The organism is Sharpea porci, assembly GCF_009695655.1.
GTDB classification, from domain to species: Bacteria; Bacillota_I; Bacilli_A; order Erysipelotrichales; family Coprobacillaceae; genus Sharpea; species Sharpea porci.
In genome coordinates, this window is sequence record NZ_VUNM01000002.1 from 57,672 (window position 1) to 115,342 (window position 57,671).

Annotated in this window: 54 protein-coding genes, 21 tRNA genes and 1 other annotated feature (2 of these 76 cut by a window edge); of the genes, 59 read left to right on the forward strand and 16 right to left on the reverse strand. The window is 37.6% G+C overall.

Features of this window, described 5'->3' with window-relative positions; all coding sequences use genetic code 11:
• The 9 genes from xerA to FYJ79_RS01520 all read left to right on the forward strand — a co-directional run.
• On the forward strand, nt 1-759 hold the 3' portion of the coding sequence (xerA, locus tag FYJ79_RS01480; RefSeq protein WP_154514219.1) for a site-specific tyrosine recombinase/integron integrase. The gene continues 174 nt to the left of window position 1, outside the view; only the last 759 of its 933 coding nucleotides appear in the window; its start codon lies beyond the left edge, outside the window; its stop codon occupies nt 757-759.
• A gap of 37 nt (nt 760-796) precedes the next feature.
• Nucleotides 797-871, forward strand: a sequence feature (ribosomal protein L21 leader region).
• A 15-nt stretch (nt 872-886) separates the two neighbouring features.
• Nucleotides 887-1,195 (forward strand): 50S ribosomal protein L21, encoded by a 309-nt coding sequence (gene rplU, locus FYJ79_RS01485; RefSeq protein ID WP_033163825.1) that lies wholly within the window; start codon nt 887-889, stop codon nt 1,193-1,195.
• 2 nt (nt 1,196-1,197) lie between these two features.
• Entirely contained in the window at nt 1,198-1,515 is a 318-nt protein-coding gene (locus tag FYJ79_RS01490) for a ribosomal-processing cysteine protease Prp (RefSeq protein WP_154514220.1), read from the forward strand.
• Between the two features lie 5 nt (nt 1,516-1,520).
• Complete coding sequence (rpmA, locus tag FYJ79_RS01495; protein ID WP_033163823.1) at nt 1,521-1,802, forward strand: 50S ribosomal protein L27; 282 nt, start codon at nt 1,521-1,523, stop codon at nt 1,800-1,802.
• A gap of 56 nt (nt 1,803-1,858) precedes the next feature.
• Nucleotides 1,859-3,148, forward strand: coding sequence for a GTPase ObgE (gene obgE / locus FYJ79_RS01500; protein ID WP_154514221.1), 1,290 nt, complete (start codon nt 1,859-1,861; stop codon nt 3,146-3,148).
• Nucleotides 3,149-3,221: 73 nt separating this feature from the next.
• Nucleotides 3,222-3,797 (forward strand): Holliday junction branch migration protein RuvA, encoded by a 576-nt coding sequence (gene ruvA / locus FYJ79_RS01505; protein WP_154514222.1) that lies wholly within the window; start codon nt 3,222-3,224, stop codon nt 3,795-3,797.
• Between the two features lie 12 nt (nt 3,798-3,809).
• Nucleotides 3,810-4,802: a Holliday junction branch migration DNA helicase RuvB gene (ruvB, locus tag FYJ79_RS01510; protein ID WP_154514223.1), complete on the forward strand. Its 993-nt coding sequence runs from the start codon at nt 3,810-3,812 to the stop codon at nt 4,800-4,802.
• 12 nt (nt 4,803-4,814) lie between these two features.
• Entirely contained in the window at nt 4,815-5,285 is a 471-nt protein-coding gene (locus FYJ79_RS01515) for a ComEA family DNA-binding protein (RefSeq protein WP_154514224.1), read from the forward strand.
• Nucleotides 5,276-7,267 carry a DNA internalization-related competence protein ComEC/Rec2 gene (locus FYJ79_RS01520; RefSeq protein WP_154514225.1) on the forward strand — a complete coding sequence of 664 codons (1,992 nt, stop codon included), beginning with the start codon at nt 5,276-5,278 and terminating at the stop codon, nt 7,265-7,267. Before FYJ79_RS01515 ends, FYJ79_RS01520 begins: the two co-directional genes overlap by 10 nt.
• A 7-nt stretch (nt 7,268-7,274) precedes the next feature.
• Here the strand turns inward: FYJ79_RS01520 and FYJ79_RS01525 are convergent, their stop codons facing one another.
• A complete protein-coding gene (locus tag FYJ79_RS01525) occupies nt 7,275-7,772 on the reverse strand; it encodes a YgjV family protein (protein ID WP_154514226.1) in 498 nt (165 codons plus the stop codon).
• Between the two features lie 72 nt (nt 7,773-7,844).
• Nucleotides 7,845-8,363 (reverse strand): YgjV family protein, encoded by a 519-nt coding sequence (locus FYJ79_RS01530; protein ID WP_154514227.1) that lies wholly within the window; start codon nt 8,361-8,363, stop codon nt 7,845-7,847.
• Nucleotides 8,364-8,663: 300 nt separating this feature from the next.
• Here FYJ79_RS01530 and FYJ79_RS01535 point away from each other — a divergent pair, with 300 nt between their 5' ends.
• The 10 genes from FYJ79_RS01535 (at nt 8,664) to FYJ79_RS01580 (ending at nt 19,966) form a co-directional block, all read left to right on the forward strand.
• Nucleotides 8,664-10,115, forward strand: a complete 1,452-nt coding sequence (locus FYJ79_RS01535; RefSeq protein WP_154514228.1) for a 6-phospho-beta-glucosidase — start codon at nt 8,664-8,666, stop codon at nt 10,113-10,115.
• A gap of 444 nt (nt 10,116-10,559) precedes the next feature.
• The gene (locus tag FYJ79_RS01540) at nt 10,560-11,147 is read left to right on the forward strand and encodes a histidine phosphatase family protein (RefSeq protein ID WP_154514229.1); all 588 of its coding nucleotides are present in this window, start codon (nt 10,560-10,562) and stop codon (nt 11,145-11,147) included.
• A 30-nt stretch (nt 11,148-11,177) separates the two neighbouring features.
• Nucleotides 11,178-12,131: a DNA polymerase III subunit delta gene (holA, locus tag FYJ79_RS01545; protein ID WP_154514230.1), complete on the forward strand. Its 954-nt coding sequence runs from the start codon at nt 11,178-11,180 to the stop codon at nt 12,129-12,131.
• 9 nt (nt 12,132-12,140) lie between these two features.
• Nucleotides 12,141-13,349, forward strand: a complete 1,209-nt coding sequence (locus FYJ79_RS01550) for an L-serine ammonia-lyase, iron-sulfur-dependent, subunit alpha (RefSeq protein WP_154514231.1) — start codon at nt 12,141-12,143, stop codon at nt 13,347-13,349.
• Entirely contained in the window at nt 13,339-14,436 is a 1,098-nt protein-coding gene (gene hemW, locus FYJ79_RS01555; protein ID WP_154514232.1) for a radical SAM family heme chaperone HemW, read from the forward strand. The genes FYJ79_RS01550 and hemW overlap by 11 nt, the downstream gene beginning before the upstream one ends.
• A 136-nt stretch (nt 14,437-14,572) precedes the next feature.
• Nucleotides 14,573-15,613, forward strand: a complete 1,041-nt coding sequence (gene hrcA, locus FYJ79_RS01560; protein WP_154514233.1) for a heat-inducible transcriptional repressor HrcA — start codon at nt 14,573-14,575, stop codon at nt 15,611-15,613.
• A gap of 11 nt (nt 15,614-15,624) precedes the next feature.
• Entirely contained in the window at nt 15,625-16,197 is a 573-nt protein-coding gene (gene grpE / locus FYJ79_RS01565) for a nucleotide exchange factor GrpE (RefSeq protein ID WP_154514234.1), read from the forward strand.
• 12 nt (nt 16,198-16,209) lie between these two features.
• Nucleotides 16,210-18,033: a molecular chaperone DnaK gene (gene dnaK / locus FYJ79_RS01570; protein WP_154514235.1), complete on the forward strand. Its 1,824-nt coding sequence runs from the start codon at nt 16,210-16,212 to the stop codon at nt 18,031-18,033.
• A 47-nt stretch (nt 18,034-18,080) separates the two neighbouring features.
• The gene (gene dnaJ / locus FYJ79_RS01575; protein WP_154514236.1) at nt 18,081-19,211 is read left to right on the forward strand and encodes a molecular chaperone DnaJ; all 1,131 of its coding nucleotides are present in this window, start codon (nt 18,081-18,083) and stop codon (nt 19,209-19,211) included.
• Nucleotides 19,212-19,285: 74 nt separating this feature from the next.
• Complete coding sequence (locus FYJ79_RS01580; RefSeq protein ID WP_154514237.1) at nt 19,286-19,966, forward strand: YjjG family noncanonical pyrimidine nucleotidase; 681 nt, start codon at nt 19,286-19,288, stop codon at nt 19,964-19,966.
• Nucleotides 19,967-20,032: 66 nt separating this feature from the next.
• Here FYJ79_RS01580 and rpmB read toward each other — a convergent pair whose 3' ends face one another.
• Complete coding sequence (rpmB, locus tag FYJ79_RS01585) at nt 20,033-20,218, reverse strand: 50S ribosomal protein L28 (protein ID WP_033163805.1); 186 nt, start codon at nt 20,216-20,218, stop codon at nt 20,033-20,035.
• 245 nt (nt 20,219-20,463) lie between these two features.
• Here rpmB and FYJ79_RS01590 point away from each other — a divergent pair, with 245 nt between their 5' ends.
• Complete coding sequence (locus FYJ79_RS01590; protein WP_033163804.1) at nt 20,464-20,820, forward strand: Asp23/Gls24 family envelope stress response protein; 357 nt, start codon at nt 20,464-20,466, stop codon at nt 20,818-20,820.
• An 11-nt stretch (nt 20,821-20,831) separates the two neighbouring features.
• On the forward strand, nt 20,832-22,454 hold the full coding sequence (locus tag FYJ79_RS01595) for a DAK2 domain-containing protein (protein WP_154514238.1): 1,623 nt from the start codon (nt 20,832-20,834) through the stop codon (nt 22,452-22,454).
• Between the two features lie 75 nt (nt 22,455-22,529).
• On the opposite strand, the gene FYJ79_RS01600 is transcribed toward FYJ79_RS01595, so the two are convergent.
• Entirely contained in the window at nt 22,530-23,366 is an 837-nt protein-coding gene (locus tag FYJ79_RS01600; protein ID WP_154514239.1) for a PocR ligand-binding domain-containing protein, read from the reverse strand.
• 232 nt (nt 23,367-23,598) lie between these two features.
• Between FYJ79_RS01600 and FYJ79_RS01605 the strand changes: the two genes are divergently transcribed.
• From FYJ79_RS01605 to FYJ79_RS01620, 4 genes are read left to right on the forward strand one after another with little or no spacing between them, the layout of a single operon-like run.
• A complete protein-coding gene (locus FYJ79_RS01605) occupies nt 23,599-23,904 on the forward strand; it encodes a PTS lactose/cellobiose transporter subunit IIA (protein WP_154514240.1) in 306 nt (101 codons plus the stop codon).
• A gap of 9 nt (nt 23,905-23,913) precedes the next feature.
• Nucleotides 23,914-25,566, forward strand: a complete 1,653-nt coding sequence (locus FYJ79_RS01610; RefSeq protein WP_154514241.1) for a PTS lactose transporter subunit IIBC — start codon at nt 23,914-23,916, stop codon at nt 25,564-25,566.
• Nucleotides 25,566-26,966 carry a 6-phospho-beta-galactosidase gene (lacG, locus tag FYJ79_RS01615; protein ID WP_154514242.1) on the forward strand — a complete coding sequence of 467 codons (1,401 nt, stop codon included), beginning with the start codon at nt 25,566-25,568 and terminating at the stop codon, nt 26,964-26,966. Before FYJ79_RS01610 ends, lacG begins: the two co-directional genes overlap by 1 nt.
• A gap of 1 nt (nt 26,967) precedes the next feature.
• Nucleotides 26,968-27,630: an HAD family hydrolase gene (locus FYJ79_RS01620; RefSeq protein ID WP_154514243.1), complete on the forward strand. Its 663-nt coding sequence runs from the start codon at nt 26,968-26,970 to the stop codon at nt 27,628-27,630.
• Between the two features lie 101 nt (nt 27,631-27,731).
• Here the strand turns inward: FYJ79_RS01620 and FYJ79_RS01625 are convergent, their stop codons facing one another.
• From FYJ79_RS01625 to FYJ79_RS01635, 3 genes are all read right to left on the reverse strand, one after another.
• Nucleotides 27,732-28,202: a YbaK/EbsC family protein gene (locus FYJ79_RS01625; protein WP_154514244.1), complete on the reverse strand. Its 471-nt coding sequence runs from the start codon at nt 28,200-28,202 to the stop codon at nt 27,732-27,734.
• 95 nt (nt 28,203-28,297) lie between these two features.
• The gene (locus tag FYJ79_RS01630; RefSeq protein WP_154514245.1) at nt 28,298-29,125 is read right to left on the reverse strand and encodes a tRNA 2-thiocytidine biosynthesis TtcA family protein; all 828 of its coding nucleotides are present in this window, start codon (nt 29,123-29,125) and stop codon (nt 28,298-28,300) included.
• A complete protein-coding gene (locus FYJ79_RS01635; RefSeq protein WP_195836984.1) occupies nt 29,118-30,242 on the reverse strand; it encodes a cysteine desulfurase family protein in 1,125 nt (374 codons plus the stop codon). The genes FYJ79_RS01630 and FYJ79_RS01635 overlap by 8 nt, the downstream gene beginning before the upstream one ends.
• Nucleotides 30,243-30,337: 95 nt before the next feature.
• Here FYJ79_RS01635 and recG point away from each other — a divergent pair, with 95 nt between their 5' ends.
• From recG to rnc, 3 genes are read left to right on the forward strand one after another with little or no spacing between them, the layout of a single operon-like run.
• Nucleotides 30,338-32,344 (forward strand): ATP-dependent DNA helicase RecG, encoded by a 2,007-nt coding sequence (gene recG / locus FYJ79_RS01640; RefSeq protein WP_154514247.1) that lies wholly within the window; start codon nt 30,338-30,340, stop codon nt 32,342-32,344.
• A gap of 33 nt (nt 32,345-32,377) precedes the next feature.
• Nucleotides 32,378-33,364, forward strand: coding sequence for a phosphate acyltransferase PlsX (gene plsX, locus FYJ79_RS01645; RefSeq protein ID WP_154514248.1), 987 nt, complete (start codon nt 32,378-32,380; stop codon nt 33,362-33,364).
• Nucleotides 33,361-34,050: a ribonuclease III gene (gene rnc / locus FYJ79_RS01650; protein WP_154514249.1), complete on the forward strand. Its 690-nt coding sequence runs from the start codon at nt 33,361-33,363 to the stop codon at nt 34,048-34,050. The genes plsX and rnc overlap by 4 nt, the downstream gene beginning before the upstream one ends.
• Before the next feature lie 37 nt (nt 34,051-34,087).
• On the opposite strand, the gene murB is transcribed toward rnc, so the two are convergent.
• The gene (murB, locus tag FYJ79_RS01655; RefSeq protein ID WP_326803060.1) at nt 34,088-35,167 is read right to left on the reverse strand and encodes a UDP-N-acetylmuramate dehydrogenase; all 1,080 of its coding nucleotides are present in this window, start codon (nt 35,165-35,167) and stop codon (nt 34,088-34,090) included.
• A gap of 5 nt (nt 35,168-35,172) precedes the next feature.
• Nucleotides 35,173-35,883 carry a YoaK family protein gene (locus FYJ79_RS01660; RefSeq protein WP_154514251.1) on the reverse strand — a complete coding sequence of 237 codons (711 nt, stop codon included), beginning with the start codon at nt 35,881-35,883 and terminating at the stop codon, nt 35,173-35,175.
• A gap of 192 nt (nt 35,884-36,075) precedes the next feature.
• Here FYJ79_RS01660 and FYJ79_RS01665 point away from each other — a divergent pair, with 192 nt between their 5' ends.
• The 25 genes from FYJ79_RS01665 to FYJ79_RS01785 all read left to right on the forward strand — a co-directional run bounded on the left by FYJ79_RS01665 (nt 36,076) and on the right by FYJ79_RS01785 (nt 47,592).
• Entirely contained in the window at nt 36,076-37,536 is a 1,461-nt protein-coding gene (locus tag FYJ79_RS01665; protein ID WP_154514252.1) for a nicotinate phosphoribosyltransferase, read from the forward strand.
• A gap of 72 nt (nt 37,537-37,608) precedes the next feature.
• Nucleotides 37,609-38,433, forward strand: coding sequence for a prephenate dehydrogenase (locus FYJ79_RS01670; RefSeq protein ID WP_154514253.1), 825 nt, complete (start codon nt 37,609-37,611; stop codon nt 38,431-38,433).
• Between the two features lie 79 nt (nt 38,434-38,512).
• A tRNA-Cys gene (locus FYJ79_RS01675) sits at nt 38,513-38,587 on the forward strand.
• A gap of 2 nt (nt 38,588-38,589) precedes the next feature.
• A tRNA-Leu gene (locus tag FYJ79_RS01680) sits at nt 38,590-38,678 on the forward strand.
• A gap of 20 nt (nt 38,679-38,698) precedes the next feature.
• Nucleotides 38,699-38,775: transfer RNA gene (locus tag FYJ79_RS01685), tRNA-Pro, on the forward strand.
• 6 nt (nt 38,776-38,781) lie between these two features.
• Nucleotides 38,782-38,857 (forward strand) — tRNA-Ala (locus FYJ79_RS01690).
• 20 nt (nt 38,858-38,877) lie between these two features.
• Nucleotides 38,878-38,954 (forward strand) — tRNA-Met (locus FYJ79_RS01695).
• 12 nt (nt 38,955-38,966) lie between these two features.
• Nucleotides 38,967-39,043: transfer RNA gene (locus FYJ79_RS01700), tRNA-Ile, on the forward strand.
• A gap of 11 nt (nt 39,044-39,054) precedes the next feature.
• Nucleotides 39,055-39,131 (forward strand) — tRNA-Met (locus FYJ79_RS01705).
• Nucleotides 39,132-39,134: 3 nt separating this feature from the next.
• Nucleotides 39,135-39,212: transfer RNA gene (locus FYJ79_RS01710), tRNA-Asp, on the forward strand.
• 5 nt (nt 39,213-39,217) lie between these two features.
• Nucleotides 39,218-39,293 (forward strand) — tRNA-Phe (locus FYJ79_RS01715).
• 24 nt (nt 39,294-39,317) lie between these two features.
• Nucleotides 39,318-39,410, forward strand: a tRNA-Ser gene (locus tag FYJ79_RS01720).
• Nucleotides 39,411-39,525: 115 nt separating this feature from the next.
• Complete coding sequence (locus tag FYJ79_RS01725; RefSeq protein WP_229771286.1) at nt 39,526-41,151, forward strand: peptide ABC transporter substrate-binding protein; 1,626 nt, start codon at nt 39,526-39,528, stop codon at nt 41,149-41,151.
• A 118-nt stretch (nt 41,152-41,269) separates the two neighbouring features.
• Nucleotides 41,270-41,905, forward strand: a complete 636-nt coding sequence (locus tag FYJ79_RS01730; RefSeq protein ID WP_195836985.1) for a L,D-transpeptidase family protein — start codon at nt 41,270-41,272, stop codon at nt 41,903-41,905.
• Nucleotides 41,906-42,116: 211 nt separating this feature from the next.
• Nucleotides 42,117-42,193, forward strand: a tRNA-Arg gene (locus tag FYJ79_RS01735).
• 27 nt (nt 42,194-42,220) lie between these two features.
• Nucleotides 42,221-42,297: transfer RNA gene (locus tag FYJ79_RS01740), tRNA-Pro, on the forward strand.
• Between the two features lie 6 nt (nt 42,298-42,303).
• Nucleotides 42,304-42,379 (forward strand) — tRNA-Ala (locus tag FYJ79_RS01745).
• A 20-nt stretch (nt 42,380-42,399) separates the two neighbouring features.
• Nucleotides 42,400-42,476: transfer RNA gene (locus FYJ79_RS01750), tRNA-Met, on the forward strand.
• Between the two features lie 16 nt (nt 42,477-42,492).
• Nucleotides 42,493-42,569 (forward strand) — tRNA-Met (locus FYJ79_RS01755).
• A gap of 3 nt (nt 42,570-42,572) precedes the next feature.
• Nucleotides 42,573-42,650, forward strand: a tRNA-Asp gene (locus FYJ79_RS01760).
• 5 nt (nt 42,651-42,655) lie between these two features.
• A tRNA-Phe gene (locus FYJ79_RS01765) sits at nt 42,656-42,731 on the forward strand.
• Nucleotides 42,732-42,755: 24 nt separating this feature from the next.
• A tRNA-Ser gene (locus FYJ79_RS01770) sits at nt 42,756-42,848 on the forward strand.
• Between the two features lie 118 nt (nt 42,849-42,966).
• On the forward strand, nt 42,967-45,318 hold the full coding sequence (locus tag FYJ79_RS01775; protein WP_154514256.1) for an HAD-IC family P-type ATPase: 2,352 nt from the start codon (nt 42,967-42,969) through the stop codon (nt 45,316-45,318).
• Entirely contained in the window at nt 45,315-46,100 is a 786-nt protein-coding gene (locus FYJ79_RS01780; RefSeq protein WP_154514257.1) for an HAD-IIB family hydrolase, read from the forward strand. Before FYJ79_RS01775 ends, FYJ79_RS01780 begins: the two co-directional genes overlap by 4 nt.
• Nucleotides 46,101-46,254: 154 nt before the next feature.
• Complete coding sequence (locus FYJ79_RS01785; protein ID WP_154514258.1) at nt 46,255-47,592, forward strand: citrate synthase; 1,338 nt, start codon at nt 46,255-46,257, stop codon at nt 47,590-47,592.
• A gap of 59 nt (nt 47,593-47,651) precedes the next feature.
• On the opposite strand, the gene FYJ79_RS01790 is transcribed toward FYJ79_RS01785, so the two are convergent.
• Nucleotides 47,652-48,722, reverse strand: a complete 1,071-nt coding sequence (locus FYJ79_RS01790) for a branched-chain amino acid aminotransferase (protein WP_154514259.1) — start codon at nt 48,720-48,722, stop codon at nt 47,652-47,654.
• Nucleotides 48,723-48,833: 111 nt separating this feature from the next.
• Entirely contained in the window at nt 48,834-49,355 is a 522-nt protein-coding gene (locus FYJ79_RS01795; RefSeq protein WP_154514260.1) for a cysteine hydrolase family protein, read from the reverse strand.
• A gap of 127 nt (nt 49,356-49,482) precedes the next feature.
• Here FYJ79_RS01795 and FYJ79_RS01800 point away from each other — a divergent pair, with 127 nt between their 5' ends.
• The 4 genes from FYJ79_RS01800 (at nt 49,483) to FYJ79_RS01815 (ending at nt 51,175) form a co-directional block, all read left to right on the forward strand.
• The gene (locus tag FYJ79_RS01800; protein WP_154514261.1) at nt 49,483-50,760 is read left to right on the forward strand and encodes a patatin-like phospholipase family protein; all 1,278 of its coding nucleotides are present in this window, start codon (nt 49,483-49,485) and stop codon (nt 50,758-50,760) included.
• Nucleotides 50,761-50,880: 120 nt separating this feature from the next.
• Nucleotides 50,881-50,955 (forward strand) — tRNA-Gly (locus FYJ79_RS01805).
• A 27-nt stretch (nt 50,956-50,982) separates the two neighbouring features.
• A tRNA-Gly gene (locus FYJ79_RS01810) sits at nt 50,983-51,057 on the forward strand.
• Between the two features lie 43 nt (nt 51,058-51,100).
• Nucleotides 51,101-51,175, forward strand: a tRNA-Gly gene (locus tag FYJ79_RS01815).
• A gap of 51 nt (nt 51,176-51,226) precedes the next feature.
• Here the strand turns inward: FYJ79_RS01815 and FYJ79_RS01820 are convergent.
• Nucleotides 51,227-52,105: an AraC family transcriptional regulator gene (locus tag FYJ79_RS01820; RefSeq protein ID WP_154514262.1), complete on the reverse strand. Its 879-nt coding sequence runs from the start codon at nt 52,103-52,105 to the stop codon at nt 51,227-51,229.
• 238 nt (nt 52,106-52,343) lie between these two features.
• Between FYJ79_RS01820 and ahpC the strand changes: the two genes are divergently transcribed.
• Together ahpC and FYJ79_RS01830 are read left to right on the forward strand one after the other, a co-directional pair.
• A complete protein-coding gene (gene ahpC / locus FYJ79_RS01825) occupies nt 52,344-52,907 on the forward strand; it encodes an alkyl hydroperoxide reductase subunit C (protein ID WP_154514263.1) in 564 nt (187 codons plus the stop codon).
• 11 nt (nt 52,908-52,918) lie between these two features.
• Nucleotides 52,919-54,541, forward strand: coding sequence for an FAD-dependent oxidoreductase (locus tag FYJ79_RS01830; RefSeq protein ID WP_154514264.1), 1,623 nt, complete (start codon nt 52,919-52,921; stop codon nt 54,539-54,541).
• 79 nt (nt 54,542-54,620) lie between these two features.
• Here FYJ79_RS01830 and FYJ79_RS01835 read toward each other — a convergent pair whose 3' ends face one another.
• From FYJ79_RS01835 to FYJ79_RS01850, 4 genes are all read right to left on the reverse strand, one after another.
• A complete protein-coding gene (locus FYJ79_RS01835; RefSeq protein ID WP_195836986.1) occupies nt 54,621-55,502 on the reverse strand; it encodes a DUF1002 domain-containing protein in 882 nt (293 codons plus the stop codon).
• A gap of 126 nt (nt 55,503-55,628) precedes the next feature.
• Nucleotides 55,629-56,402 carry a type III pantothenate kinase gene (locus FYJ79_RS01840; protein ID WP_154514266.1) on the reverse strand — a complete coding sequence of 258 codons (774 nt, stop codon included), beginning with the start codon at nt 56,400-56,402 and terminating at the stop codon, nt 55,629-55,631.
• The gene (coaBC, locus tag FYJ79_RS01845) at nt 56,403-57,584 is read right to left on the reverse strand and encodes a bifunctional phosphopantothenoylcysteine decarboxylase/phosphopantothenate--cysteine ligase CoaBC (protein ID WP_154514267.1); all 1,182 of its coding nucleotides are present in this window, start codon (nt 57,582-57,584) and stop codon (nt 56,403-56,405) included.
• Nucleotides 57,577-57,671, reverse strand: the 3' end of a protein-coding gene (locus FYJ79_RS01850; protein ID WP_154514268.1) for an ECF transporter S component. The gene runs 517 nt beyond the window's last position; only the last 95 of its 612 coding nucleotides appear in the window; the start codon falls outside the window, past its right edge; its stop codon occupies nt 57,577-57,579. Before FYJ79_RS01850 ends, coaBC begins: the two co-directional genes overlap by 8 nt.

Here is a 57,671-nt window from a genome sequence, read left to right on the forward strand (position 1 = left end):
ACGTTAAATAAAAGGCATTTATCGCATAATTCTATTAATCATAAGCTTTCTAGCTTACGTTCATTTTATAAATTTCTTGTGCGACAGGGATATGTAGATGATAATCCGTTCCTACTCGTTAATGCTTTAAAGACAGGTTTGCGAAACCCTGATTTTCTCTTTATTGATGATATGTTAGGGTTGTTGGATTCTATTCATATAGATAGTGATTTGGGGATGCGCAATAAAGCTATGCTTGAATTGATGTATGCAAGCGGACTGCGTGTAAGTGAGGTAGTTCATCTCACTTTGGATCATATTGATTTTTCCCATCAAATGCTTTTTATTCATGGTAAAGGAAATAAAGATCGTTATGTGCCTTTTCATGATGAGGCTAAAAAATGGCTTGTAGAATATATTAATCATGCCCGTATTGAACTCATGAGTACGACGCATCAGGATCATGACTTTGTTTTTGTCAATAAGCGGGGAGGCCAGCTGACCAATCGAGGGGTAGAAGATATAGTGAATCGCTGTATGCGTGATTATGATCCAACACGTAAGATCCATCCCCATACAATTCGTCATTCTTTTGCGACACATCTTCTTGATGCAGGGATGGATATTCGCGTAGTGCAGGAGCTTTTAGGCCATGCATCATTATCAACAACGCAGATTTATACCCACGTTACCCAGGAGAAACTCATTGAAGTCTACAATAAATCCTGTCCTCGACAAGCGATGGAAAGACTTGAAGAAAAGAAAAAAAGTGTTGACTGAAACAAGGCAAAATGATATATTCAACAGTGTTGTAGACCTCTAGCTACAACCGCACATAAAAGGTATTAAATGTACGAATGTACTGCCTCGGTTGGCGAGTCTAAGAATACAAAAAGGAGGTACTTGAATGTACGCAGTTATTGAAACAGGTGGAAAACAGTTAAAAGTTGAAGCCGGTGACACTATTTTCGTTGAAAAGTTAGATGTTGAAGAAGGTACTGAATATACTTTCGATAAGGTTTTATTTGTAGGTGGCGAAAGCACTAAGATTGGTGCTCCTTATGTTGAAGGTGCTACAGTTACAGCTGATGTTGTAGCTCAGGGTAAGGAAAAGAAAGTTACTGTTTACAAGTATGAACCAAAGAAACATTATCACAAGAAACAGGGTCATAGACAGCCTTTCACAAAGTTAACAGTTAAAGCTATTAACGCTTAATTATGATTAAAGTAAAACTTGCTTATCACGATGGGGCACTGACTTATATAAAAGTGAGTGGTCATGCGAATAGTGATGAGTATGGAAAAGATCTTGTTTGCGCAGGTGTATCCACAATTATTGTGGGGGTTTATAATACGCTTGAGAAGCTTGGAATGTTGGAAATAGGCACATTCAAAGTTAAAGAAGGTCTTGCAGAGTTTACCATTCATAAGATTACAAGAGAGTCGCAATTGATACTAGAGACTTTAGTGACAACTCTTGAAACAATCGAAATGTCCTATGGAGATTTCATTCAAATTCAAAAGATGGAGGAATAATCATCATGTTAAAGTTAAATTTACAGTTATTCGCTTCTAAAAAAGGTGTAGGTTCTACAAAGAACGGTCGTGATTCTGAATCTAAACGTTTAGGAGCTAAATTATCTGACGGACAGACTTGTACTGCAGGTTCTATTATCTACAGACAGAGAGGTACTAAGATTTTACCTGGTAATAATGTAGGTAGAGGCGGAGATGACACATTATTCGCAAAGGTTGATGGTGTCGTTAAGTACGAAAGAGTCGGCAAGAAAAAGAAACAGGTTTCTGTTTATCCAGTAGCTTAAGACTTTAGGAAGGAATCCCAATGGGATTCCTTTTTTCGAGAAATAGAGGTGAAGATATGAATTTTATTGATAAAGCAGTCATAGATGTCACGTCTGGTAAGGGCGGTGACGGTGTTGTTGCTTTTAGACGAGAAGCGCATGTTCCAAAAGGTGGCCCTTCTGGGGGCGATGGTGGCCGTGGCGGCAGTATTGTCTTTGAAGCAACAAACAGTTTATCCACATTGCTGGACTTAAGATATAATAAACATTATGCAGCCAAAGCTGGACAAAATGGCATGGCGAAGAAAATGCATGGCGCTAATGCACAGGATCTTATTATCAAGGTTCCTGTTGGCACATGTATTTATAACAATGTCAATGGCAAGCTGATGGCCGATTTAACAGAAGATCATCAGCAGGTTGTGATTGCGAAAGGTGGACGTGGTGGACGTGGTAATACACGTTTTGCCTCAAGTAAAAACCCAGCCCCTACAATTTGTGAGAAGGGTGAACCGGGCTTATCCTATGAATTACGCGTGGAATTAAAGCTCTTAGCAGATGTTGGTCTTGTGGGATTCCCAAGTGTAGGTAAATCGACATTCTTATCGGTTGTCTCACGTGCACGTCCTGAAATAGCTGATTACCATTTCACAACTATCATTCCTAATTTAGGCGTTGTACAGGTTCCTGATGGACGTTCCTTTGTCATGGCGGATTTACCGGGCTTGATTGAAGGTGCATCACAAGGTAAGGGATTAGGTCATCAGTTCTTAAGACATATTGAAAGATGTCGTGTTATCGTTCATATCATCGATATGGCTGGTAGTGAAGGACGCGATCCTTATGAAGATTATTGTACAATTAACAAGGAACTATCTGAATATCAGTATCATCTTTTAGATCGTCCTCAGATTGTTGTTGCGAATAAGATGGATTTAGATGGTGCCGAGGAAAATCTAGAAGCATTTAAAGAGAAGGTTGGCGAGGATGTGAAAGTCTTCCCTATGATAGCTCCTATTCATGAAGGTATTGATCAGGCGCTCTATGCGATTGCAGATGCATTAGATAAAGCTCCAATTACATCACTTTACGATGAAGAAGGCGAAGAAGATAGCGTTCTTTATACATATGAACCTGGCGATGAGAATGCTTTCGAAATTGCCAATTTGGGGAATGGCGTATGGGAAGTGACTGGCGAACGTGTTGAAAGAGCAGTTCAGATGGCATCATTGAATACTGATGATGGCTTCAAGAACTTTGCGATTAAGATGCGTAATTATGGTGTCGATGAAGCATTAAGAGCTGCTGGATGCCAGGATGGCGATCTAGTACGTATTCTTGATTTTGAATTCCAGTTTATGAATTAAAAGTATGGCTAAATGTCATACTTTTTCTCTATTTTATGGTACAATACTTCTTGTTTGTTAGAGGAGTTCATATATGTATAGCTATATTAAAGGTATCATTGTTGAAATGCATACGGATCATATTATTATAGAAAATAATGGAATAGGTTATCTTGTTTACGTTCCTAATCCGTATACATTCAGCAAAGGTGAGAATACGACTGTCTATATTTATCAATCTATTAGTGAAAATGATGTGCGTCTTTATGGCTTTAAAGAAGCAAAACAAAAAGATTTATTCTTGATGCTTATTAAAGTCAAAGGTATTGGTCCTAAGAGTGCAACAGCTATTTTAGCGAGTGGTGATGTCAATGAGATTATTGATGCAATCGAAAATAATAATTTGAAATACTTAAAATCATTCCCTGGTATAGGACCTAAGGCAGCTAGTCAGATGGTTCTTGATCTTAAAGGGAAGTTTGATGGTGAGACACGCTTGGAAGCGATGCGTGAAGATGTTTCACAGGATTATGAAGATGCAATTGAAGTATTGATTGCGTTAGGCTATAAAGACAGTGATGTGAATAAGGCCATGAAGGCATTAGTCAAACAAAAGCTTGATACAAATGGATATGTCAAGGAAGCATTAAAAATATTGAGTTTTAAATAAAGGGGGAGTTACATGGATCGTGATATATTAGATGTTGAAGAACATGATGAAGATGAAGAAAGCCAGTTAAGACCACATTCCTTTGAACAGTATATTGGTCAGGAAGACTTGAAGAAGAATCTTAAAGTCTTTGTGACAGCGGCAAAAATGCGTGATGAGTCACTAGATCATGTCTTGCTTTATGGCCCACCTGGTTTAGGGAAAACGACAATGAGTATGATCATTGCGAATGAAATGGGCACCCATATCCGTGTCACTTCCGGCCCTTCAATTGATAAAACGGGGGATTTAGTAGCCATACTGACAGCTCTTGAACCTGGTGATGTCCTCTTCATCGATGAAATTCATCGTTTAAACAAGGTTGTTGAGGAAGTGCTTTATCCAGCAATGGAAGATTATTGTGTTGATGTCATTATTGGAAAAGATCAATCAGCTCGATCCATCCGTATAGATTTACCACCATTTACCTTGGTTGGTGCAACAACAAGAATGGGGGATATTTCTGCTCCCCTTAGAGATCGTTTTGGCATTATTGGCAAGCTTGATTATTATAAGGATGATGAGCTTCAAGAAATCATCAGTCGTACTTCGAAAGTCTATGGTATGGATATTGCTGATGATGCAAGAAGTGAACTTGCGAAAAGAAGTCGTGGGACACCGCGTATTGCCAATAGGCTTTTTAGACGTGTAAGAGATTTTTCTATGTTTTATGGGGAGAAAGTGATTTCCTTAGAACGTACGAAAGAAGCATTGGATAATTTGAAGGTTGATGATTTGGGTCTGGATCATGTTGACCATAAATACTTGCTTGGCATTATCGAACGCTATCGTGGGGGACCAGTTGGATTGAACGCTTTAGCAGCGAGTATTGGAGAGGAACCTAATACATTAGAAGATGTCTGTGAGCCTTATTTACTACAAAAAGGCTTAATCAGACGAACAGCGAAAGGACGTGTCGCAACAGATCTTGCTTATCGTCATTTCCATATTGAGAGGGAGTTTTAACTCTCTTTTTTTATGCGTAAATGGAAGATTTTAGGGTTCCTCCTCCTCGCCATCATGTCAGCTATTTATAGTTTTTCTCAGCCACAAGTCGTCAAACAAAAACAAGAAACAGCCCTCTATGTCACATTGGAAGGAGCATTTAAGAAGACTGGGGAAGTCAAGATAAAAGAAGGTATGCGGATGAAGGAGCTAGTTGACCAGGTAGGAGTTAAAGAAAATGCCTCGCTGGCAGCTCTTGATCTTGAAAGAGTGCTTAAGGCGGAATCACGTTACTATCTACCTGTTATAAGAAGTGATGCCATCAGTTTAAATAAAGGATCGATTGAAGATTTTATGAAATTAAAGGGTGTTGGCAGAAAAACAGCTGAAAAGATTGTGAATTATCGCAATACACATGTTTATACCTGTCTAGAAGATATTATGAATGTGGAAGGAATAGGCGAAAAGCGTTATCTTGCCTATCGGGATCAATTATGCCTTTAGCTTATCATTGCATTTATTATGCCATTCTTGCCCTCTTGGTTGTAGCAGTACGTCTTGTCCATGCTGTCTTTATTATTCCCCTTGTCCTTTACTGCTTCTTTCTCTTAAAAAGACAATGCATTCTGGTCATTATTGTGGTGTTGTCTCTTACCCCGCTATTGATTCGACCCTATAAAGCCTACCAGCCTTCCTCTATTATCCAGGGACGTGTTGTTGATAGGAATGACTCATCTCTTATTCTTAAGACGAAACAAGGAAAAATAAAGGTTCTGACGCAACAGAACTTTGATTATCAAGATCAGCTTGTTCTTAAAGTCTCGCCTTTAGAAATCAACAGGAAAAAAGATCCTGGAGATTTTGATGAATCTCTTTATTTAAAGTCACGTCATATTATCGCTAAGGTCAAATTGGTAAAGGTTATTGAATGCCATTCACATTTCTCTTTAACTCATCTTTTAGTTCAACGCTTTTCACAAAATCAACAGGTACGTTCTTATCAGAATATGTTTTTATTAGGAATGAAGGATGATGAAATAAAGAATGATTATAAGGTGATGACATCGCTTTCTATTGTCCATCTATTTGCCTTAAGTGGGATGCATATTACTATCTTGTATCAAATTCTCTTTAAGATATTTTCTCTTTTCCTAAAAAAACATCATGCTGATATCTTATCGAAAATAGTCATGGGTGTTTATGTTTTTTCCATTCCTTTCAATATCTCTTTACAGCGTGCTTATCTTATGCTTATAGGCAAGAGTCTCTTTCATAGGCAACTCAATGAATTAGATCTTCTTGCCTTGCTTGTTTGTGGGCATCTACTTTACAACCCTTATGTTATTTTTCATATGTCCTTTGTATTTTCCTATTTTATCTATTTCATGGTCATCCTGACCAAACGTCTTAAAGGACGCTCACTGCTTGTTTATTTGTCTTCAATGCCTCTTGTGTTAAGTATGAATGCTTCACTTAATCTTTTCTCTTTCTTCCTGGGTACAGTTCTTGAGCCATTTATTTCTTTTTTCTATACACTCTTTGTTCTGTCCCTCTTTTTGCCATTAGAATTGGTTTTGAATATATTCATCAAGTTATTTCAGTCCATTCTTGATTTTACCAACGCTTTATCTGCCTATTTTATTCTCTCGAAACCTTCATTACTTTTTATCGCTATATTCTACTACTGTATCTTTGCATGCATCATTCAACAAGAGCGACAACTATCGTTTAGAAAGCCGGTGTGCTTGTTGGTAGCACTGATGCTTTCTTTTAGTGTCTATTCGCGTTATAAGATTTATACAGATGTGACGATGATTGATGTTGGTCAGGGTGATTGTACATTGGTACGGTTGCCATTTGATCGTGGGAATTATCTTATTGATACGGGAGGTCAAATGAAATATGATTTAGCTACAAATAAAATTATTCCTTACTTGAAATCGATTGGAATAAGTAGAATTGATGCAGTATTTATATCGCATTATGATTATGATCATAGTGGTGCACTAGATTCACTGAAAAGCCATTTTGATGTCAGAAATGTCATTGATAAGCCATTTGATAAGATAAAAAAGGGCAATGTCACTCTTGAAAGTCTTACAACCGATCATGTTTTTCATGATATCAATGATAATTCCAATATTATTTATATGACAGTTGATCATATTAAATATCTTTTCACTGGTGATTTAGGTGTTGAAGGTGAAGAAGCGCTTATGAGAAAATATGGAAACCTGGATGTTGATATCTTAAAAGTTGGTCATCATGGCTCAAAGACATCTTCAAGCATCGCATTCATTACAATGCTTAAGCCTAAAGTGGCATTGATTGGTGTTGGTGAAAAGAATCGTTATGGCCATCCTAGCCCTGTTGTCATAAAGCGCCTGAATAATATGGGGTGCACAATCTTACGTACTGATCAGGATGGTTCTTTTACAATTCGCCATATGTTGAAGGAATATTATATTATAAATGAAAAAAGCTAGCAGATAGCTAGCTAAAGAAGCGCATTTTGAGCACTGTAAAGGTATTGGAAAGAATGGTCATGATATCAAAAGCTGAGGCAGTGTAATTATGGAAATGCAGATCATAGATAAACCATAGGGCAACCGTAAAGATAATCACACTCTTCATAACATAGGGATTCTTAGCATCGACAAAGATAGTAAAGATGACAGTTGCCAGAATAGGAAGCCAGCCAATCATGCCATTCATTCCAGCAAGAAGACTAATAGCAACCTGCAAGATAATAAAGCCTATTTTTACAGGTGTTTCCATTGGCTTTTTGAGTGAATAAAGATTTCTTAAGATACCAACAACATTCGAAATCCCGCCTGATGTTGCTTTCAGCATGAAGTTGGCGATGCCCATTAAGGTGAATTGTAAACATTGTACTTCTAAGACATGCTTATTTTCCTTAATCAAGCCAATTGCTACCATCACAATTGCCCCTAGCAGGGAAATAATATTGGCAATAAAAGTTAGATTCATAACATCCTCCACATTGCCACTATTCTAACATAAAGTATTTTTGCATCAAAGAAAAAAGCGTATAACAACGCTTTATGAAAGAGTAGGGGTTGTTTTTCTTGCGCGCTGCATCATTGTTAGGGTAGCAGCGTTGGTGATAACACCGAGTATATCAAATGAAGCGCTAGTGAAGTTCATATAATAGAAGTCATAGAAAATCCACATTGCACCTGTAATGATGACTGAAAGCTTAAAGAATGACTGGTCCTTACTGTCACATGTGAAGGTGAAGATGGTATTGGAAATAATTGGCAACCAGCCAATCCATCCATCAATGCCAGCATAGAGAGATAAGCCAACTTGTAAAGTAGAAAGTGCTATTTTAATAACAATGCTCATTGGTTTGTTGATGGAATAAATATTTCTTATAATGCTTAAGACATTGGAAATAGAACCGGTGATTGCCCCAAGGATCAAGTTGGCAATTCCCATTAATGTAAACTGTACGCACTGTCCGGCAAGAACTTTTTTGTTGTCCTTGACAAAGCCAATCAGCACCATAATAATGGCTCCGCATAGTGATATGATATTCGCTAATACAATAATATTCATCAATTTCTCCTCTTCTAAAGGAGCGTTGCGGTATGAAAAAAGACCGGAACCTCCTTTTACTGAATGTCATTGATCGCGATTCCGGTCGCTTGTGGGTCGCCAATCCAATTATTGGCATAAATGACTTTTTATAAGCTAGCATAGGCTTTTTTATGTGTCAAGTATATGATGGATTGGTAGCGCTTATATAGAAGGTGGATAGAAAACATATTGATTGGAAAATTGGTTTTCACAATGAAAGCGTTTCAATTATTGCCGTTTTACGATATAATGATGTATAGAATAAGGAGGAAAAATGAAATGGGATTTAGAAAGGATTTTTTATGGGGTGGCGCAAGTGCTGCTCATCAGTTTGAAGGAGCCTGGCAAGAAGGCGGCAAGGGTGTTTCCATTGCTGATGTCATGACTGCTGGAGGTAATGGCATTCCAAGAAGAATCACAGATGGCGTTGTTGAAGGAGAAGATTATCCAAACCATGTCGGTATTGATTTCTATCATCATTACAAAGAAGATATTGCCTTATTTGCCGAAATGGGCTTCAAGGCCTTTAGAACATCAATTGCCTGGACGAGAATTTTCCCTAATGGGGATGATGAAGAGCCAAATGAAGAAGGCCTGAAATTCTATGATGACTTATTTGATGAATGTCATAAATATAATATTGAGCCAATTGTAACGCTTTGTCATTTTGAATTACCATATCATATTGCTAAAAAATATAATGGCTTTATGGACAAACGTGTTATTGATATGTTTGTAAAGTATTCTAATACTTGTGTTGAAAGATACAAAGGTAAAGTTAAATACTGGCTGACTTTCAATGAAATCAATAATCAGACAGGAGCACCAATTGCTCACCACCTTATTCAGGAAGGTGGCATTCTTACAACTGATGATAATCCTGATAATGAATGGATGATGTATCAAAGTTGTGTCAATGAACTCATTGCTTCAGCAAAGGCTGTCAAAGAAGGTAAGAAGATTAATCCAGAAGCGCAATTTGGCTGCATGATGGGCTTTACTCCATTCTATCCAGAAAACTGCAAGCCTGAAAATATGATGGAAGCGATGGCAGCTATGCATAAGACAGAATGGCCTCTTGAAGTACAGGCAAATGGTTTTATTCCAGCTCATGTTGAAAAGCTTTGGGAGAGACACGGCTATAAGATTGCACTTAGTGATGAAGAAAGAGAAGCACTCAGAGAAGGAACAGTGGATATTATTACATTCTCCTATTATATGAGCAGAGTGGCTGCATGGCATGAAGGCAATACACACTTTGAATTCCATTCACAAGGTATTCCTGGCATGGGTGAAAGTGATGAAGTTGATAATCCATATCTTTCTAAGACAGCCTGGGGCTGGATGATTGATCCATTAGGATTACGCTGGGCTTTAAACTGGGTTTATGACAGATTCCATAAACCAATGATGATTGTTGAAAATGGCTTTGGCGCCTATGACAAAATAGAAGAAGATGGCATGGTTCATGACGATGACCGCATCAACTATTTAAGAAGCCATATTAAAGCTATGCGTGACGCTGTTGAAGAAGACGGTGTTGACTTACTTGCCTATACTATGTGGGCACCTATTGATATCGTTTCAGCATCAACTGGTGAATATGATAAACGTTATGGTTTCATCTATGTCAATTACAACAATAAACATGAAGGTGATTTCTCTAGAAGCAGAAAGAAATCATTCTTCTGGTATAAACATGTCATTGAAACAAATGGTGAAGAGTTATAAGATGACTAAAAACTCCCATTGAATGTGGTCGTTTTATCAAATGTTTTATTGTTGGTACTAAGATTTGTATCTGAAATATACTGAGGGCAAGATTCTATGAAATCTTACCCTCTCTTTTTGTACTTTGGAATTTGGAGTGATTTTATTTATGGGTATCTTGAAATCTAAGATATTTTTTTCTAATATAAATACATTGAAATCACCAGGACTTGGTGTCTCAACAAATAATATATTATTATCTGTAAAAGATTTTAAATATCTAGAAAGGAAAGTGAAATGCGGCAAGATGACAGAATAAAATATTGGGGGTATATGAAGATTTCAATGACATAGAAATAATAAAGGCAATGACTTGTGAATGTCGATTGATCAACTATCTCATTGAGGACTTTTTATACTATGATTTATTGATATCTTGTCATGGTCATTTCATAATGAAATTATATGAAACTCTTATTAATCAGACATGGTAAAACCTATTTTAATGAACTTGATCTTACCCAGGGCTGGTGTGATTCACCACTTTCGGATTTGGGAATAACCCAGGCGAAAGATCTGGCTAAAAAAATCAAGGATATTTCTATTGATGAAGCTTATTCATCAACAAGTGAGCGTGCCTATGATACATTGGAACTTGCTTTGAATAATCCTCATATGATCATCACGAGAGATCGACGTTTAAAAGAATTGAACTTTGGCTATTTTGAAGGACAGCCCAATGCACTTAAAAGGAAAATGGTCAAGGAAGACTTCCGTGATATTGAAACAAGCTGTGATTTTCGGCCATTTCATGGAGAAAATCTTGCTGATGTAGTAGGTCGACATCTTGACTTTTTCCAAGAGGTTGTTTCTGATGAAGACAAGACGATTGCGATAGGTGGTCATGGGCTTTCTTTAACGGCTTTCATTCATTATTTGTGTGAAGAACAGCTTCAGAAAGAATTTCCTCATTTTCGTTTTTTAGGTAATGCCTGTGCAGTTCTTATGGAATATAAAAATCAACAATATAAAGTCTTAAAAATCTTTGAATAAGTAAGGAAGATATAATGAAAGGGTGAGTTTATGAATATTGTGCTTTATGGTAATGAGGAACTGCTTTTAAAACAACGACTTGAGAAATTAAAAAAGCAGTATAAAATCAATGAACAAGATATGAATCTTTCCATCTATTATCTAGATGAAACGCCAATGCATGTCATCATCCAGGATGCGATTACACCACCTTTTCTTTCGGAATATAAGATGATTATTGTTAAAAAGCCAACCTTTTTAACAACTGAAAAACAAAAAAATGTCACTGATGAAGACATTGTGGCATTCAATGATTATATTGCACATGATAATCCAACAACAGTTTTCGTCATTTATCATAATGGTGAGAAGTTTGATGAACGTAAGAAAGTGATGAAGAATTTGCGTAAGCATGCTAAGTTTATTGAATTGAACCAGGTTGATATGCATACCATTTATAAAACAGTTAGGGAGGCAATTCTTCATCGTGATGCTGTTATTGATGATGATGCACTCGATTTGTTGCTTGATCGCACAAAGGGAAGCTTGAATGAAGCAAGCAATCAGGTGGAAAAGCTATGTCTTTATAGTAAACATATAACCCTTCATGATGTTGAACGTCTCGTAGCACCGCCTTTAGAAGAAAATGTCTTTGCTTTGACTAATGCGATTATGGCTCATGATCTTGAGCGTATTACCTCCATTTATCGTGACTTAATGATGACAAATCATGAACCGATTGCTTTGATTGGCCTTATTGCGAACAGTATTCGCCAGCTTTATCAAGTCAAGCTGTTGGATCGCAAAGGCTATACGGATAAAGAAATTGTGAAGATGATTGGTATCAATCCAAGAGCACTTTTCCCCATTCGTAAGAATGCTCGTAACTTTCAGCTAGATGAGTTAGAACGCAAGCTTTATGAATTGTCAGAACTTGATGTCAAGATAAAAACGGGTAAGATTGATAAACAAAGAGGATTAGAATTATTCCTCATGCAGATATAGGAGAAATATATGGAATCGTTAAGAGAATTATATAAAATTGGTGTAGGTCCTTCCTCATCCCATACGATGGGGCCAATGAATATTGCTCAGCGTATCAAAAATGCCTATCCTGATGCCACAAATTATAAGGTGGATTTATATGGCTCATTGGCTTTAACAGGTAAGGGACATTTGACAGATGCAATTATGGAAAAAACATTTGAAAAACCTGTGACATTTGGCTGGCATAGTGAAGCATTGAGTTTTCATCCTAATGGCATGATTGTTCATGTTTATCAAGATAATCAAGAACTCGCTGATATTGAGGCTTATTCTATTGGTGGTGGTGAGATTCTTTTCAAGGGTGATTTAGAAGAAGAAAAGAAAGAGATTTATCAAGAAAAGAATATGGAAGAGATTCTTCAATTTTGTGATCGAGAAGGCATCTCACTCTATGACTATGTCAAATGTCATGAAGATGAGGATATTGATAATTATCTTTTTGATGTTCTTGATCATATGTTTACATGTGTTGAAAATGGTCTTCATGCGAAAGGTATTATCCAAGGACGTCTTAAGATTAAACGTGTCGCTAATTTAATGTATCAACAGGCTCTTAATACGCATCATCAGATGGAAAGAGACCGTTTGTTTTTATCAAGCTATGCCTATGCGGTATCAGAGGAGAATGCGGATGGGCATATGATTGTAACTGCGCCAACATGTGGGGCAAGTGGAATTGTGCCTGCAGTTCTCTATTTTGCGCATAAGCAATTGGGTATGAAAAAGAGAGATTTGATTAAGGCATTAGCCATTGGTGGCCTTTTTGGTAATGTTGTGAAGCATAATGCGACAATTTCCGGTGCTGATGGAGGCTGTCAGGCGGAAGTTGGCACAGCATGCGCAATGGGGGCAGCGGCTATAGCTTGGATTAATGAACTGAATAATGACTTGATTGCCTATGCAGCAGAAATGGGCTTGGAGCATAATCTTGGCTTAACATGTGATCCAATTGGTGGCTACGTACAGATACCATGTATTGAACGTAATGCCTATGGTGCCCTGCGTGCCCAGGATGCAGCTATGCTGGCGAAAGAATTAGGCTATATGCGTAAGAATAAGATTTCCTTCGACACGATTGTTACTGTCATGAAGGAAACGGGCCATGATTTATCATCAGCCTATAAAGAGACTTCCCTTGGAGGGCTTGCAAAGGAGTACCGTTTTCATGAAGACTGATAGTCTCTATATTCATATTCCTTTTTGTGATCATATCTGTAGCTATTGTGATTTTGCGAAAGTTTTTTATAAAGAAGATTTGGCTGATCAGTATTTAAGAAGACTACAAAAAGAACTTGCACAGATTCCCCGTCATCCCATGAAAACAATTTATATAGGCGGTGGAACACCAAGTGCTTTAACATATGAACAGCTAGAATATTTATTGAAAAGGGTTGAGCGTTTTATTGGCAAACAGACAAAGGAGTTCACTGTTGAAGTTAATCCTGAATCAGCAACACTTGATAAACTTAAATTGTTGAAGCAATATCATGTTAACCGTCTTTCAATAGGTGTACAAACTTTCCAGGATCATCTCTTGTATTTTATTGGGCGGAAGCATTATTCCTATCAGGCAATAGAAGTTATTGAGAATGCTTATAAGTTAGGATTTGAAAATATTTCTATTGATATGATGTATGGATTACCAATGCAGCAAGAAGAAGATTTAATGCATGACTTGGAGCGTATTCTCGAATCACCAATCAATCATATTTCTTATTATGCCTTAATATTGGAAGAAGGAACAATTCTTCATTACAAGCATTATCATCCTCTTGATAATGAAATAGATAAAAGATGGAATGATATCATTGACGATCGTTTAAATAAGATGGGCTTTCATAAGTATGAAGTCTCAAATTATGCGAAAGGGACACATGAATCCCTTCATAATAAAGCTTATTGGCATTATGATAACTATATTGGTGTAGGTATTGGGGCAACAAGTAAGATTGATGACAAGCTTATCAATCATTCACGTAATATGAAAAAATATTTGAATGGTGAGAATATTGAGGAAAAGGAAATACAAACAAGTGAAGATACAATGTTTAATCATTTAATGATGAGTTTAAGGCTTGTTGAAGGGCTGGATTTAGAAGATTTCTATCAGCGTTATCAAAAACATGTAGAAGATGTTTTTGGCTATCCACTTCAGAAACATTTGAATGAGGGAGATTTGGTGATAGTGGACCATCATCTTAGAACAACACCTGAATCCATGGCTTATTTGAATGATATACTTGTGGATTTCTTGCCAGAATAGGGCGATGTGAAAACATTGCCTTTTTTTATAAAAAATATTGTAAATATTTAGCACTAAAATATTGACAGTGCCAAACAATTCAGTATAATGGTGTTAGCACGAAAGGTAAAGGAGTGCTAAAGGAGGAGTGAGCAAGATGTTGACAGCAAGACAGCTATTGATATTTAAATACATTGTTGAAGAATACATCGCAACTGCAGAACCAGTTGGCAGTAAACTCTTAATGACGAAGTATCATCTTCCTTACTCGAGTGCAACGATTAGAAATGAAATGAGTTTTCTTGAAGAACAGGGCTATCTTGAAAAGACACATACTTCAAGTGGTCGTATTCCTTCGATGAAAGGCTATCATTTCTATGTTGAAACACTTCTACAGCCTGATGTTGATGACAAGGTTAAAAACCAGGTCTCAACGCTCTTCAGTAATCGTAATCGTTCGATACAGGAAATTATCGAAGAAAGCTGTCAGATGCTCAGCCAGTTGACGCATTTGACGACTGTAGCTTTAGGTGGTAATTCATCTTATGAAAAGTTGCAGAATATTACATTGGTTCCTCTTGGTGCCAATAGCGTAACAGCGATTATTGTAACAGATAAAGGACATGTAGAAAATCGTATTTTCCACATCTCTAATGAGATATCTATGGAAGATTTAAGCGCTTGTGTCGATATTATGAATGATACACTTGTTGGAACACCAATCGATGATGTTGCAAGTAAGCTGGAAAAGGATGTCAAGCCAATCATGAGCGTTCGTGTCAAAGAACATGAAGTGCTCTTCAATGCATTCTTGCAAGCCTTTATGAAGTTTGCGAAAAGCAATGTCTATTTCTCTGGTAAAGACAATATGTTGTATCAACCAGAATATAATGATGTCAATAAGCTAAGAAAACTTGTGAGTGCATTTGAAAATGCCCAACAGTGGAAATCGCTTGAGCCAAGTAAAGATGATGAACGTGGTGTTGTCGTGAGAATTGGTGGTAATGAGTTGCCATTTGATGATGGCATCAATGATGTTTCCATTATCTCAACATCATTTGATACGGGTGAGAATTCCCGAGGCTCAATCTCAGTCATAGGGCCAACACGAATGCCATATGATCAGGTTGTGAGCTTAGTAGAGCTTATTGGTGAGAATATAGAAAAGCTCATTAAAGATGAGAATAATGAAACATAAGAGGTGAAAACATGGCCGAAGAAAGAAAAGAAGAAACATTATCAGAAGATCAGGCTGAAGAAACAGTAGAAAAGACAGAAGATGTCAAGGAAACTCAGGAAACAGATACTGTTGAAGAAGCAACTGATCATACAAAAGAACAAATTGCAGCATTAACTGCTGAAGCAGATAAATGGAAGAATGCCTATTACAAGACATTTGCGGATATGGAAAACTTGAAGAAACGTTTACAAAGAGAACATGAAAATCAAGTGAAATATGCAATGCAGACTTTCATTGAAGAATTATTACCTGTCATTGATAATTTCGAACGTTCATTAAATGTCGAAACTGACAGTGATGAAGTGAAGAATTACATGAAGGGCATGGAAATGATTCATAAACAGTTAATGGCTATTTTAGAAAAGAATGGTGTTGAAGTTATTGAAGCAAAGGGTAAGCCTTTTGATCCAAACTTACATCAGGCTGTCATGACTGAGCATGTTGATGATCAGGAAGACGGTATTGTTTTAGAAGAATTACAAAAAGGTTATACGCTTAAAGGGCGTGTAATTAGAGCGACATTAGTAAAGGTTAATCAATAGGAGGAATAAGTTATGAGTAATAAAATTATTGGTATTGACTTAGGTACTACAAATTCATGTGTATCTGTAATGGAAAATGGTGAAGCTAAAGTTATTGCTAATCCAGAAGGTTCAAGAACAACACCTTCAGTTGTTGCCTTCAAGAATGGTGAAATTATTGTTGGTGAAGCTGCAAAGCGTCAGGCTATTACTAACCCTGATACAGTTTCTTCAATTAAGAGACATATGGGTACAAATTATAAAGTTCATGTTAATGGTAAGGATTATACACCAGAAGAAATCTCTGCAATGATCTTACAGAACTTAAAAGCAACGGCCGAAGCTTATTTAGGTGAAAAGGTTGATAAAGCAGTTATCACAGTTCCAGCTTACTTCAATGACGCACAGCGTCAGGCTACTAAGGATGCTGGTAAGATTGCTGGTCTTGATGTACAGCGTATTATTAACGAACCAACAGCTGCTGCCTTAGCATTCGGTATTGATAAGATTGATAAAGAACAGAAAGTCCTTGTTTATGACTTAGGTGGTGGTACATTCGATGTATCTATCCTTGACTTAGCAGATGGTACATTTGAAGTATTAGCTACAGCTGGTAATAACCACTTAGGTGGTGATGACTTCGATAAGAAGATCATGGACTGGATGGTTGCTGAATTTAAGAAAGACCAGGGTATTGACCTTTCTAATGATAAAATGGCTATGCAGCGTGTAAAGGATGCTGCTGAAAAGGCTAAGAAAGACTTATCTGGTATGATGCAGACTCAGATCTCATTACCATTTATCTCAGCTGGCGCTAATGGTCCAGTACACTTAGAGATGACTCTTACAAGAGCTAAATTTGATGAATTAACATCTGACTTAGTTGCTGCTACTGAAGGACCTGTAAGACAGGCATTAAGCGATGCTGGCGTTACACCAAATGATATTGATGAAGTCTTATTAGTTGGTGGTTCTACTCGTATTATCGCTGTTCAGGAATCTGTAAAGAGATTACTTGGTAAGGAACCTAATAAGTCAGTAAACCCAGATGAAGTTGTATCTATGGGTGCTTCTATCCAGGGTGGTGTTATTGCTGGTGATGTTAAGGATGTATTACTTCTTGATGTTACACCATTATCACTTGGTATTGAAACAATGGGTGGCGTTATGACTGTCCTCATCCCAAGAAATACAACAATCCCAACAGAAAAATCACAGATCTTCTCAACTGCTGCTGATAACCAGCCTGCTGTAGATATCAACGTCTTACAGGGTGAAAGATCAATGGCTAAAGACAATAAGCAGTTAGGCTTATTCAAGCTTGATGGCATTGAACCTGCACCACGTGGTGTTCCACAGATTCAGGTAACATTCAATATCGATGTTAATGGTATCGTTAATGTTAAAGCAAAGGATATGAAGACTAATAAGGAACAGTCTATTACAATCCAGAACTCTACAGGCTTAAGCGATGAAGAAATCGATAGAATGGTTAAGGAAGCTGAAGCTAACAAGGCTGAAGATGAAAAGATGAAGAAAGATATCGAAACAAAGAACAAAGCTGAACAGATGATTAATGAAATCGATAAAGCCTTAAATGAACAGGGTGACAAGATTGATGCTAATCAGAAACAGCAGGCTACAGCATTAAGAGATGAATTAAAGAAAGCTCTTGACGCTAATGATATCGATACACTTAACAATAAGATGAGTGAACTTGAACAAATGGCTCAGCAGATGGCAAGCTATCAGTATCAGCAGGCTAATGCAAATGCAAACACAAATGCTAATCAGTCATCTGACAATGCACATAATGATGATGACGTTGTTGATGCAGATTTTACTGAAAAGAACTAATTTAAAAGCCAAGGGCAACCTTGGCTTTCAATTGTGAGGTGGGGAATATGGCAGATAAAAGAGATTATTATGAAGTCTTAGGCATTAATAAAAATGCTAGTGCCGATGAAATCAAACGTGCCTATCGTAAGATGGCTAAGAAATATCACCCCGATGTCAACAAATCAGCTGATGCTGAAGAGAAATTCAAGGAAGTTAATGAAGCCTATGAAGTACTTTCTGATCCAGATAAAAAAGCAGCTTATGACCGCTATGGACATGCTGCCTTTGAACAAGGAGCAGGCGGAGCTGGTGGATTTGGAGGCTTTAATGCTGGCGGCTTTGAGGATTTTGATTTTGGTGATATCTTTGGTTCCTTCTTCGGTGGTGGAGGAGGAAGAGCTTCTTCACGCCGTAACAATGGACCACAACAAGGCGAAGATCGTTTTGTACAGCTAGAAATTGATTTTATGGATGCCATCAAAGGTAAGAAGGCAGAAATTCAAATCAATTATGATGAACAATGTACACATTGTATGGGTACTGGTGCAGCTAGCTCAAGTGATATAACAAATTGTAGTCGATGTGGTGGTACAGGTACGATCCGTACGCAACAGCGTTCACCATTTGGCACATTTGTCAATGAAACAACATGTCCAGATTGTAATGGTACAGGTAAGAAAATTACAAAAGCTTGTCCAAATTGTCATGGTAAAGGCTATATCAATAAAACGATTACAGTGGAATTGAATATTCCAGCTGGAATTAATACGCATCAGCAATTACGTGTTGCAGGTAAAGGCTATCGTGGTAAGAATGGTGGCCCTAATGGTGACTTATATGTAGAAATCTATGTAAGACCACATAAGCATTTTGTTCGTCATAATGATGATATTCAGATTGAAGTGCCTGTTTCTAGCGTTGATGCAACACTTGGATGTGAAGTTGATGTGCCAACAGTTTATGGTGATGTGACAATGAAGATTCCAGCAGGAACACAATCAGGTGCTGTTATGCGTCTAAAAGGCAAAGGTGTAAAACATTTACGTGGTGATGGCTATGGTGATCAGTATGTCAAAGTTAATGTACAGATTCCTAAGAAGTTAACACGGAAAGAAAAAGAACTTTACGAACAATTACGTAAAGTTGGTAAGTCAGGATCTATTTTTGATTCATTCAAGAATGCTTTTAAAAATTAATGAGAAGTTCTGTTGCTTTTAATAGCGACAGAGCTTTTTCTTTTTGATAGAATGGAAAGCAAGTGAGGTGGACTATGTTTAAAACAGTATTATGGGATATAGATGGAACATTGCTGAATTTTGAAAAAGCTGAAGATAAAAGCCTGGAAGAGCTTTTTAGAAAATATGATATTGTTTGTAATGAGGAAATGCTTGATGACTATAAGCAGATCAATAAACAATATTGGGCTAAGATTGAACGTCATATGATAGAAAGAGAAATTGCCTTAGTTTCTCGTTTTCAGGAATTCTTCTATTCGAAAGGCATTATGCATATAGATTGCAAGAAGTTCAATGATGAATATCAATTAGCATTAGGACGTAATTTTGTTGTTGAAGATGGAGCGTTGGAGATTTGTGAAAAGCTAGCTGAAATGGGAGTTATCCAGTATGCCATTACGAATGGCTCAAAAGTAGCACAGGCAATTAAGATTCGCAAATCAAATTTGGATCGATATATGCGTGATGAATTCATTAGTGAGGAATTGGGTTATGAGAAGCCGGATACACGTTTCTTTAATATAGTAAGAGAGACGACACATTATAATCCTGAGACAACGCTAGTTGTGGGGGATGGTCTAACGAGTGATATTCGTGGGGCGAATTATGCAGGCCTGAAATGTTGCTGGTATAATCCTAGACATATGCATAATATTGAAGGTGTGCATGTAGATTATGAAATTGATCATTTATTAAAGCTTGTTGAAATTATTTAAGAGGGATGGTAAGCATCCCTTTTTAAGCACAAAAAAAACGGTACAGAGTACCGTTAGACCTATATATTAAGCACCTTTTCTAAGAGTTCTTAATTCTCTTGCAGTCATCTTTACTTTTGTTGGTTTACCATCAACCATGATAGTAACTTTCTGTAAGTTTAGATTCCATTTTCTTCTAGTTGAATTTAATGCATGAGAACGTGTGTTACCTGACATAGGTCCTTTTCCGCTAAGCTGACTTTTTCTTGACATAGTATTCTCACCCCTTACGCTTATTGCATACTCACGTATAATACCATCTCATTTAAAAAAATGCAACTATTTAAAGAAAAAAATATCTTTGCGATAAAAGAAAATAGCGTGTTTCTTTGAAGAAAAAAGCAATCCATATTTACATTTTGAAATGCTTAATTTATAATATTGCTGCATAGTGCTTTTTTATGCATGAATTTATGCTAAAATAGAGCAACTAGATGATGAGATAGGAGGATTTAGCAATGATTCAGAAGAAAACTGAACTTGGAAATATTGAATTATCTAATGATGTCATCGCTACTATATGTGGTGGTGCTGCCACTGAATGCTATGGTGTTGTAGGCATGGCAAGTCAAAAGATGAGTGATGGTTTCTATGATTTATTAGGTAGAGATAATTATTCTAAAGGAATTGTTGTTGAAGCTGGGGATACAGGAGCAATTATTAATCTTTATATTATCATTGGATATGGTATAAAGATTTCTGAGATTGTCTATGAAGTCCAGAAAAAAGTGAAATATGTATTGGAAAATACTCTTGATATTGATGTTGAAGAAGTTAATGTCTATGTACAGTCTATCAAGATAATGGATGAATAAAGGAGAAGGAAATGAAAACTATTGACGGAAAAATGTTTCGTGCGATGGTTGAAACTGGTGCAAACCTGCTCCATAACAATCATCCGGAAATTGATGCATTAAACGTGTTCCCTGTACCAGATGGTGATACAGGTACAAATATGTCTTTGACATTCACAAATGGTGCTGCTGAAGTAAAAAAGCTGCAGAGTGATAACTTAGGAGATATCGCAAAGACTTTATCGAAAGGTTTGTTGATGGGGGCAAGAGGTAACTCCGGTGTTATCCTTTCACAGATCTTTAGAGGTGTTGCTAAGAGCTTAAAAGGCAAAGAAACAGCGGATTCAGTGGAATTAGCTGAGGCTTTTGCGAATGGTGCTAAAGTTGCTTATAAAGCTGTTATGAGACCTGTTGAAGGAACAATCTTGACAGTTATCAGAGAAGCAAGTGAAGCTGGCTCTGCTTATGTCAAAGAAGATATGGAAGTAGAAGATTGGTTCTCTTACTTCGTCAAAGAAGCTAATGATGCACTTGACCGAACACCTGAATTGTTACCAGTACTGAAAGAAGTTGGTGTTGTCGATTCTGGTGGAGCAGGCTTAGTTGTTGTTTTAACAGGCTTTATGCTTGCACTTGCAGGAGAAGAGGTTGTTCGTGTTGATGTGGCTGCTCAACAAGCAGCAATGAAAGAAGCGGAAGAAGAAGCTTCTAAGCAAAAAGGCTATCAGGTCAAGTATTCTTTCAAGATTGATGAAGGTAAAGCAAAGGCATTTACTATTGATGGCTTTACACATGAATTGGAAAGAACACCTGCAACTGAAGTGAATGTCACTGAAAAGGATGATGTTGTTTTTGTCTCACTATCAACAGAAAGACCAGGTCATACATTAAATGTTGGTCAGCGTTTTGGTGAACTTGCCCATATTACAATTGTGAACTTCAATGAACCAGATTACAAAGAACCAGAAGCTCAGGAAGAAGCTGCTCCATCAAAAGATACAGCTATTATCTCAGTAGCTGCTGGTGAAGGCGTGAAGAAGATGTTCTTGGATTTGCGTTGTGACGATGTTGTAAGTGGTGGTCAGACAATGAATCCTGCAACAGAAGACATTGTTAATGCAGTCCGTAAAGTCAATGCGAAGAATGTCATTATCTTGCCAAATAACTCTAATATTGTGATGACAGCAGAGCAGGCTGCAACAGTTCTCGAAGATGAAATTCATGTCATTGTCATTCCATCAAAGACTATTCCACAGGGATTAGCTGCATGTATGATGTATAATACTGAAGCATCACTTGATGAAAATGTTAATGAAATGACTTCAGCTCTTGAAGACGTTCAGACAGGTCAGGTTACTTTTGCAATTAAAGATACAACAATTGATGGCTTAGAAATTAAAGCAAATAATTACATGGCTTTATGCAACAAGAAGATTGTTGCCTGTGTTCCAGATAAGATTGATGCTTTAAAGAAAGCATTAGAAGGCTTAGTAGATGATGATAGTGAAGTCATAACCATTATTTGTGGTGAGGATGTCACAGAAGAAGAAAAGGAAGCTGCAAAGTCATATCTCGAAGAAAATTTTGAAGATTGTGAGCTTGAAATGAATGATGGCGGTCAGCCAGTATATTCATTCATCATTGGTGTAGAGTAAAAACAAAAAATATGGAAATAAAGAGGACGGAAAGGCTATCTTGGTCATATCCGTCCTTTTTGCATTTTGAAGTTGTTATAGGTTTCTTTCGTTCTTTGAGGTATTTTTGGTTTCACGGTAATGCGTTGGGGTTGTTTGATATTTGGCTTTGAATGCTTTTGCATAATAATTGGCATCCTGAAAGCCACATGCGAGAGCTATTTCCTGAATGCTTTGTGTGCTATTGGTGAGGAGCTCTAATGATTTTTGGAAACGATAATCAAGTAAGTATTGATGGATGGTTATACCATATTCTTCTTTGAATTTGTTGAGAAGAGTGGATTTTGAAACATAGAAATAGTTGCATAGCTGTTGAAGCGTGATTGTATGATTGTAATGCGCATTAAGATAGTTTTTGATTTCGATGGCAAGATTTTTATTTTTCGCTTCTAATCTATTTGTGAGAGTGAGATATTTGGCACAAATATCAATAACGGATGCGAAGGAGAGAATTTGTTCTTTTGTATGAAAGGATATCCTGCTGATGGCTTCATCAAGCTTTTTTTCTGAATCGACAAAGTCTTTTGCCGCATTTTTGATTGTTTTTTTCTCCACTGCTGAGTCAGTCAGTGTTTGACCCATCATGAGATAACCAGAATGCACACCATAGGTATAGATTGGAACAACAGCTTCATAAAGATGAAAATCACAATTGTAGATATCAATTTGACCTGATGATTTAACACGCTCAAAGGCCTTGTGATCACATGCAAGACATTGAGCAGCTCCTTCAGGCGTGCTTTTAATAAGATGGCAGAAAGGGGAGCTGTGTTCAGGATATGACGTTATTAAGTTTTCATGAATATCATAGATTGATAAATTTAATCCTGATATGAGATAAAGATCTTTAAGCATTGATTGTAAGTTTTCCATATTTTCCACCAAAAAGTATAAATAATACTTTTTTACCCTTAGCTTAGACTTTCTTCTATTTTATCATAATATTTTCTTCTTTATAATCATAATCGCAGTAAGAAAATGAAAAGGCTTTCTTTAATATGGCGCCAGTTGAGGAAAGCGAGGATTATGAAGAATGGGTATGAACTGTTTTTCCGTGTTGATTGTTGATCTTACTGTTTAGAAAAGAAGAAAAGAGGAAAAAATAATGACAAAAGAAGAAATTACAATGGTAGGATTTGAAATCGTTGCTTATTCAGGAGAGGCAAGAAGTAAATTATTATTGGCGCTTGAAAAAGCTAAACAGCAACATTTTGATGAATGCAAGACTTTAATTGAACAAGCTAATGATTGTCTCAATGATGCCCATAAAGCACAGACAGAGCTATTATCACTTGAAGCAAGAGGCGAAGAAATCGAAATTGGATTTATTACTGTACATGCGCAAGATCATCTCATGACAACCCTTCTTCTTAAGGATATTGTCTTCCATTTAATCAATATCTACCACTAGGAGCATGTTATGGATACTTTGATTAAAAAGATTGAATCCGCAAAGCCATTCTTTGATCGTGTTTCACGCAATAAATACTTAAAATCTATTCGTGATGGTTTTATGTCAGCCATGCCTGTTATTCTATTTTCTAGTATCTTCTTGTTGATTGCTTTTGTTCCTAATATCTTTGGCTTCTATTGGCCAAAGGATGTTGAGAATGCAATTATGAAGCCTTATAACTACTCTATGGGCATACTGGCCTTGCTAGTAGCTGGCTCAACCGCAAAGAATCTAGCAGATAATATGAATAGAGAATTACCTGTTAATCTACAGATCAACACTATTTCAACCTTTATGGCAGGAATTGTCGGAACACTTGTTATGGCTGTTGATCCTATAAAGAATGGTTTGGCAATAGAATATATGGGTTCAAAAGGCTTGCTTACAGGCTTCTTGGTAGCCTTTCTTGTTTGTAATATCTATCGCTATTGTATCAAACATAATATTACGATCCATATGCCTCCTGAAGTACCACCTAATATTTCTCAGACTTTTGCTGATATTATTCCTTTTGCATTCTCTATTCTATTGCTTTCAGGTCTTGATTTGATTTTTAGAAAGGTCGTCGGAATGAGCTTTGCTGCTGGTGTTATTGCTTTCTTTAAGCCAATCTTCCTTGCTGCTGATGGTTATCTGGGACTTGCTCTTGTTTATGGATCGATTTCCCTTTTCTGGTTTGTTGGTATTCATGGGCCTTCCATTGTAGAGCCTGCTGTATCAGCTATCTATTATATGAATATTGCTGCTAATCTTGATTTATTTAGAGCGGGAGGGCATGCAACAAATATTCTCACGCCGGGTGTTCAGCAGTTTGTTTGTACGATGGGTGGAACAGGTGCCACACTAGTTGTTACGCTCATGTTTGCTTTTATGGCTCATTCAAAGGAATTGAAAGCTGTCGGTAAAGCGAGTGCAATTCCTGTTCTCTTTGGCGTTAATGAACCAATTCTGTTCGGTGCACCACTTATTCTCAATCCTGTTTTCTTCATTCCTTTTGTCTTAGCACCTATCATGAATGTCTGGTTATTTAAGATATTTGTAGATGTATTAGGCATGAATAGCTTCATGTACATCTTACCATGGACAACACCAGCGCCAATAGGTATTGTTCTAGGCTGTGGGTTAGGATTGTTATGTGTGCTCTATGTGCTTTGTGCTTTGCTTATGGATTTTCTCATCTATTATCCATTTTTTAGGGTCTATGATGGCTTAAAGGTGCAAGAGGAAGATGAGGCAAGTGATGTGCAAAATGAAGAAGAAGTACTTGAAGTCAATAATGAAGTTGTTGATCAAAAACGTATTCTGGTGCTTTGCGCAGGGGGAGGAACAAGCGGATTATTAGCACATGCATTAGATGAAGGAGCTAAGGAAAAGGGCATCAAATTGACAACTGCTGCTGGTGCTTATGGGGCGCATTATGATATGTTGAAAAACTTTGATCTTGTTATTCTTGCCCCACAGGTTGCTAATAATCTTGAAGATTTAAAGAAAGATACTGATCGTCTACATATCAAATGCACAGCATGTCAGTCTAAACAGTATATTGGATTGACACGTGATCCACAAAAAGCGTTGGAGTTTGTCTTTTCGATATTGAATAATGAGGGAGGAAATGCATAATGAAATTCAGTAAAGATTTTGTTTTTGGCGCAGCTACAGCAGCTTATCAATGTGAAGGTGAAACAAGAACACATGGGAAAGGCAAGGTTGCCTGGGATGATTATTTAGAAAAGGGAAATTTTCAAGCTGACAAAGCGAGTGATTTCTATCATCAGTATCCTGTTGATCTTCATCTCGCTAAACAATTTGGCATTAACGCTTTACGTATATCAATTGCCTGGTCACGTATCTTTCCATATGGTGAAGGTGTGCTGAATCAGGAAGGTGTCGATTTTTATCATCATGTCTTTCGTCAGTGCCAAAAAGAAGGTATTGAACCCTATGTCACATTGCATCACTTTGATACACCCTTAGCGCTTCATGAACGTGGTGATTTTCTTAATCGTGAAACAATTGATGCCTTTGTGAAATATGCTGCTTTCTGCTTTAAAGAGTACAAAGATGAAGTAAGTTATTGGTTTACTTTTAATGAAGTCTGGCCAATTGCGACAAATCAATATATTGAAGGTGTCTTCCCGCCATGCATCACATATGATATTTCTAAGGCTATTTCAAGTATGCATGGTATGATGGTTGCTCATGCAAAAGCAGTTAATATCTTTAAATCATGTGGGTATAAAGGACAGATTGGTATTATTCACTCACTTGAAACAAAATATCCTTATGACCCAACAAATACTGATGATATTCGTGCGGCAAAAAAAGATGATATTCTTGCCAATCAGTTTTTACTAGATGCAACATTACTTGGATATTATAGCGAAGAGACATTACATACAATTAATGAACTGCTTGATTTAAATCATGGCTCATTTCACTATGATAAAAGAGATATCGCTGAGATGAAGGAAGCGGCTAATCAGATTGATTATCTTGGCATGAATTATTATCAAAGTAACTTTGTTCGTTATTATGATGGAGAGAATGAAATTGTTCATAATGGCACAGGCGAGAAAGGGACAAAGAAGTTTAAGCTAAAGGGTGTTGGTGAACGTGTTATCAAAGATGGCATTCCAACGACTGACTGGGATTGGCTGATTTATCCTCAAGGCATGTATGATATGCTTATGCGTATTTCAAAGCAATATGCTTTCACTAAAGGAATCTATATTACAGAGAATGGATTAGGTAAGAAAGAAAGTATGAGTGATTATCATATTGTTGATGATGAATCACGTATCGATTATATTGCCAAGCATCTTACATGGCTCTTAAAGGCTATTAATGAGGGTGTTTGCGTAAAAGGCTATTTTGTTTGGTCATTAATGGATGTATTTTCTTGGTCAAATGGTTATAATAAACGATATGGACTCTTCTATACCGATTATCCTACACAAAAGAGATATCCTAAGGCATCAGCCTACTGGTATAAGCGGGTCATAAAAAACAGGGAGATATAAAATGAAGATAAAAGGTGTTATTTTTGATTTTAATGGAACATTATTTTTTGATAATGATAAGCACATATTGGCTTGGGGTCAAATATCACAGATCATCCGCCATAAAGGTATCACTGAGGAAGAACTGCATGAACACTTCAATGGTGTACCAAACAATAAAATCATCGAATACTTATTTCAAAAAGAATGTGATGAAAAAACATTGGCTTATTACTCGGAGTTAAAAGAAAGCTATTATCGTCAATACTGCCAAGAAGATCAGGCCACATTTCATCTTGTTGCGGGAGCAGAAGCATATTTTGATTGGTTAAAGCATGAAAATATTCCATTTACTATCGCTAGTGCTTCAATCAAAGAAAATATTGATTTCTTTGTTTCATCATTTCATCTTGATCATTGGCTTGATCCTGATAAGATTGTCTTTGATGATGGCAGTTATGAAAATAAAGTTGCGATGTTTAAGAAAGCGGCTCAATTACTGAATATTGATTTACAAGAATGCATGATTTTTGAAGATTCAGTGAGTGGTATTGAAAGTGCATATCAGGCAGGATGTCGCAATATTATTGTTGTTAATTCAGCAAATAAGAAAGAAATTTATCAGACATTACCAGGTGTTACAAAAATCATTGATACCTTTGAAGAACTTCTCAATCATCGTTAAAACGATGTCATGAATTTTCATGTGAATATGAAAGATGGTAGGGTGCGCTTGCATCCTACCATCTTTTTTTTAATTCATAATGCTTATTGTTACAGCGGCTTTTAGGCTAGCTTCGTTACATCCACCCAGTCCTGGACATTGCTGGAATATTGTTCGAGTTCATTAATGTTAAGTTCGATTGCACTGTTACGCGAACCACATGCTGGAAAGACTGTTTTAAAGCGTTTAAGTGAACGATCAAGATAGACGCTGACGTTACTTGGTAAAGCGAAGGAACAAACACCACCAGCAGGATGGCTTGTTAGTTGTTCTACTTCATTGAAAGGCACCATTTTTGCCTTTTTATGAAAGTATTCTTTGTATTTATGATTATCAATCTTAACATCACCAGCCATAACAATGATATTCACCTGATCATCAACAAGAAAACTCATTGACTTCGCAATCCGGGCTTCTTCTGTATGCAAAGCTTTGGCTGCATCAGCAACTGTTGCACTTGATTCATCTAATTCAATAATACGATTTGCGATACCTTCTTTTTCGAAGGTCTTTCTCACTTCATCCAATGCCATGTTTCATCACCTCATGCGATTATTATAGAAAAATAATGAACGAGAGACCAATACATTAAACTTATGTAATGCAATAATAGGAACCTATAGACAAACTATTGATCATATTCATCTAAGAAACTATGTTCAATACCATCTTTCTTATATCTGATGACACAACCAAGGTTGACATTTTCCATAGCAACAAAGATATTATGTTCAATATTAGGGTTGTCTTTTTTCATTTTCTTGATGAATTCTTTAACAACCTTGCGTTTACTTGTACCATCATTGATTAAAGAACAGCCTTCCGTAAAGCGGCAAGCGCAGTTGATAAATGTGAGGTCATTGCCATCACGCCATCGGATAATGGCTTCTTCTCTTACTTTGAAAAGAGGACGGATTAGTTCTACACCATCCCAGTTTTCTGAATGAAGCTTTGGCATCATAGTCTTTACTTCCGCACCATAGAACATGCTAAGAAGGGTTGTTTCAATAACATCATCCATATGATGGCCTAAGGCAATCTTGTTGCAGCCAAGCTGTTTAGCTTGTTTATAAAGATAGCCACGACGCATTTTAGCACAGAAATAACATGGGTTCTTGAAATCTCCAGAGCTTACGGCATCGAAGATATTTGTTTCAAAGATTTCTAAAGGGATTCCAAGAAGCTTGGCATTGTCTTCAATGAATTGTCGATTGAATTCATTATAACCTGGATCCATACATACATAGTGAGCAGTAAAATGCACTTTGCCATGGCGTTCTAATTCCTGGATGCATTTCGCAAGCAAGAAGCTGTCCTTCCCGCCACTTATACAGACCATGACTCTGTCACCTTCGTTTATCATCTGGTAATCCTGCAAACCCTTAATGAAATTATGCCAGATGTCTTTACGATATGTTTTAATGATACTTCTTTCTATTTCCTGTGTTTTATTCATGAAAAGTCTCCTTATATGCGAGGTCGAATGCCTGTTTGAATACCGCAATATCATCAGCACTATTGAGATGGGAAATGCTGACACGGACGCTGTTTAAGGCGAGAGCTTTATTATGTGTTAAGGCGAAGACAAGCTTGCTAGGCATATTTGCGGGACAGCAAGATGTCTTGGCGGAAACATAGACTTGATGTTTTTCAAGGCTGTCCGCAAAGCGTGCATTTGTGATATCGGTAATGGAAAAATTAATGATATGAGGGAGTGAATACTTGGTTGTATTGATATGGATATGTTTATAGCTCTTAATGAAGCTCAATAGGTCATCGTGATATGCGGTGATTTTTTGTGTACGTTCATCTTCTTCATTGAGTGCAAGGGTTAATGCTTTATCAAAGGCGACAACATTAGCAACAACAGGTGTTCCACTGCGGTAAATTGTTGTTGAACGACCACCATCAATCTGGGCAATCAGACTAACATTGCTTCTCTTAATAAGTGCTCCTGTTCCGTTGATACCATAGAATTTATGTGGCGTTAAGGTAATCAGATCACATTCAGAAAAGTCGATATGACATTTACCAATAGCTTGTGAAGCATCAACATGCATGAAAGCCTGAGAATGTTCTTTAACATAATGAGCCAGTGATTCAATATCCTGTCTAATCGCAAGTTCGCTATCAACAGCAACGATACTGACAAGAATCGTATCTTCTCTTAACAAATCTTGTAGTTCATCTATGTCAACACGACCATCACGATCAAGTGGAATCAATTCCACTTCAAAGCCTTGCTTGGTAAGAGCGGTGACGGATGCGGTAATAGAATTATGTTCAAGTGAAGAAATAAGAATATGCTTACCTCTATTCCTATAACGCTCACATACACCTTTAATCGCCAGGTTGTTGGCTTCGGTTGCTCCACTTGTATAAATGATATCATCCTTGTCACATCCCATCAATTTTGCGATATGGGCACTTGCTTCATCAAGCTTATGCTTGGAGGCAAGACCTAAGGCATGGAATGAATTAGGATTTGCATAGAATTCTTGTGTTGTTTTATAATATGTATCCAGGACACGTTGGTCAACTGGAGGGTTTGCTGCAAAATCAAAATAAGCCATAATGATCATCCTTTCATTGCTTCATATCTTAACTTGAATGATTTTCATTGTCAATTCAGCAGCTATTTTGTGTTATGATGTTTTTGGTGATGAAGATGAATGATTTAAGTAAACTAACAACATCTACAAATAGACAGGCTTTATTGGAAAGCATGGGCTTGCATACATTAGAGGATGTTTATATGCATTTGCCTTATCGCTATGATGAAATCAAGGAAATATGGCCAGGGGGTAACGATGGTAAAATCTGTGTTGAAGGACATATTATCTCAACGCCCAAGATATTCTTTAAAGGACGTTTTTCACGTCTTTCTGTAAAGGTGAAAATCAAGGAAGAAGAGTATAATGTTGTTATCTTCAATCGTCATTTCCTAAGACCTCATCTTAAGATGGGCGTCGTGGTTACGATTATGGGCAAGCTTTCTGATCATGCGATTACAGCAAGTACGATGTTGACAAAGTCGCTAGATGAAATGGGAGGTATTTATCCTATTTATTCATTAAAAGAAGGGATTACGGATAAACAGTTTCAAAAGTATGTTAATAAGGCGTTGATGCTTTCAGCCAATCATATTGTGGATTTTACGCCAAGTGAATTCAAAGAAAAATATCACTATATGAATAAGAAAGATGCTCTTTATGAAGTTCATAATCCAACACAAAAAGAACGTATTGTGGCAAGCCTGAAGTCTTTAAAGTATGAGGAATTTTTAAAATTCCAGCTGACTATGCAATATATTCGTATTCAAAGAGAAAATGAAGCAGGCGAGGCGAAAGTCTTCAGTCATCCAGAAATCAATGCCTTTTTAAAAACCCTTCCTTATCATCTGACAAAGGACCAGCAGGAAGCCACAAAAGCCATTTTAAGAGATCTTGAGAAGCCGACCATCATGTATCGCTTCTTGCAGGGGGATGTTGGGAGTGGCAAAACGGTTGTTAGCTCAATAGGGCTTTATGCGAATTATCTTGCTGGCTATCAAGGGGCACTTATGGCTCCAACGGAAGTTTTAGCAACTCAACACTATCGAACTTTAACGCAGTTTTTCAAGAATACGGATATCAAAATTGCTTTGCTGGTGGGGGCACTTACACCTAATAAAAAGGAAGAAATTTATCAGGCACTTGCGCAGGGTGATATTGATATCGTTGTAGGGACGCATGCGCTCTTTCAGGCGAAAGTCCGGTATAAGCGTCTAGGTTTGGTCATTACGGACGAACAACATCGTTTTGGTGTCAAACAAAGAAAAGCACTTAAGGATAAAGGGAAGGCTGTTGATTTTCTTGTCATGAGTGCAACGCCTATACCAAGAACCTTGGCTTTATCGCTCTATGGGGATATGGATGTTTCAACCATTCATACGATGCCTTCAGGCAGAAAGCCGGTCATTACTAAATATTTTCAGTCTGCAAGTATGAAGCCTTTCTTAAAAGAGCTTAAGGATTATCTTAAAGCGGGTGGACAGGTTTATGTGATTTGTCCTGCTATTGAAGATAATGAGGACTATCCGATGACATCAGCTATTAAGATTGCACAAGGCATGGCAAAGTATTTTGAGCCGCATTATCATGTTGGTTTGTTGCATGGCGGTCTTAGTGATCAGGATAAGAATAGGGTCATGGATGAGTTTGCGGCAAATAAAATACAAATTCTTGTTTCTACCACTGTTATAGAAGTAGGTATTGATGTTCATAATGCTAACTTTATGGTAATCTATGATGCTGAACGCTTTGGAATGAGTCAGATTCATCAGTTGCGTGGACGTGTTGGCAGAGGTAGTGAACAGGGGTATTGTTATTTGTTGTCAAAGGCGACAAATGAGGAAGCAATTGAGCGTTTGCAATTTTTAGAGAGTCATAATGATGGCTTTGAGATTTCACGCTATGACTTAGAGACGCGTGGCCCAGGGGAGATTTTAGGATCAAGGCAATCGGGTTTAGCAACATTTGTGATAGGTGATGTTTTTAAAGACTTTGATATTCTTGAAATGGCTCGTGATGATGCAATTGAAATGATTGAAAGCTACTATAAATATGATGAATATCAATCCTATATACAAACAATCATTGAAAACATAAAAAGCGCTAATGATTATATGGATTAGTTATGTTATAATGGGCGCAATTGAGGTGATATTATGAGAATTGCAGTAGATGCAATGTCTGGCGATTTAGGGAGTGCTCCTGTTGTGGAAGCATGTCGAAATTTCGCAAGTGAACATCGTGACGCAACATTAGTTGTTGTTGGTAAAATGGAAGAATTAGAATCTTTGAAAGATTTGGACAATGTAGAAATTGTTGATGCCCGTGATGTTGTGAAAATGACAGATAGTGTCATGGGCGTTAGACGTAAGAAGGAGTCTTCGCTTGTTAAGGCGTTGATGATGGCAAGAAATGACGAGGTTGATGGTGTTGTATCATGTGGTTCAACGGGTGCCTACTATACAGCTGCGATGCTTTTTGTCAAAAGAATTGAAGGCGTTTCAAAGAGCTGCTTAATGGCTACATTACCTACTTTTAATGGTCATGGGACTTGCTTATTAGACGTTGGCGCCAATGCAGAAAATACTGCAGAGCAGCTTGGTGATTTTGCTATTATGGGATCACTATATTGCAAGAATGTGCGTGATATTGGAAATCCTAAAGTGGCATTGTTGAATATTGGTGTGGAGCCACATAAAGGTGATGAAATGCATCAGAATGCTTATAAGCTTTTGACAGAAATGAAAGACGCTGGAAAAGTGAATTTTGTAGGTAATATTGAAGGAAGAGATATCTTGAAGGGCGATGCTGATGTTATTGTTACAGATGGCTTTAGTGGCAATATTGCCTTGAAGTCAACTGAAGGTGCAGCGCTCATTGTTATGAAGGCTGTCAAAGAAGGCTTAATGAGCTCTACAAGAGGAAAGATTGGTGCCTTGATTGCTAAACCAGCCATTTATTCTGTTAAAGATAAGTTTGATTATAAGACGGTTGGTGGAGCATTGATGATGGGCTTTGATCATGCTTTGGTGAAAGCACATGGGGCAAGCGATGCACAAGCTTTTGAAAGTGCAATGTTCTTAACGTATAAAATGATTGAAAATCATGTTGTTGATCAGCTAAGAGAGGGACTTAAAGCATGAAAATACTAGATTTCCTGATTCAAGAAAATATTCCCTTTACGCATTTAGGTCTTTATAAAGAAGCTTTTACGCATTCATCCTATGCAAATGAGAAAGGCGGAAAGGACTATGAACGTCTAGAATTCATGGGTGATGCTGTTTTACAGCTTTATGTATCCGAATATATCTTCAAGAAGTTTCCTCAGTATCCTGAAGGACAGCTCACAACATTAAGAAGTAAACTTGTTCGTGAAGAGTCACTCGCTCGCTTTGCAAGAGAACTTGGACTTGATCAGCTTATTTATTTGGGTGTTGGTGAAGAGAAGAGCGGAGGAAGAAATAGGGATGCCATTCTTTGTGATATTTATGAATCTTTTGTTGGTGCTATCTATCTTGATTGTGGTAAGGATGAAGTGCTCAAGATTCTAGAGCGTACAATCTTTATGCATATTGAAGATGTTAAACATAATGAGGATATTACTGACTATAAGACAAAACTTCAGGAACTTATACAGGCTGATGATCGTAAGTCTGTGACTTATGTTCTTGTGAATGAAACAGGGCCAGCCAATGCCCCAGAATTTACCATGAATGTTGTTTTAGATGACACTGTGCTTGGTACGGGTGTTGGAACAAGTAAAAAACGTGCTGAACAGCATGCTGCTCGTGATGCATTAAAGAAAATGGCAATGCAGGAAGATCAATAGATCTTCCTTTTTTAAAACAAAAATAGCCTAGTGGAAACTAGGCTATTTCTAATACTTCTTGTTCAATTGTAATGCCAAAGCGTTCATAGACTCTTGCTTTGATTATTTCTCTTGCGCTTGCAAGATCATGATAACTTTTTGCATCAAGATTGGTGAGGACAAGTGCATTCTTGTCATGGACACGCATATGTCCAATCTTTTGCCCTTTAAGACCGCTCTGGTCAATTAGCCAGCCAGTTGAAATCTTGACATGGTTTTCATCCACAACAAAGCCCTTTAATTCCGGATATTCTTTATTGAGTTCGTTAAGTTGCTCGGTGGTGATAACGGAATTCTTGAAGAAAGAGCCTGAATTAGGGATGAGGTGAGGGTCAGGTAGCTTTTGTGTGCGAATCTTAATAACAGTTTCCCTGATGGTTTGAGGTGTATAGTCGTGGATATCCTGCTCGTCGAGTGTTTTTTGAACCTGTGCATAGAAAGGAGGCTTTGGTAAGCTCTTGTTCAAGCAAACTGTTACATCACAGATGATATAACGTCCCCAGGCTTCATGCTTTAGAATTGAGTTGCGATAAGAGAAGTGTAAATCCTTCTTGCTTAATGTTACAAATTCATTTGTTGATGTATCATAGGCAGTGAGTTCGACAAATGTATCTGCAATCTCCTGACCATATGCTCCGACATTCTGGACGGGTGTTGCACCAATCGTACCTGGAATCATGCTCATGGCTTCCATTCCAGAAAGATTATTTTGAACAGTATAATGAATAAAATGATCAAGAATTTCACCTGCACCAACACAAAATGTAGCTGAAGTGCTATCTTCATGAATTTTCTTGATTCCTTTAATCATGTTATGAATGATGATACCATCAAAACCTTCATCCTTTGCTAAAGTATTACTTCCTCCTCCCAAGACAAAGAATTTAATGTGGTGCTCTTTTACCCAGTTCATAACATCAACAACATCATGCTTATTAGTTATATCGACAAGATAGGCAGCCTTGCCGCCAATTTTCATTGTAAGATAATCTTTTAATTCAATATTTTTCTTAATCTCCATGATATTTATAATAGATGTTTTTTTCTTATTTGCAAGAAAATTGCAAGAAAAAAACACCCGGTCTAGTGACCACGAGGTGTTTCAAGAATACGGTCTTTTTCAATGAAAAGATCAGCATGGACAAAGTCAATAAAGATGAGAATTAATAGGCCTGTGGCAATTAATAATGTCTTTGTATGGAGGTATTGTCCAAAATAGGATGAAGTCAATGCTCCCAGGAAGAAGCAAAGAATCATGCCAAAGTGTCTAGCACTCTTCTTGAGATAAGCTAGTTCATAAGGCTTTCTGATCCATCTTGTTAAATAGCTGCCAGTCTGTCTTGTATGGTTAGTAATAAAAACGGTTGCCATACCAATTCCTTCGGCTTGGCGGAATGTATTGAATTGCATTGCACATATAAAGTTAATAGAAAGCTGATAAACAAGATCTGGGACGTTGGCAGGCAGGAAGGCTAAGAGAAGAATCCAAAGAATTTCAATACCAATCATATATGTATCCCATCTTAGCCGGCCAATCTTTTTCGCTAGCAAACCACAGTGTTCACTTACGATTGTGCCAAGCATATAAGCAATAAAACTCAAAATATAAACATAAATTTTTTCAAATTTGTGCATGCCGATAGCAATCGCAAATAGGACCATGTTGGCACTAGCAGCATTGGCGAATAAGCCACCACGGACAGTCATCGTATAACCACCATAAAATCCAGCAATAAAGATTAAGGCGGCAAAAATATAATATTTTTCGCACTCTAAATAGTTTTCTTCGTTCATATGTTCTACTCCTTAAGCCATTTTATACTTTTATTTTTGATTTACAAGTGGACTTATGAAGATTATAGAACGTAAGAGCTTTCAATTAGAGTTAATGACAGATGTCATGACAATGTAGTCATAATTTTCACATATTGCTTTATTTTTGAGAAATAAAAGCGTATGATGAACTCATGTTATGAGGTGAAACAAATGAAAACAACGGTTAATAGTGAAAGAAATATAACATTGGTTATGGACTTTTACGAACTTACAATGGCTTATAGTTACTATAAGAAAAACAAGCAGAATGAGTATGCATATTTTGATATGTTTTATCGTAATAACCCGGATAAAGGCGGGTTTGTTGTAGCGGCAGGATTACAACAGCTTATTGAAGCAATCAAGTTTATGCATTTTAGTGAAGGGGATATTGAATACTTACGTTCTTTGAATCACTTTGATGAAGAATTCCTTGATTATTTACGTCATTTTAAATTTCAAGGTTCAATCTGGGCTATTCCTGAAGGAACACCAGTATTTCCTTATGAACCAATTGTGACAGTGCGAGCTAAACTTATTGAAGCACAGTTGATTGAGACATTCTTATTGATTACGATGAATCATCAATCCTTAATTGCGACAAAAGCTCATCGTATTGTTCAAGAAGCCAAAGGCAGACCAGTTATGGAATTTGGCAGTCGTCGTGCTCAGGGGTATGATGGTGCTAACTACGGGGCGAGAGCTGCCTATATTGGTGGTGTATCAGGAACAGCGGATGTTGCTGCTGGCAAGATGTTTGGCATTCCTGTATTAGGTACTATGGCACATTCTTTTGTCCAGTCATTCGATAGTGAATATGAGGCTTTCAAGGCTTATGCTGAAGTTTATCCTGATTCTTGTGTTCTTTTGGTTGATACTTATGATGTATTAAAGAGTGGTATTCCCAATGCCATTAATGTTGCTGAAGAAGTTTTAGCTCCAATGGGAAAACGTCTTTCTGGTATTCGTATTGACTCTGGTGATATTGCCTATCTGACAAAGAAAGCAAGAGCAATGCTTGATGTTGCTGGTTTAACGGATTGTAAGATATCTATTTCCAATTCGCTTGATGAATATCTTATTCGTTCAGTGCTTGAACAAGGCGCGCGCATTGATAGCTTTGGGGTAGGGGAAAACATGATTACTTCTAAGAGTGCACCGGTATTTGGTGGTGTTTACAAGATGTGTGCTATGGAAGTTGCTGGTCATATTATTCCAAAGATCAAGATTTCTGAAAATACGGAAAAGATCACGAACCCAGGCTATAAAAAGGTTTACCGTCTTATTGAAAAAGAAACAAACAAAGCATTTGCAGATATTATTATGTTTGCGGATGAAAAAATTGATGTGAATAAAGATCTTACAATCTATTCTTTACTGGACCGTTGGAAGAATAAAACATTAAAGGCTGGCAGCTATGAATACTTTGAATTACAGAAACCAGTCTTCCATAATGGGGAAGTTGTTTATCCTGAATATACTTTAGATGAAATCAGAGCCTATCGTAAAGCACAGGAAGATTTATTGTGGGATGAAATCTTCCGTTTAGAATATCCTCATCAGTATTATGTCGATTTATCAGAAAAACTTATTAATTTCAAATTGGCAATGTTGGAAGAAAAACGTCATTAGACGAAGGTGCATGAATCATCATGCATCTTTTTTGCTTGTATGTTATAATGCCACAAAAAGGGGGGTGCGTTTATGAAAATAACGGTAGTAGGGTTAGGCGTTATTGGTGGTAGTTTTGTCAAAGCGTTAAAGGGAAAAGGATATGAGGTTTATGGTGTAGATAAAGATGTTGATACACTTAATAGAGCAAAAGAAGATGGTTGTATTATTGAAGGATTTGTTGATGGTGAGGAGATTATACCTGAGACAGATCTTACGATTATTTGCCTATATCCATCACTTGTCCTAGATTTTATAAAGAATGCTCATTTTAAATCAGGAAGTGTTGTCAGTGATGCTGTTGGTATTAAGAGCTATTTTATTGAACAGGCGTTAGAGATGATTCCTGATGATGTTGAATATATTTCTGTACATCCAATGGCAGGCAGAGAAAAGAAAGGGTATGCTTATGCATCGGCTGATGTATTTAAGAATGCGAATTTTATTATCATTCAGCATGAAACCAATGATGAACAGAAAATCAAGAAGATGCAGCTGTTAGCAGGAAAACTTGGCTTTAGAAGCGTCAAGATTATGTCGCCTTATGAACATGATGAAATTATTTCATATACTTCACAATTGCCCCATGTCATGGCTGTAGCCCTTATGAACAGTGATACACAAAAATATGATACAGGAAAGTATATCGGTGACTCTTTTAGAGATTTAACACGTATAGCAAATATTAACGAAGATTTATGGACAGAGCTTTTCCTTAATAATAAGCGTTATCTCTTGTCATCAATTAGACACTTTGAAAAGCAGCTTGATATTATGAAAAAAGCTATCTATGACGATGATGATGAAACTTTGAAAGAATGCTTTAGAGAATCGACAAGACGTAGAGAACATCTCTAAAAAAACTTTAAGTTTTTATAAAATAGCTATTGCATAAATAGAAATAATAGTGTATATTAAGTGAGCACCGCAAAGAGATGGTTCCATAGCCAAGTTGGTAAGGCAGAAGACTGCAACTCTTCGATCGTCGGTTCAAGTCCGGCTGGAACCTCCATTGCCCTGGTGGCGAAATTGGTAGACGCACGGGACTTAAAATCCCGCGGACTTCAAACTCCGTGCCGGTTCGACTCCGGCCCAGGGCACCATTCTTACGGTGCTTATTTGTCGGGAAGTAGCACAGCTTGGTAGTGCACCTGGTTTGGGACCAGGGGGTCGCAGGTTCAAATCCTGTCTTCCCGACCATGTGATGGGGCTTTAGCTCAGCTGGGAGAGCGCCTGCTTTGCACGCAGGAGGTCAGCGGTTCGATCCCGCTAAGCTCCACCATTTCATTTGTCATCGAATATGGCGGGATAGCTCAGTTGGCTAGAGCATTCGGTTCATACCCGGAGTGTCGAGGGTTCGAATCCCCCTCCCGCTACCATTTGATTCCGTAGGACCCTTAGCTCAGTTGGTTAGAGTCGGCGGCTCATAACCGCTTGGTCGTAGGTTCGAGTCCTACAGGGTCCACCATAATTTTATATCGCGGGATGGAGCAGTCTGGTAGCTCGTCGGGCTCATAACCCGAAGGTCGTTGGTTCAAATCCTTCTCCCGCAACCATTTGGTCTGGTAGTTCAGCTGGTTTAGAATGCCGCCCTGTCACGGCGGAGGTCGCGGGTTCGAGCCCCGTCCAGACCGCCAGTTATGGTCTCTTAGCTCAGTCGGTAGAGCAGGGGATTGAAAATCCCCGTGTCGCTGGTTCGATTCCGGCAGAGACCACCATTCAATGAAAGTCAAATAGATCATGCGGCTCTACCCAAGTCTGGCTGAAGGGACCGGTCTTGAAAACCGGAAGGCATCGCAAGGTGTGCGGGGGTTCGAATCCCTCGAGCCGCGCCATCTAGAAGACAGGACATCACTCTTAGGAGTGATGTTTTTTTATACTTTGATGTATTTGTTGACCACGCTTGCTTACTTGTGTGATAATGATTTATAAGTATAGGAGGAAATGATTATGAGGAAAATGTTAGCGCTCTTTGTAACAATGGGGCTGCTATTGTCAGGATGTGGCGGTAAGACGGATACGCAGAAAGTCTATAACTTTGGCTTGGAGACCGATATTGTCACGATGGATTCGGCTTTTGCGACGGATCCCGCAAGTATGAGTGCGCTCCATGCGACGACAGAAGGGTTAATGGGCGTTGATGCGAAAGGAAAGACAGTACCCATGCTTGCAAAGAGCTATAGCTTGAATGATGATCATACGGTTTATACATTCAAGCTTAGAGATAATTTAAAATGGACGGATCTTAATGGTAAAACGTATCCATTAAAGGCCCAAGATTTTGTTTATTCATGGCAACGTGCTTTAAAGAATGCAAGCGAATATGCTTATATGTTTACAAGTGATGGTGCATCTATTAAAAATGCAGATGCAATTGCTAAGCTAGGTGTTAATGCTTCTAAGGAGCAGTTAGATACATTAGGTATTAAAGCACCTGATGACAAAACAGTTGTTGTCACACTTGAAAGACCAATTGCTTACTTCTTGGATATTATGACATTCTCTTGCTTCTATCCACAAAATCAAGAATATGTGGAGAAGATGGGTAAGCAATATGCTACTGATGTTAATCATATGTTGAGCTGTGGTGCTTTTATTGCAACAAAGTGGACAAAGAATAACAAGATGGAATTCAAGAAAAATCCAAATTCTTTCTTAGCAAAAGAAGTGCAGCTGGATAAATTAAATCTTTTCTTAAAACAAAATCCATCAACGGCAGCACTTAATTTTACAAATGGTACACTCGACTATGCAGCTATCAATTCATCGTTAGTTGATAAATATAAGAAAGATAAATCCTATAAACAATTCCAAATGGGTTATGTCTTCTATATCAATATCAATCATCGAAGAAGTACGCTGGCAAACAAGAATGTTCGTGCAGCTATTTCTTATGCAATCAATCGTGATGATTTCACGAAGAATGTTTTAAAAGATGGATCAAGTAAAGTAGGTGGCATGGTCGGAAAGACGTTAGCTTATAATCCAAAGACAGGTAAGGATTTCCGTGATGATAGTGGTGATTATACACACTATGATCTTGCCAAGGCACAGCAGTATCTTGATGAGGGACTTAAAGAACTGAATAAGTCTTCGATTGATATAGAAATTCTTTATGGCTCTGATGAATCGCCAGAAGACACAGTAGCAGAATATTTACAAGGCGCTTTAAGTAAGCTTAAAGGACTAAAGGTTACGAATCGTGCAACAACAAGACAGGGGCGTATTGCCGCACAGGATGCTGGTGAATACGATATTGCATTGCAGCACTGGGGTCCGGACTATGCTGATCCAACTACGTATCTCAATCTTGGCTTGTCAGACAACTCTAATAACCGTGGTAAATGGAATAATGCTGCTTTTGACCAGGTTATGCACCAAGCGCAATTAGAGACGGACGCTAGCAAACGCTGGAATGAGCTCCTAGAAGCGGAAAAGATCATGATGGAAGATTATGCATTTATTCCTTTATTCCAACGTGGAGCAGCAACTTTGCAACGTACAAATAAACCTGGAATGATCTATAAGATGGCGGTTGGTTCACCATATACATACACATATATTAAAGTTCAATAGATAAATGAGCTGTAGCTTTTATGCAACAGCTCTTTTTTTATATTTCTTTTAGCATTACATTGATATCTCTTTTCATATTATGAAAAATCATGTACAATACTGCGCAGTGAGGGAATTTATGAAAAATATAGATAAAAGAATTGCGGATTTATTGTGTTCCACAATACTAAGCCAGCATACAAAGCATATTGTGCTCGTTTATGGTCCATATGATCATTGTGAAGGCGTTTCTTATTATCAGGCAAGCTTATGGCGCAAGGTTGATGGTGTTTTTAAGAAGGTGCTTGAAACAATGGATGCACGTTGTGGAGAGAACGGCTTAAGTGATCATAAAATATCAGGAGACAAAACAACACCTATTGGCGCTTACAAATTGACGGAAGCTTTTGGATTTGGTGAGAATATTGGTACAAATATGCCTTATCACAAACTCAATGAACATTCTTATTGGGGAGATGATACAGAAGCCTGGGGCAAATATGCGAATAGATATTATGAAGGTGATCATCCGGCTGATGATAAGGAACATATGGTAGCACATTTCCAATATGAATTTGGCATGAATATTGGCTATAACTATGATCCGGTTGAATATGGCAAAGGCTCAGCCATCTTTCTTCATTGCAATGGCAAGGGGAATACTGCAGGATGTGTAAGTGTTCCAAGTGTAATCATGCAGGAGCTGATGCTGGAAATAAAAGAACCGGCTTATATTCTGATTGTGCCAAGAATAGAAGACATAGCTAATTATTAAGAGCGTAAGTGCTCTTTTTTTCTTTTTGATAAAAAAACATGGAAAAAACTCAAAATAACTCTTTTCAAACATTAATGCATATGTTAATATAGACAAGCAATAACTCCAACGGATTAAGTGGATGTCAAAAAAACAAATCAAAAAGAATTTAAAAAAGTTATTGACAATCGATTCAATAGTTGGTATTATAAGCGAGGCTTTCAAAAGAGATGCGCCAGTAGCTCAACTGGATAGAGTGCTTGTCTACGGAACAAGAGGTTACGGGTTCGATTCCTGTCTGGCGCGCCATTTCTTAAAAGATTATTCGATACAAATCGGGAAGTAGCACAGCTTGGTAGTGCACCTGGTTTGGGACCAGGGGGTCGCAGGTTCAAATCCTGTCTTCCCGACCATGTGATGGGGCTTTAGCTCAGCTGGGAGAGCGCCTGCTTTGCACGCAGGAGGTCAGCGGTTCGATCCCGCTAAGCTCCACCATTTCATTTGTCATCGAATATGGCGGGATAGCTCAGTTGGCTAGAGCATTCGGTTCATACCCGGAGTGTCGAGGGTTCGAATCCCCCTCCCGCTACCATTTAAGAATTTCATATCGCGGGATGGAGCAGTCTGGTAGCTCGTCGGGCTCATAACCCGAAGGTCGTTGGTTCAAATCCTTCTCCCGCAACCATTTGGTCTGGTAGTTCAGCTGGTTTAGAATGCCGCCCTGTCACGGCGGAGGTCGCGGGTTCGAGCCCCGTCCAGACCGCCAGTTATGGTCTCTTAGCTCAGTCGGTAGAGCAGGGGATTGAAAATCCCCGTGTCGCTGGTTCGATTCCGGCAGAGACCACCATTCAATGAAAGTCAAATAGATCATGCGGCTCTACCCAAGTCTGGCTGAAGGGACCGGTCTTGAAAACCGGAAGGCATCGCAAGGTGTGCGGGGGTTCGAATCCCTCGAGCCGCGCCATCTAGAAGACAGGACATCACTCTTAGGAGTGATGTTTTTTTTGTGCATTCACAGTTTTTTGTTCATAATGTGTTCGCAATGCTATAATAATATTAGTAGATGCTAAGGGGGAAGGCAAATGCGATATGATGGGTTGACAAAGGAACAGGTTGATGAACGTGTGAGAAAGCATCAGGTTAATAGGACTTCTGATGATATTTCGAAAACCAAGAAAGAAATTATTCGGGAACATACACTCACATATTTTAACTTCGTCAATGTTGTTTTAGGGTTATTTGTGCTTTCAACTGGACAAATCAAGAATATGACATTCTTGATGGTTGTTATTGTTAATACGGTTATTGGTATTGTCCAGGAATTAAAAGTTAAGGAAACAATCGACAAGCTTTCTATCGTGACTGCGAAACATGCGGTAGCTTTTAGGGATGGTCAGAAGCAAACTATTCCTACTAATGAGATTGTTATGGATGATGTGCTTTATGTAGCAGTAGGAGACCAGATTTCGACTGACTGCAAAGTTATTGAAAGCCATGGCTTAGAACTCAATGAGGCATTGCTGACGGGGGAAACGAAGCCTGTAAGAAAGGATGAGGGAGATGAGCTTTTAGCTGGTACATTTGTATCTGCGGGTACGGGTGTCGCCAAAGTTATTCGCGTTGGTAATGATAATTATTCTTCGACAATTGTTACTCAGGCAAAGGATAAGAATCTTGCTTCGAGTATTATGCGTGATACGATTGAACGCATTATTTTTATATTATCCATTATCATTATTCCGGTAGGCTTTTTGCTATTTAAGGCACAGTATGCCGCAAATCCGACATGGTCAGCAGCTATTGTTAAAACGGTTGGCGGTGTTGTCGGGATGATTCCTGAGGGGCTTGTATTATTGACATCTTTGTCATTTGTCATTGGGGTAGGACGGCTTGCTCGTAAGAAAGCTCTTGTTCAGCAGATGGAAGCAATTGAAGCGTTAGCACGTGTAGATGAGCTTTGTCTCGATAAGACTGGGACAATTACGACTGGGCAGCTAGAAGTGAAATATCTTATCCCTTTAGGCTCATATACTCCTGATATGCTTAAGAAACTGATGGGCACATATGTTTATGCCTCTGATGATGAAAACGCCACTCAGAAGGCGTTAAAAGCCTATTTTACGCAAAATGATGAGTATCAAAAGATTGATGAAATTCCATTTTCAAGTGATCGTAAATATCGTGTTATCACTTTTAAGGAACTTGGATCATTTGCTTTGGGCGCACCGGATTATCTTGCGAGAGATGATCAAGAATTGATGAGTCATGTGGAAGAATATGCCCAGGAAGGAATGCGTGTCTTGCTTTTGGCAAAATGTGATATTAATGCTGATCACGAAACCATCAGCAATATACAAAAAGCGGCAATGATTGTCATATCGGATATTATCAAAGAAGACGCAATGGAGACCTTCAAATTCTTTGAAGATGCCAAAGTCTCTATTCGTGTATTGTCAGGAGATAATCCAGTAACGGTAGCGCGTGTTTGTACGCTAGCTGGCGTGCAAGATGCTGACCATTATATCGATGCCTCAACTTTGCCTCAAGATATTGATGAAATGGCTAAGGTGATTGGTGATTGTCATGTCTTTGGTCGTGTTAAACCTGAACAAAAGCAGCTTATTGTCAAAGCTTTACAGAAACAAAAACATATCGTTGGGATGGTTGGTGATGGCGTTAATGATGTCCTGGCAATCAAGGATGCAGATTGTGGTATTGCTATGGCAAATGGTGCGGATGCGGCAAAACAAGCAGCACATATTGTTTTGATTGATTCGAATTTCTCAAGTATGAAAGAGATTGTTGAAGAAGGGCGTACGATTATTGCTAATATTGAAAAAGTGAGCTCGCTCTATCTCACAAAAACCATCTACTCTACTTTGCTTTCATTGATATTTGGAGCAATCGGGCTTGTTTATCCATTTACGCCTTTCCAGCTTTCCCTCATTTCAGCCTTTGCGATTGGCATTCCTTCGTTCTTTATTACTTTACAGAAGAATCCAAATGTTGTAAGTGAAGGATTCTTAAAACATGTTATGCATATTGCCTTTCCTTGTGCGCTAGCGGTTGTGACCCATGTCATGTTTATGCTCCTGCTTAAATCTTTCTTTAAGCTTGATAATATTGACTATGTGACCTACTGCTTCTTAGTCACGAACTTTATAGCTTATATAGTGGTATATAAAGTCTCAAAGCCATTTACAATTATTAATGTCATTGTATTGATTTGTACATTTACATTATCAAATACAATCATCTATAAATTCCCAAATCTTGTTGATATTCTTCCCTATGCAAAGATTCATCTCTTCTGGTTTGTATGCATGATTATATTAAGTATTCTTTATGTTCATGTCTATACAACGGTGGTTGATAATTGGCCATTCAAGATGCATAATATACGCATGAAAATAAGGGGAGTATTGAAAAGATGAGTAGAAAATATTTTTTCTTTGATATCGATGGGACTTTGACAAATCTTGAAACAAGACAGCTTATTCCAAGTGCCCTCAAAACTATTGAGTGCTTACAAAAGGCAGGACATTTTGTCGCTATTGCCTCAGGAAGAGCTTACTATAAGACGAAGGATGTTGCTCGTCAGGCTCATATTCACAATGTTGTCTGCAATGGTGGAGCGGGTATTGTCTTGGATGATAAAATGGTAAAAAATGAGCCGTTAGATAAAGAGAAGGCACTGGCTTTATTGAACGAAGCAAATCAGCTTGATTTAGGAACGTTGGTGGCCTTTGATGACTCTATTGATGTCTTTATGAATGACGAACGCTTTATCAAGCAAGTGGGCTTAAGACAGGAACCAACACGCTATTACTTTGATCCCAATAAGTCTTATGCAGAGGTTAAAGATATTTATAAAATCTATCTTGCCATCAATCAAGAAGATGAAGACAAACTAACGCTAAAAGATAGTCTTGGACATGTACGCTTTGGTGACGGTTATCTCACTTATCAACATGACAAGAAAGATCAAGGTATTAAAGATATGCTGAAAATTGTCGGTGGCAAAGATGAGGATGTGTTTGTCTTTGGTGATGCAGAAAACGACATGGTGATGTTTCGTGATGAATGGTATAAGGTTGCTTTGAAAAGCCATGCAACAGGTAATGAGCTATTGAGAAGCAAAGCAGACTATGTATCGGATTATGCAGAAAATGATGGCATTTATAAAGCATGTAAGAAATTAGGATTTATTGATTAAAAGGAGCATATGCTCCTTTTAATTTGTGTATAAAACAAAAGAATGTGGTATAACTTTGTGAAAGTATAAAAATCGGAAAAAGAATAGAATAAATTGTATACAATTATGTAATGGTATGGTAAGATAAAAACAATACATGAGAGGGGTGCTATTAATGAGTGAGTTTGTCAAGAAAAGTCTGAAAAAGTCTTTAGAAGACGAATCCATTAAAAATGAGCTTTATAAAGAGTATTCAGTAAAAAAAGGCTTACGTAATGAAGATGGTACGGGTGTTCTTGTGGGATTGACAAGAATATCGGATGTTGTAGGATATCGTAAGGTAGATGGAAAGAAAATAGATGATTATGGCAAGCTATATTATCGCGGTATATTAGTGTCAGATATTGTCTCTAAGTCCGAAGGCAGACGTTATATGTTTGAAGAAGTATGTTTCTTGATTCTTTTTGGGCATTTGCCTAACCGTCAGGAATTAGAAATATTTAAAAATATTATTGCCCATCGTTATGAATTACCAGATCGCTATCTAGAACATTCTATTCTGAATTTCCCATCAAAGAACTTGATGAATAAACTCCAGCAGGAAGTTTTAATGATGTATCGTTATGACAAATATGATCCTGATAGCAGGGATACTTGGGATTTAATTGAAAAGGGTATTAATTTAATCGCAAAGATTCCTGTTATTGTTTGCTATACATATGCAACAAAAATTCATAACTTTGATAATGCATCATTAGTTATTCATCACATTGATCCAAATCTGAGTATTGCAGAACAGATTCTTTATTTGTTGAGACCGGATGGAAAGTATACAAAGCAGGAAGCAGAAGTGCTTGATCGATGCTTATTGCTGCATGCGGATCATGGTGGAGGTAATAACTCAACATTTACATCGGTTGTTATTTCATCAACGGGTACAGACCTCTATTCAGCTATTTCAGGATCAATTGGCTCACTAAAGGGTCCACGCCATGGTGGAGCTAATTTAGCGGTGAGAAAGCAAATGCTTGCGGCTATTGATGAGATAGGTATTGATGCAGATGATCGAACAATCAGAAAACTCATTAAGCGTATCATGGATAAAGATTTTAATGATAACAGTGGGCTTGTTTATGGTATTGGTCATGCTGTTTATACATTAAGTGATCCACGTGCTGAAATATTAGAGAAGAAGTGTGGCGAGCTAGCAATCGAGAAGGGACGTCATGATGAATTCCTCTTCTACAAACGTTTCGCGAAGGAAGCGATTGCCGAAATTCATGAACGCAAAGGGATAAATGTCTGCGCGAATGTTGACTTCTATACTGGTCTTATTTATGACATGCTTGGCATACCGGAAGACCTTTATACATTGTTATTTGTTATTGGAAGAACTGTTGGCTGGGTAGCACATATTATTGAAGATCAGCTTTATAGTAACCGTATTGTTCGTCCAGCAACTAAATATGTGGGTTCAATTCGTCCTTATATTCTATTAGATGACCGTGAATAATGGTCATCTTTTTTTATTTTCTGACAAAAAGAAAAGAGGTGCCAAGCACCTCTCATGAATTAATCAATAACTTTAACCCAGTTGTGTGGATCAGGTAATTTACCCCACTGGATACCAGTTAATGTATCATATAATTTCTGTGTTAATGGACCAGTTTTGAAGTCATTAAGAACAACTTCTTCACCTTTGAAGTAAAGTTCACCAACAGGGGAGATAACAGCTGCTGTACCAGTGCCCCATGCTTCCTTAAGACGACCTTCACGACCTGCAGCCATAAGTTCCTCAACAGGAAGTTTTCTTTCCTCAACCTTGTAGCCCCAGTCACGTAGAATTGTCAACATTGAATCTCTTGTAACACCTGGAAGAACAGTTCCTTCAGTTGGTGCAGTGACAACAGTATCATCAATCAAGAACATAATGTTCATTGAGCCAACTTCTTCAACATATTTCTTTTCATTACCATCAAGCCATAATACCTGTGTATAGCCATGAGCTTCTGCCTTTTCCTGGGCTTTTAAGCTTCCAGCATAGTTACCGCCACATTTTGTAAAGCCTGTACCACCTTTAACAGCACGTACATATTCATCTTCAATCCAAATCTTAACAGGTGCAACACCTTCAGGATAATAGTTTCCTACTGGTGTTAAGATAATTAAGAATTTATAGCTGACAGCTGGATGAACGCCAACACCTGGTTCGGAAGCAAACATGAATGGTCGAATATATAATGATGTTTCTGGAGCTGTTGGAATCCAGTCTTTTTCATGTTCAACAAGAGCACTAACAGCCTGTACGAAATCTTCGACTTCAAGATAAGGCATGCATAGACGCTTATTGGAATTCTGCATACGTTTTGCATTCATTTCTGGTCTAAAGAGCTGTACTTTGCCTTCTGGATTACGATAGGCTTTTAAGCCTTCGAATGTTTCCTGTGCATAGTGCAATACCATTGTTGCTGGATCAATCTGTAATGGAGCATAAGGAATGATTCTTGCGTCATGCCATCCTCCTTGATCCTTGTCCCAATCAATTTCAAACATATAATCGGTATAATATTTACCAAAACCTAATGCGCTTTGATCAGGCTTTTCTTTTAATTTTGCGGTTTCTTCAACTCTGATATCTAACATATCTTTATCCCCCTTTAAGTGGTTTTAATTGTAACGCTATAAAGCTTTATAATCAATATGAAATTGTCAAAAAGATAAATAAAATATTAATTGTTAGGAAATAAACAAAAATTATAGGATGTGGATCTGTAAACCGTTTTCACAAACCTGAAAACTAGCTTCTTGTGTATCTAAGTCCTCACTGGCTACAGCATTTTTTATAATATTAATTGTTGCTTCTGGCAGAGCCGCTTTGGCAATGATGGCATTCGATATTACACATATGTGACTTACAACACCAACAAAGTTGATTTCATCATAATCTTGATCTTTTAAATAATTCCCCAGTTCAAGAGAAGGGAAAGCTGGCTTTTCAATCTTCTTGTAACCAGTGCTTAATGACTGAACCTGCCCATAAAGCTCATGACCGAATGTCCCTTTTATACAATGTGCAACAGGTAATTGATGTCCTTCCTGTGTATTCAAATAATTCTGATCATGCGTATCTAAGGTAAAGATAATATCATCACCATTACTTCTATATGCTTTGATCAGATCAACAATATTCCCTTCAATAGCTTGAGCATTCTTACTTGCCAGTGTACCTATGACAAAGTCGTTTTGATAATCAACAACGATTAAACATTTCTTCATTTTCCTCACCCCTGTATATTTTCTATTCTTTCAACACATGTGTCAAGACACTAAAAACAATTCTTTTTCTTTGACGTCTTTTTGAAAGAAGATCATCTATGATAAAATAAGGGCAGAGGTGAGAGAGATGAAACGTGCACTTGTATTAGCCGGCGGCGGCTCCAAAGGTTCTTATGAATTTGGCTTTGTTAAAGCGCTTTATGAACATGGATATCATTTTGATATTGTGACAGGAACATCCATAGGTGCTCTTAATGCCTGTATGATTGCTCAAAAAAATACGATTGAAGAAATGGAAAAACTATGGGATCATTTGGATTTTGATCATGTCTTTGCGAGCATGCCTGATATAAAGGGAATGAGCGAAGATTATATGACCCAAAAAGCGATAGCTGTTAATTTCTTTAAGGGTTATCTTGAAAATAGAGGTGCTGATGTACGTCCTTTTTATGAGATTGTAAGAGGATTACTTGATGAAAAGGCACTTCTCGACTCGAATATCGATTTTGGCTTATGCACAGTTAAGTATCCTAGCTTAAAGCCTGTTTATATCACTAAAAATGAAATGCCATATATTCACATTTACGACTATCTTCTTGCATCAGCCGCATGCTTTCCAGCTTTTCCAATGATTGAAATAGATGGAGAAAAATATCTTGATGGTGGCTATTATGATAATTTACCTATTGATTTAGCAATTAGAATGGGTGCTGATGAAATCATTGCTGTTGACTTACATGGACCTGACAAAGATATTATTCATGCATGCTATCTTAATCGTCCACATATTATCTATTCCCGTCCTTATTCAGACTTAGGTACATTTATGAACTTTGACCCTGAAGTGATTGCCAGAAACAAACGCTTAGGCTATTTGACTGGACTTAAGACAATAGGAATATTGGAAGGGAAGAAGTACAGCTTTCATACCTACAATGGTAAGCTCTTTGATGCTTTTTATCGTCATATTCTTCTTGTTGAAAGTTCAAAAAGAACACTCTTTAACAATGATGATGCACCATTAACTGAAGTCCTCCAAATAAGAAATAATCATAGTCCTCTCGCGTTAAAGGATTATACATATCTGACTATAGATGACTTAGGTGATCTTATACAAGCAGATGAACTAGTAATCTATGACTTTGAGACTTTCTTACAAGAAGCACTTGATCGTTTCGCAATCTATCGTAACCAGGATTACATGAGTGGTACATTGAAGGAAGATGTGAAAACATTTATCAAAGATATGAATAAAGAAAGACTTGTTGGAAGTATGTATCATATGTTTCTTTATCCACAAAATGAAAGTATTGATATGTTGAACTTTGTGAATGTCTTTCCTAAAGAATTACTTATTGCAATGCTTCTCTATGACTATAGTCGAATGATAAGTGAAGAAAGATAATATTTTGATCCATCTTGATAGAAAGATGGATCAAATTCTTTTACAAAAAGTTAACCTTTTTTCTATATTCTTGTTGACATATTTTTTGTGTATGTTATTATATGGAGGCACTAAGGAAACGCCGCATTCGTATAACGGCTATTACATCTGCTTGCCATGCAGAAGATGCCGGTTCGATTCCGGCATGTGGCTCCATTAGTTATTACAATACAAGCAATAAATGCCGCATTCGTATAACGGCTATTACATCTGCTTGCCATGCAGAAGATGCCGGTTCGATTCCGGCATGTGGCTCCATTTATTATGCTTGTACTTTGTAAGTTTGCATCTTAAATATAGCGCCGCATTCGTATAACGGCTATTACATCTGCTTGCCATGCAGAAGATGCCGGTTCGATTCCGGCATGTGGCTCCATTTGAGATTGACCTGGGATAACCCAGGTTTTTTTGTTGTTAAAAACAACTCTTAAAGGAGTTGTTTTTCTTTACGGTAAGTAAGAGGGGTACAGCCATATTCTTTTGTAAAGAGTCGGCTGAAATAACTTTGTTCGCCAAAGCCGCAAATAACAGCAATATCAGCTAGACTTTCTTCACCTCGAGCGAGCATACGGCTAGCCATTTCAAGACGATAGCTATTGAGAAAGGCAATGGGTGTAGATTGCGTATATTTTTTGAATAATGAAGCACATTTAGAACGACTCACATTGGCAGCACTGGCAATATCATCCAACGTAATCTTCTCTCCATAATGTTCATAGATATAGGTAGACATGCGGCGCTGTAGAGATGTATCGGTACTATAGGGTGCTTCTTCTTTCTTAGTAATATAGACAAGATAAAGCCTTCTAAAAATCATATAGACATAGCCTATGATATCCAATTCATAGGCATAGGGCTTTTCTTCAATCATTACATAGATATCATTGATCATACTTGAAATTAATAATGCATAGGAATTCTTGCCGGCCATCTCAACATGGGAAAACTCCTTGTTGTGGATGATCGGCTTTATAAATTTTTCATAGACTTCTTCATTTTTCGCTAACATTTCAGCTTTAATAGAAATGACGTCAATATCACAATCCTCACTGCTCGAATTATAGATTTTATGCATTTGATCGACATTGATAAAACAAAGCTCACCAGGCGAAAGAAGAAAATCTGATTCATTGACATGACAATGAATATGACCTTTATTAACACGAATAATTTCAACTTCATCATGCCAGTGTAATAGCTGTTCATGATGGCTTTTTGCATAGACAATATCATGTTCTAAAGCGATGGGTAAATGATGGAAATCATTAATATGTGGATTTGCGTCTTTAATATATTGTGTTTGCATATCGAACTCCTCCTAGATATCTTCATTATATAGCATATATATTTAAGAATAAAGAAATAATACAAAAATAATAAGATATTATCCAATAAATAATTATAAAATAACGATATACTACAAATACAGTAAACGACAAAACAAGTTTACTTAGCACGTATTGAATAGAAACTGCACTTTACCTTTTCAATCACTTATCAGTTTCTATTCATATGAATGATTTAATTATAGGAGGAATATTTATATGTCATTAATCAACAAAGAAGTAAGCGCATTTAGCGTACAGGCGTTCCAGGATAACGCATTTCACACAGTTAATAAGGAAGATTTATTAGGAAAATGGAGTGTTTTCTTCTTCTATCCAGCTGACTTTACATTTGTATGTCCAACAGAATTAGAAGATTTACAGAATAACTATGAAAAATTCAAAGCCATTAATTGTGAAATCTATTCAGTGTCTTGTGATACACATTTCGTGCATAAGGCATGGCATGATCATTCTGAGAGAATCTCAAAATTAGAATATCCAATGCTTGCAGATCCAACACATACATTAGCACGTGACTTTGAAGTCTTGATCGAAGATGCAGGGCAGGCTGAACGTGGAACGTTCATTATTAATCCTGAAGGAAAGATTGTGGCTTATGAAGTGAATAGCGGAAATGTCGGAAGAAATGCAGACGAATTATTGAGAAAAGTTGAGGCTTGTCAGTTCGTTCATGAACATGGTGATGAGGTATGTCCAGCTAAATGGAAACCAGGTGAAAAGACATTGAAGCCTACTCTTGATTTAGTTGGTGCACTTTAATAGGTGAGATTATGATTGATAAAGATTTATATGACGCTATTGTCATAGGTGGTGGTCCAGCAGGCTTAACGGCTGCAATGTATCTTGCAAGAGCTTGTTATCGTGTGCTTGTCGTTGAAAAGGAAAAGTTTGGCGGACAGATTACCATTACTGCTGAAGTTGTCAACTATCCAGGTGCTACGCCACAAAGTGGTGAGGAGCTAACGGAGAAGATGCGCAAACAGGCTGAAAGCTTTGGCGCTGAATTCATGTTAGCTGATGTGACAGAGCTTGACTTCTCAGATGAAGTAAAGATTGTAAAAACATCACGTGGTGATTTGCGCACACTTGGTGTTCTTCTTGCGACAGGAGCGCACCCTCGTCAGCTTGGTTTTGATGGTGAAGCAGAGTTTAAAGGTCATGGTGTTGCTTATTGTGCAACATGTGATGGCGAATTCTATACCGGTAAAGAGGTCTTTGTCATAGGTGGAGGATTTGCGGCAGCTGAAGAGGCTGTCTTCCTCACACGCTATGCAAGCCATGTTACAATGCTTGTGCGTGAAGATGATTTTACTTGCGCTAAAGAAGTAGCTGACAAAGCAAGAGAGAATAAGCATATTACTATTCTTACAAATACGGAAGTCGTATCTGCTAAGGGTGATTCTGTATTACGTACACTTACATATAAAAACAATCAAACAGGAGAAATCTTTACTTATAATGCTCAAGACAATGACACTTTTGGCATCTTTGTATTTGCCGGATATGTCCCATCGACCAATCTTGTGCAGGGAATAGCAAAGCTTAATCCTCAAGGCTATGTCATTACCGATGAAAGCAAACAAACAACAATGCCTGGACTCTATGCAGCAGGGGATGTTTGTATTAAACCCCTTAGACAAGTCGTTACAGCGACTGGTGATGGAGCAATAGCTGCCACAGAAATGGAAAAATATCTTTCCAAGCAACGTGCATTAACAGGCCTTTCTACTTCCATGCCTGTTAAACGTGCAAGTGTTCATCAAGCTGAATCTCAACCAAAGACTTCAAATAATGAACTCTTAGATGATGCCATGAAACAACAACTTAATGCCGTCTTTGATAAAATGACAGAAACACTTACTCTTGAAATATATTTGGATGATAGAGAAGTTTCACAAGAACTCAAAGCGTATATGAGGGCATTATCTTCTTTAACAGATAAACTCATCATCAAAGAAGGCGATGAACAAGTCAAAGAGACACCTTATGTACAAATACGAAAGGCCAATGGCGAAAAAGCGGGCTTTAGTTTTCATGGTGCACCTGGTGGACATGAGTTTACATCCTTTGTCTTAACCCTTTATAACATGGCTTCAAGTGGACAGCCCATTGATCCATCCTTAAAATCCACAATTGAATCCATCAACAAAGATGTCCATATGACCATCATGGTATCTTTAAGCTGTACTATGTGTCCTGATCTCGTTGTTGCAGCAGGTCGACTAGCATCTCTTAATCCTCATATTCATGTTGATGTCTATGACCTCAACCATTTTACTGAACTCAAAGACAAATATCATGTGATGAGTGTTCCATGCTTTGTCATTGATGACAAGCAACCAGAATTTGGTAAAAAGAATGTAGAACAACTCACATCTCTCATTATGAATTAAATAATCTTTTTCCATTAATAAAAGGGCCACATAGGTGGTCCTTTTGCATATAAAAAAGGATTTAGCTGTGAGCTAAATCCTATTTGCCAGTAAAGAAGTTGATAATGGATGAAAGGAAATCTTTGACTTTTGATGCTAAGGAAGAAAGAAAGCCTTTGTTTTTGTTAAGGATATCAGCATAACCTTTAATGCTTTCATAAATATTCTTAGCTTGTGTTTTTAAAGCATCTTCATCAAGATTAATGTTTTTGATTTTATCCATTAAATCAAGAATTTTGTTTTCTGTATCTTCGTTTAATTGAATATTTTGTTTATTCTCTAGCTCTTTGAGTGCTTCTTTACCTTTCTCGCGTGTATAGTCATCACCCATGGATGCAACATTCTGTTTTAAGGCTGCAACTAAATCAGCAGCATCGTCCTTTGATCCAGTTTCCTTAGCAACATCAGAAGTGACACTTAGTTCATTATTAGCTGTATCAACAGCGTTATTGTTTAATGATTTACCTGTCATGATTTCATATGATTTTGTGGCTGCTACAAGGGCTGCAGTACCGGAAATTTTGAAAGGACCAGCAACTGTCAGCTTGACATCCTTCACACCAGCAGTGATTAATGCATTTTGATACATTTTCTCAGTGACATAAGTAATATTTTTTGTATTCACAGTAATACCGGAATTTGTATCCATTTGTTCAAGAAGAACGCTTGAAAGAGCACGGGAACCAATCTGTGAAGCAGAGATATAGCTACTTAAATATTTCTTTTCTTCTTCATGGGTCACATAGGATACGTTATAGTCATTTTCGTTATCAACACCAAGTAGCTTGAGAACTGTTGCTTTTTCATTTGCATTCAAATCTTTGCCTAATACAAGATAAGCTTCGCTATCAGCTTTAACTTGGCTTACTGGAATAACCATTGCCATTGTCAACAAAGCAAAAAGCATTTTCTTTATTTTCATGAAATATACCTCCTTCATGACATCCATAGTATACCACATCTTCCTTTGATTTGAACATTCCATGCATAATAAGGAGTTTTCAACATTAAAAAGAGCTCTCTTGAAAGAGAACTCTTATAAGAAAGATTATTTGTTTTTGTTTTTGTCAAAAATAATCTTTAAGCCTTTAAATGTAAGATCTGGATCATAAATATCGATAAGATCAGTCTGGTTGGCAATAATTCGACCAAGACCACCGGTAGAAACAACACGCATTTCTTGGTTGCCATATTCTTCCTTGATTTTTTTGATAATGTATTCTGTCTGTCCAATGTAACCAAAGACCACCCCTGACTGCATTGATGTTACTGTGTTTTTGCCAATGACAACATCTGGTTTTGTGATTTCAATTTCTGGTAGCTGAGCAGCCATGGAACTTAAGGCATTTGCGGTAATACCGATACCTGGTGAAGTTACTCCACCAATAAATTCTCCTTTGCCTGTCACAACGTCGAAGGTTGTAGCGGTACCAAAGTCGATGACAATACAAGGTCCCCCATATGTATAGTAGGCACCTGCCGCATCAACGAGACGATCAGCACCTAGTGATGAAGGGTGATCAATATGAATGGATATGCCTGTTTTAACGCCTGGACCAATAAAGAGTGGCTTGACATCAAGGTATTTGATGATAGAGCTTGCAAAAGAATAGTTAATTTTTGGAACGACGGATGAAATGATAGCAGCATGAATATCGCTAGCTTCATAACCAGAAGCATTGATAAAGGACACCAGGAATGTCCCATATTCATCACTTGTACGCTGGAATCTTGTTGTTAAACGGAAGTTGTTGATGAGGTTGTTGTCATCATAGAGTCCCATTGTAATATTTGTGTTTCCAATATCTATAACTAATAACATTTATTTTTCCTCTATTTCTTTTAATTTCATCAAGATTTTAAAACCTAACTCTTCTTTGCTGGATTTCTTTAAAGATTCATTACCCTCTCTTGTAATGAATGTCACAATATTTGTATCAGTTCCAAATCCTGCTCCTTGTTCAGTTAAGCTATTAGCAACAATCATATCAGCATTTTTATTGATGAGCTTTTTCTGTGCATTTTCCAATAGATTCTCGGTTTCCATCGCAAAGCCACAAATAACCTGATGATCCTTTTTGTTTTCACCCAAAGCTTGAAGGATATCACGATTCTTTTTGAAAGTCACTGAAAGTGTGTCTGAATGTTTCTTAATTTTATTTTCAGCAATATGTTCTGCACGATAATCACCAACAGCAGCTGACATAATAATATAGTCATAGAAAGGAGCAAGAGTGACAAGAGCATCATACATTTCATGAGCTGTTGTAACATGTTCAACCTCTATTAAGGGAAGGTTGATATTGACTGGACCACTCACAATCTTGACCTGGGCACCAAGCAAAAATGCAGCTCTAGCAATGGCATAACCCATTTTGCCTGTCGAATGATTGGAAATAAAGCGAACAGGGTCGAGTGACTCCTGAGTTGGACCAGCCGAAACAAGAACTTTCTTGCCTGACAAAGGATGATTACTTAAGGCATAATCCATCATTAATCTTATTGTTGTAAAATCAGCAAGCTTGCCTTTTCCTACAATACCGCAAGCCAAGAGTCCTGTATCTGGTTCAACAAAGAGTATACCATCTTTTTTAAGCTGATTGATATTGCGCTGGGTTGCCTTGTTTTGATACATATTCACATTCATGGCAGGAGCGATAAGCTTTGGACATGTTGCGGCTAAAAAGCTAGCCGTCAGCATGTTATCAGCAATACCATTAGCTAGTTTTGCAATAGTATTTGCACTTGCAGGTACAACCATAAAGAGATCGGCATCTTTGACGAGATCGATATGGGTAATATGACCAATGTCATCATCAAAGACATCAACATAGACTTTCTTTTTTATCAGAGATTGAATAGAGAGAGGAGTGACAAACTGACAGGCAGATTTTGTCATAATGACTTCGAGTTCATAATCGGTTTTTGTTAAATCGGAAATGAGCTGAATTGCTTTAAAAGCTGCAATACTGCCAGTTATGCCAATAACGATTTTTTTAGGCATACTTCTTTTCCTTTCGATATACATTAATAAGGACCTTAGAGAGTGCTAAGGCAATGATTGTCCCAACAACTGCTTCTAGCATGCCAT

Coding starts and splice junctions, on each gene's coding strand:
- rplU (WP_033163825.1), top strand. CDS start 887: ATGTACGCAGTTATTGAAACAGGTGGAAAACAGTTAAAAGTTGAAGCC.
- FYJ79_RS01490 (WP_154514220.1), top strand. CDS start 1,198: ATGATTAAAGTAAAACTTGCTTATCACGATGGGGCACTGACTTATATA.
- rpmA (WP_033163823.1), top strand. CDS start 1,521: ATGTTAAAGTTAAATTTACAGTTATTCGCTTCTAAAAAAGGTGTAGGT.
- obgE (WP_154514221.1), top strand. CDS start 1,859: ATGAATTTTATTGATAAAGCAGTCATAGATGTCACGTCTGGTAAGGGC.
- ruvA (WP_154514222.1), top strand. CDS start 3,222: ATGTATAGCTATATTAAAGGTATCATTGTTGAAATGCATACGGATCAT.
- ruvB (WP_154514223.1), top strand. CDS start 3,810: ATGGATCGTGATATATTAGATGTTGAAGAACATGATGAAGATGAAGAA.
- FYJ79_RS01515 (WP_154514224.1), top strand. CDS start 4,815: ATGCGTAAATGGAAGATTTTAGGGTTCCTCCTCCTCGCCATCATGTCA.
- FYJ79_RS01520 (WP_154514225.1), top strand. CDS start 5,276: ATGCCTTTAGCTTATCATTGCATTTATTATGCCATTCTTGCCCTCTTG.
- FYJ79_RS01525 (WP_154514226.1), bottom strand. CDS start 7,772: ATGAATCTAACTTTTATTGCCAATATTATTTCCCTGCTAGGGGCAATT.
- FYJ79_RS01530 (WP_154514227.1), bottom strand. CDS start 8,363: ATGAATATTATTGTATTAGCGAATATCATATCACTATGCGGAGCCATT.
- FYJ79_RS01535 (WP_154514228.1), top strand. CDS start 8,664: ATGGGATTTAGAAAGGATTTTTTATGGGGTGGCGCAAGTGCTGCTCAT.
- FYJ79_RS01540 (WP_154514229.1), top strand. CDS start 10,560: ATGAAACTCTTATTAATCAGACATGGTAAAACCTATTTTAATGAACTT.
- holA (WP_154514230.1), top strand. CDS start 11,178: ATGAATATTGTGCTTTATGGTAATGAGGAACTGCTTTTAAAACAACGA.
- FYJ79_RS01550 (WP_154514231.1), top strand. CDS start 12,141: ATGGAATCGTTAAGAGAATTATATAAAATTGGTGTAGGTCCTTCCTCA.
- hemW (WP_154514232.1), top strand. CDS start 13,339: ATGAAGACTGATAGTCTCTATATTCATATTCCTTTTTGTGATCATATC.
- hrcA (WP_154514233.1), top strand. CDS start 14,573: ATGTTGACAGCAAGACAGCTATTGATATTTAAATACATTGTTGAAGAA.
- grpE (WP_154514234.1), top strand. CDS start 15,625: ATGGCCGAAGAAAGAAAAGAAGAAACATTATCAGAAGATCAGGCTGAA.
- dnaK (WP_154514235.1), top strand. CDS start 16,210: ATGAGTAATAAAATTATTGGTATTGACTTAGGTACTACAAATTCATGT.
- dnaJ (WP_154514236.1), top strand. CDS start 18,081: ATGGCAGATAAAAGAGATTATTATGAAGTCTTAGGCATTAATAAAAAT.
- FYJ79_RS01580 (WP_154514237.1), top strand. CDS start 19,286: ATGTTTAAAACAGTATTATGGGATATAGATGGAACATTGCTGAATTTT.
- rpmB (WP_033163805.1), bottom strand. CDS start 20,218: ATGTCAAGAAAAAGTCAGCTTAGCGGAAAAGGACCTATGTCAGGTAAC.
- FYJ79_RS01590 (WP_033163804.1), top strand. CDS start 20,464: ATGATTCAGAAGAAAACTGAACTTGGAAATATTGAATTATCTAATGAT.
- FYJ79_RS01595 (WP_154514238.1), top strand. CDS start 20,832: ATGAAAACTATTGACGGAAAAATGTTTCGTGCGATGGTTGAAACTGGT.
- FYJ79_RS01600 (WP_154514239.1), bottom strand. CDS start 23,366: ATGGAAAACTTACAATCAATGCTTAAAGATCTTTATCTCATATCAGGA.
- FYJ79_RS01605 (WP_154514240.1), top strand. CDS start 23,599: ATGACAAAAGAAGAAATTACAATGGTAGGATTTGAAATCGTTGCTTAT.
- FYJ79_RS01610 (WP_154514241.1), top strand. CDS start 23,914: ATGGATACTTTGATTAAAAAGATTGAATCCGCAAAGCCATTCTTTGAT.
- lacG (WP_154514242.1), top strand. CDS start 25,566: ATGAAATTCAGTAAAGATTTTGTTTTTGGCGCAGCTACAGCAGCTTAT.
- FYJ79_RS01620 (WP_154514243.1), top strand. CDS start 26,968: ATGAAGATAAAAGGTGTTATTTTTGATTTTAATGGAACATTATTTTTT.
- FYJ79_RS01625 (WP_154514244.1), bottom strand. CDS start 28,202: ATGGCATTGGATGAAGTGAGAAAGACCTTCGAAAAAGAAGGTATCGCA.
- FYJ79_RS01630 (WP_154514245.1), bottom strand. CDS start 29,125: ATGAATAAAACACAGGAAATAGAAAGAAGTATCATTAAAACATATCGT.
- FYJ79_RS01635 (WP_195836984.1), bottom strand. CDS start 30,242: ATGGCTTATTTTGATTTTGCAGCAAACCCTCCAGTTGACCAACGTGTC.
- recG (WP_154514247.1), top strand. CDS start 30,338: ATGAATGATTTAAGTAAACTAACAACATCTACAAATAGACAGGCTTTA.
- plsX (WP_154514248.1), top strand. CDS start 32,378: ATGAGAATTGCAGTAGATGCAATGTCTGGCGATTTAGGGAGTGCTCCT.
- rnc (WP_154514249.1), top strand. CDS start 33,361: ATGAAAATACTAGATTTCCTGATTCAAGAAAATATTCCCTTTACGCAT.
- FYJ79_RS01660 (WP_154514251.1), bottom strand. CDS start 35,883: ATGAACGAAGAAAACTATTTAGAGTGCGAAAAATATTATATTTTTGCC.
- FYJ79_RS01665 (WP_154514252.1), top strand. CDS start 36,076: ATGAAAACAACGGTTAATAGTGAAAGAAATATAACATTGGTTATGGAC.
- FYJ79_RS01670 (WP_154514253.1), top strand. CDS start 37,609: ATGAAAATAACGGTAGTAGGGTTAGGCGTTATTGGTGGTAGTTTTGTC.
- FYJ79_RS01725 (WP_229771286.1), top strand. CDS start 39,526: ATGAGGAAAATGTTAGCGCTCTTTGTAACAATGGGGCTGCTATTGTCA.
- FYJ79_RS01730 (WP_195836985.1), top strand. CDS start 41,270: ATGAAAAATATAGATAAAAGAATTGCGGATTTATTGTGTTCCACAATA.
- FYJ79_RS01775 (WP_154514256.1), top strand. CDS start 42,967: ATGCGATATGATGGGTTGACAAAGGAACAGGTTGATGAACGTGTGAGA.
- FYJ79_RS01780 (WP_154514257.1), top strand. CDS start 45,315: ATGAGTAGAAAATATTTTTTCTTTGATATCGATGGGACTTTGACAAAT.
- FYJ79_RS01785 (WP_154514258.1), top strand. CDS start 46,255: ATGAGTGAGTTTGTCAAGAAAAGTCTGAAAAAGTCTTTAGAAGACGAA.
- FYJ79_RS01790 (WP_154514259.1), bottom strand. CDS start 48,722: ATGTTAGATATCAGAGTTGAAGAAACCGCAAAATTAAAAGAAAAGCCT.
- FYJ79_RS01795 (WP_154514260.1), bottom strand. CDS start 49,355: ATGAAGAAATGTTTAATCGTTGTTGATTATCAAAACGACTTTGTCATA.
- FYJ79_RS01800 (WP_154514261.1), top strand. CDS start 49,483: ATGAAACGTGCACTTGTATTAGCCGGCGGCGGCTCCAAAGGTTCTTAT.
- FYJ79_RS01820 (WP_154514262.1), bottom strand. CDS start 52,105: ATGCAAACACAATATATTAAAGACGCAAATCCACATATTAATGATTTC.
- ahpC (WP_154514263.1), top strand. CDS start 52,344: ATGTCATTAATCAACAAAGAAGTAAGCGCATTTAGCGTACAGGCGTTC.
- FYJ79_RS01830 (WP_154514264.1), top strand. CDS start 52,919: ATGATTGATAAAGATTTATATGACGCTATTGTCATAGGTGGTGGTCCA.
- FYJ79_RS01835 (WP_195836986.1), bottom strand. CDS start 55,502: ATGAAAATAAAGAAAATGCTTTTTGCTTTGTTGACAATGGCAATGGTT.
- FYJ79_RS01840 (WP_154514266.1), bottom strand. CDS start 56,402: ATGTTATTAGTTATAGATATTGGAAACACAAATATTACAATGGGACTC.
- coaBC (WP_154514267.1), bottom strand. CDS start 57,584: ATGCCTAAAAAAATCGTTATTGGCATAACTGGCAGTATTGCAGCTTTT.